At 43.9% G+C, this 57,671-nt stretch carries 64 protein-coding genes and 2 riboswitches (1 of these 66 running past the window's edge); of the genes, 15 read left to right on the forward strand and 49 right to left on the reverse strand.

The annotated features are described in order from the left end of the window. From bet to DNHGIG_RS00025, 5 genes are all read right to left on the reverse strand, one after another. Positions 1-533: phage recombination protein Bet (bet, locus tag DNHGIG_RS00005; RefSeq protein ID WP_282197730.1), on the reverse strand; the 533-nt coding region annotated here is incomplete at its 3' end. Then, positions 533-1,063, reverse strand: coding sequence for a host-nuclease inhibitor Gam family protein (locus DNHGIG_RS00010; protein WP_282197731.1), 531 nt, complete (start codon positions 1,061-1,063; stop codon positions 533-535). The genes bet and DNHGIG_RS00010, both read right to left, overlap by 1 nt. A gap of 256 nt (positions 1,064-1,319) precedes the next feature. Beyond that, positions 1,320-1,484: a hypothetical protein gene (locus tag DNHGIG_RS00015; RefSeq protein WP_282197732.1), complete on the reverse strand. Its 165-nt coding sequence runs from the start codon at positions 1,482-1,484 to the stop codon at positions 1,320-1,322. A gap of 71 nt (positions 1,485-1,555) precedes the next feature. After that, the gene (locus DNHGIG_RS00020; RefSeq protein WP_282197733.1) at positions 1,556-1,750 is read right to left on the reverse strand and encodes a helix-turn-helix domain-containing protein; all 195 of its coding nucleotides are present in this window, start codon (positions 1,748-1,750) and stop codon (positions 1,556-1,558) included. Between the two features lie 30 nt (positions 1,751-1,780). After that, a complete protein-coding gene (locus tag DNHGIG_RS00025; RefSeq protein WP_282197734.1) occupies positions 1,781-2,032 on the reverse strand; it encodes a helix-turn-helix domain-containing protein in 252 nt (83 codons plus the stop codon). 232 nt (positions 2,033-2,264) lie between these two features. Here DNHGIG_RS00025 and DNHGIG_RS00030 point away from each other — a divergent pair, with 232 nt between their 5' ends. The 3 genes from DNHGIG_RS00030 to DNHGIG_RS00040 are packed head-to-tail and all read left to right on the forward strand — an operon-like array spanning position 2,265 to position 4,448. After that, positions 2,265-2,699 (forward strand): helix-turn-helix domain-containing protein, encoded by a 435-nt coding sequence (locus DNHGIG_RS00030; protein WP_282197735.1) that lies wholly within the window; start codon positions 2,265-2,267, stop codon positions 2,697-2,699. A gap of 14 nt (positions 2,700-2,713) precedes the next feature. Next, entirely contained in the window at positions 2,714-3,205 is a 492-nt protein-coding gene (locus DNHGIG_RS00035; protein WP_282197736.1) for an ImmA/IrrE family metallo-endopeptidase, read from the forward strand. Positions 3,206-3,260: 55 nt separating this feature from the next. Beyond that, positions 3,261-4,448 carry a tyrosine-type recombinase/integrase gene (locus tag DNHGIG_RS00040; RefSeq protein WP_282197737.1) on the forward strand — a complete coding sequence of 396 codons (1,188 nt, stop codon included), beginning with the start codon at positions 3,261-3,263 and terminating at the stop codon, positions 4,446-4,448. Positions 4,449-4,573: 125 nt separating this feature from the next. Here the strand turns inward: DNHGIG_RS00040 and DNHGIG_RS00045 are convergent, their stop codons facing one another. From DNHGIG_RS00045 to DNHGIG_RS00075, 7 genes are all read right to left on the reverse strand, one after another. Further along, complete coding sequence (locus DNHGIG_RS00045) at positions 4,574-4,783, reverse strand: helix-turn-helix domain-containing protein (RefSeq protein WP_282201318.1); 210 nt, start codon at positions 4,781-4,783, stop codon at positions 4,574-4,576. A 470-nt stretch (positions 4,784-5,253) separates the two neighbouring features. Continuing rightward, positions 5,254-5,535 carry a hypothetical protein gene (locus DNHGIG_RS00050; protein ID WP_282197738.1) on the reverse strand — a complete coding sequence of 94 codons (282 nt, stop codon included), beginning with the start codon at positions 5,533-5,535 and terminating at the stop codon, positions 5,254-5,256. A 354-nt stretch (positions 5,536-5,889) separates the two neighbouring features. Then, entirely contained in the window at positions 5,890-6,642 is a 753-nt protein-coding gene (gene sdhB / locus DNHGIG_RS00055) for a succinate dehydrogenase iron-sulfur subunit (RefSeq protein ID WP_282197739.1), read from the reverse strand. Beyond that, positions 6,639-8,402: a succinate dehydrogenase flavoprotein subunit gene (gene sdhA / locus DNHGIG_RS00060; protein WP_282197740.1), complete on the reverse strand. Its 1,764-nt coding sequence runs from the start codon at positions 8,400-8,402 to the stop codon at positions 6,639-6,641. The genes sdhB and sdhA overlap by 4 nt, the downstream gene beginning before the upstream one ends. 18 nt (positions 8,403-8,420) lie before the next feature. Then, the gene (locus DNHGIG_RS00065) at positions 8,421-9,035 is read right to left on the reverse strand and encodes a succinate dehydrogenase cytochrome b558 subunit (RefSeq protein ID WP_282197741.1); all 615 of its coding nucleotides are present in this window, start codon (positions 9,033-9,035) and stop codon (positions 8,421-8,423) included. A 458-nt stretch (positions 9,036-9,493) separates the two neighbouring features. After that, positions 9,494-10,813 carry a homoserine dehydrogenase gene (locus DNHGIG_RS00070; protein WP_282197742.1) on the reverse strand — a complete coding sequence of 440 codons (1,320 nt, stop codon included), beginning with the start codon at positions 10,811-10,813 and terminating at the stop codon, positions 9,494-9,496. 113 nt (positions 10,814-10,926) lie between these two features. Then, positions 10,927-11,050: riboswitch (SAM riboswitch) on the reverse strand. Between the two features lie 92 nt (positions 11,051-11,142). Then, on the reverse strand, positions 11,143-12,381 hold the full coding sequence (locus tag DNHGIG_RS00075) for an aspartate kinase (RefSeq protein WP_282197743.1): 1,239 nt from the start codon (positions 12,379-12,381) through the stop codon (positions 11,143-11,145). A gap of 128 nt (positions 12,382-12,509) precedes the next feature. Further along, positions 12,510-12,700, reverse strand: a riboswitch (Lysine riboswitch). A 149-nt stretch (positions 12,701-12,849) separates the two neighbouring features. Between DNHGIG_RS00075 and DNHGIG_RS00080 the strand changes: the two genes are divergently transcribed. After that, positions 12,850-13,995: a glycosyl hydrolase family 18 protein gene (locus DNHGIG_RS00080; RefSeq protein ID WP_282197744.1), complete on the forward strand. Its 1,146-nt coding sequence runs from the start codon at positions 12,850-12,852 to the stop codon at positions 13,993-13,995. A 36-nt stretch (positions 13,996-14,031) separates the two neighbouring features. Here the strand turns inward: DNHGIG_RS00080 and uvrC are convergent, their stop codons facing one another. From uvrC to DNHGIG_RS00105, 5 genes are all read right to left on the reverse strand, one after another. Further along, complete coding sequence (uvrC, locus tag DNHGIG_RS00085; RefSeq protein ID WP_282197745.1) at positions 14,032-15,810, reverse strand: excinuclease ABC subunit UvrC; 1,779 nt, start codon at positions 15,808-15,810, stop codon at positions 14,032-14,034. A gap of 563 nt (positions 15,811-16,373) precedes the next feature. After that, complete coding sequence (locus DNHGIG_RS00090; RefSeq protein ID WP_282197746.1) at positions 16,374-18,086, reverse strand: ABC-ATPase domain-containing protein; 1,713 nt, start codon at positions 18,084-18,086, stop codon at positions 16,374-16,376. A 123-nt stretch (positions 18,087-18,209) separates the two neighbouring features. Continuing rightward, a complete protein-coding gene (locus DNHGIG_RS00095; protein WP_282197747.1) occupies positions 18,210-19,319 on the reverse strand; it encodes a shikimate dehydrogenase in 1,110 nt (369 codons plus the stop codon). A 23-nt stretch (positions 19,320-19,342) separates the two neighbouring features. Next, positions 19,343-19,783: a type II toxin-antitoxin system RatA family toxin gene (locus DNHGIG_RS00100; protein ID WP_282197748.1), complete on the reverse strand. Its 441-nt coding sequence runs from the start codon at positions 19,781-19,783 to the stop codon at positions 19,343-19,345. 13 nt (positions 19,784-19,796) lie between these two features. Then, entirely contained in the window at positions 19,797-21,041 is a 1,245-nt protein-coding gene (locus DNHGIG_RS00105) for an aminotransferase class III-fold pyridoxal phosphate-dependent enzyme (RefSeq protein ID WP_282197749.1), read from the reverse strand. A 339-nt stretch (positions 21,042-21,380) separates the two neighbouring features. On the opposite strand from DNHGIG_RS00105, the gene DNHGIG_RS00110 reads away from it, so the two are divergent. Together DNHGIG_RS00110 and map are read left to right on the forward strand one after the other, a co-directional pair. Further along, the gene (locus DNHGIG_RS00110) at positions 21,381-21,632 is read left to right on the forward strand and encodes a hypothetical protein (protein WP_282197750.1); all 252 of its coding nucleotides are present in this window, start codon (positions 21,381-21,383) and stop codon (positions 21,630-21,632) included. Between the two features lie 87 nt (positions 21,633-21,719). Next, on the forward strand, positions 21,720-22,466 hold the full coding sequence (gene map, locus DNHGIG_RS00115; protein WP_282197751.1) for a type I methionyl aminopeptidase: 747 nt from the start codon (positions 21,720-21,722) through the stop codon (positions 22,464-22,466). Between the two features lie 63 nt (positions 22,467-22,529). Here the strand turns inward: map and acsA are convergent, their stop codons facing one another. Next, positions 22,530-24,254 carry an acetate--CoA ligase gene (acsA, locus tag DNHGIG_RS00120; protein ID WP_282197752.1) on the reverse strand — a complete coding sequence of 575 codons (1,725 nt, stop codon included), beginning with the start codon at positions 24,252-24,254 and terminating at the stop codon, positions 22,530-22,532. Between the two features lie 290 nt (positions 24,255-24,544). Here acsA and DNHGIG_RS00125 point away from each other — a divergent pair, with 290 nt between their 5' ends. Both DNHGIG_RS00125 and DNHGIG_RS00130 read left to right on the forward strand, forming a co-directional pair. Next, positions 24,545-25,186 carry a GNAT family N-acetyltransferase gene (locus DNHGIG_RS00125; protein WP_282197753.1) on the forward strand — a complete coding sequence of 214 codons (642 nt, stop codon included), beginning with the start codon at positions 24,545-24,547 and terminating at the stop codon, positions 25,184-25,186. Positions 25,187-25,275: 89 nt separating this feature from the next. Beyond that, entirely contained in the window at positions 25,276-26,289 is a 1,014-nt protein-coding gene (locus tag DNHGIG_RS00130; RefSeq protein WP_282197754.1) for an acetoin utilization protein AcuC, read from the forward strand. Here DNHGIG_RS00130 and DNHGIG_RS00135 read toward each other — a convergent pair. The 6 genes from DNHGIG_RS00135 to ptsG form a co-directional block, all read right to left on the reverse strand. Beyond that, positions 26,242-26,679, reverse strand: coding sequence for an RDD family protein (locus tag DNHGIG_RS00135; RefSeq protein WP_282197755.1), 438 nt, complete (start codon positions 26,677-26,679; stop codon positions 26,242-26,244). The two genes, DNHGIG_RS00130 and DNHGIG_RS00135, sit on opposite strands and share 48 nt — an antisense overlap. Before the next feature lie 107 nt (positions 26,680-26,786). Then, positions 26,787-26,963 (reverse strand): hypothetical protein, encoded by a 177-nt coding sequence (locus DNHGIG_RS00140; RefSeq protein WP_282197756.1) that lies wholly within the window; start codon positions 26,961-26,963, stop codon positions 26,787-26,789. A 151-nt stretch (positions 26,964-27,114) separates the two neighbouring features. Continuing rightward, the gene (locus DNHGIG_RS00145) at positions 27,115-27,570 is read right to left on the reverse strand and encodes a GNAT family N-acetyltransferase (RefSeq protein WP_282197757.1); all 456 of its coding nucleotides are present in this window, start codon (positions 27,568-27,570) and stop codon (positions 27,115-27,117) included. A gap of 683 nt (positions 27,571-28,253) precedes the next feature. Continuing rightward, positions 28,254-28,799 carry a cysteine hydrolase family protein gene (locus DNHGIG_RS00150; protein ID WP_282197758.1) on the reverse strand — a complete coding sequence of 182 codons (546 nt, stop codon included), beginning with the start codon at positions 28,797-28,799 and terminating at the stop codon, positions 28,254-28,256. Positions 28,800-28,909: 110 nt separating this feature from the next. Then, a complete protein-coding gene (locus tag DNHGIG_RS00155) occupies positions 28,910-29,374 on the reverse strand; it encodes a low molecular weight protein-tyrosine-phosphatase (protein ID WP_282197759.1) in 465 nt (154 codons plus the stop codon). A 118-nt stretch (positions 29,375-29,492) separates the two neighbouring features. Beyond that, positions 29,493-31,523 (reverse strand): glucose-specific PTS transporter subunit IIBC, encoded by a 2,031-nt coding sequence (gene ptsG / locus DNHGIG_RS00160; RefSeq protein WP_282201319.1) that lies wholly within the window; start codon positions 31,521-31,523, stop codon positions 29,493-29,495. Between the two features lie 404 nt (positions 31,524-31,927). Here ptsG and DNHGIG_RS00165 point away from each other — a divergent pair, with 404 nt between their 5' ends. Further along, positions 31,928-32,755, forward strand: a complete 828-nt coding sequence (locus DNHGIG_RS00165) for a C40 family peptidase (protein ID WP_282197760.1) — start codon at positions 31,928-31,930, stop codon at positions 32,753-32,755. Between the two features lie 65 nt (positions 32,756-32,820). On the opposite strand, the gene DNHGIG_RS00170 is transcribed toward DNHGIG_RS00165, so the two are convergent. After that, entirely contained in the window at positions 32,821-33,537 is a 717-nt protein-coding gene (locus tag DNHGIG_RS00170; protein ID WP_282197761.1) for a CAP domain-containing protein, read from the reverse strand. Between the two features lie 185 nt (positions 33,538-33,722). Between DNHGIG_RS00170 and DNHGIG_RS00175 the strand changes: the two genes are divergently transcribed. Then, positions 33,723-33,923, forward strand: coding sequence for a hypothetical protein (locus DNHGIG_RS00175; protein WP_282197762.1), 201 nt, complete (start codon positions 33,723-33,725; stop codon positions 33,921-33,923). A gap of 378 nt (positions 33,924-34,301) precedes the next feature. Here the strand turns inward: DNHGIG_RS00175 and DNHGIG_RS00180 are convergent, their stop codons facing one another. The 3 genes from DNHGIG_RS00180 to DNHGIG_RS00190 all read right to left on the reverse strand — a co-directional run bounded on the left by DNHGIG_RS00180 (position 34,302) and on the right by DNHGIG_RS00190 (position 37,412). After that, positions 34,302-35,237 carry a DMT family transporter gene (locus DNHGIG_RS00180; RefSeq protein WP_282197763.1) on the reverse strand — a complete coding sequence of 312 codons (936 nt, stop codon included), beginning with the start codon at positions 35,235-35,237 and terminating at the stop codon, positions 34,302-34,304. Between the two features lie 29 nt (positions 35,238-35,266). Then, positions 35,267-35,932, reverse strand: coding sequence for a GntR family transcriptional regulator (locus DNHGIG_RS00185; protein WP_282197764.1), 666 nt, complete (start codon positions 35,930-35,932; stop codon positions 35,267-35,269). Between the two features lie 1,321 nt (positions 35,933-37,253). Beyond that, positions 37,254-37,412 (reverse strand): sporulation initiation factor Spo0A C-terminal domain-containing protein, encoded by a 159-nt coding sequence (locus DNHGIG_RS00190; RefSeq protein WP_369414742.1) that lies wholly within the window; start codon positions 37,410-37,412, stop codon positions 37,254-37,256. Positions 37,413-37,734: 322 nt separating this feature from the next. Here DNHGIG_RS00190 and DNHGIG_RS00195 point away from each other — a divergent pair, with 322 nt between their 5' ends. The 3 genes from DNHGIG_RS00195 to DNHGIG_RS00205 all read left to right on the forward strand — a co-directional run bounded on the left by DNHGIG_RS00195 (position 37,735) and on the right by DNHGIG_RS00205 (position 40,196). Next, on the forward strand, positions 37,735-37,932 hold the full coding sequence (locus DNHGIG_RS00195) for a hypothetical protein (protein WP_282197766.1): 198 nt from the start codon (positions 37,735-37,737) through the stop codon (positions 37,930-37,932). 8 nt (positions 37,933-37,940) lie between these two features. Next, positions 37,941-39,605: a recombinase family protein gene (locus DNHGIG_RS00200; protein WP_282197767.1), complete on the forward strand. Its 1,665-nt coding sequence runs from the start codon at positions 37,941-37,943 to the stop codon at positions 39,603-39,605. 252 nt (positions 39,606-39,857) lie between these two features. After that, entirely contained in the window at positions 39,858-40,196 is a 339-nt protein-coding gene (locus DNHGIG_RS00205) for a hypothetical protein (protein ID WP_282197768.1), read from the forward strand. 36 nt (positions 40,197-40,232) lie between these two features. On the opposite strand, the gene DNHGIG_RS00210 is transcribed toward DNHGIG_RS00205, so the two are convergent. Both DNHGIG_RS00210 and DNHGIG_RS00215 read right to left on the reverse strand, forming a co-directional pair. Beyond that, complete coding sequence (locus tag DNHGIG_RS00210; protein ID WP_282197769.1) at positions 40,233-40,535, reverse strand: YhjD family protein; 303 nt, start codon at positions 40,533-40,535, stop codon at positions 40,233-40,235. A 368-nt stretch (positions 40,536-40,903) separates the two neighbouring features. Continuing rightward, complete coding sequence (locus DNHGIG_RS00215; RefSeq protein ID WP_282197770.1) at positions 40,904-41,821, reverse strand: ATP-dependent DNA ligase; 918 nt, start codon at positions 41,819-41,821, stop codon at positions 40,904-40,906. A gap of 133 nt (positions 41,822-41,954) precedes the next feature. On the opposite strand from DNHGIG_RS00215, the gene ku reads away from it, so the two are divergent. After that, a complete protein-coding gene (gene ku, locus DNHGIG_RS00220; protein ID WP_282197771.1) occupies positions 41,955-42,842 on the forward strand; it encodes a non-homologous end joining protein Ku in 888 nt (295 codons plus the stop codon). A 291-nt stretch (positions 42,843-43,133) separates the two neighbouring features. Here the strand turns inward: ku and DNHGIG_RS00225 are convergent, their stop codons facing one another. Both DNHGIG_RS00225 and DNHGIG_RS00230 read right to left on the reverse strand, forming a co-directional pair. Then, positions 43,134-43,583 carry a hypothetical protein gene (locus DNHGIG_RS00225; protein ID WP_282197772.1) on the reverse strand — a complete coding sequence of 150 codons (450 nt, stop codon included), beginning with the start codon at positions 43,581-43,583 and terminating at the stop codon, positions 43,134-43,136. A gap of 461 nt (positions 43,584-44,044) precedes the next feature. Then, complete coding sequence (locus DNHGIG_RS00230) at positions 44,045-44,350, reverse strand: hypothetical protein (RefSeq protein WP_282197773.1); 306 nt, start codon at positions 44,348-44,350, stop codon at positions 44,045-44,047. 368 nt (positions 44,351-44,718) lie between these two features. On the opposite strand from DNHGIG_RS00230, the gene DNHGIG_RS20885 reads away from it, so the two are divergent. Beyond that, on the forward strand, positions 44,719-44,811 hold the full coding sequence (locus tag DNHGIG_RS20885) for a stalk domain-containing protein (RefSeq protein WP_439647757.1): 93 nt from the start codon (positions 44,719-44,721) through the stop codon (positions 44,809-44,811). Between the two features lie 150 nt (positions 44,812-44,961). Here DNHGIG_RS20885 and DNHGIG_RS00235 read toward each other — a convergent pair whose 3' ends face one another. From DNHGIG_RS00235 to DNHGIG_RS00315, 17 genes are all read right to left on the reverse strand, one after another. Further along, on the reverse strand, positions 44,962-45,288 hold the full coding sequence (locus tag DNHGIG_RS00235; protein ID WP_282197774.1) for a hypothetical protein: 327 nt from the start codon (positions 45,286-45,288) through the stop codon (positions 44,962-44,964). Positions 45,289-45,550: 262 nt separating this feature from the next. Next, complete coding sequence (locus DNHGIG_RS00240) at positions 45,551-45,766, reverse strand: hypothetical protein (protein ID WP_282197775.1); 216 nt, start codon at positions 45,764-45,766, stop codon at positions 45,551-45,553. Between the two features lie 535 nt (positions 45,767-46,301). Further along, entirely contained in the window at positions 46,302-47,252 is a 951-nt protein-coding gene (locus tag DNHGIG_RS00245) for a hypothetical protein (protein ID WP_282197776.1), read from the reverse strand. Positions 47,253-47,512: 260 nt separating this feature from the next. Further along, complete coding sequence (locus DNHGIG_RS00250) at positions 47,513-48,013, reverse strand: restriction endonuclease (RefSeq protein WP_282197777.1); 501 nt, start codon at positions 48,011-48,013, stop codon at positions 47,513-47,515. A 131-nt stretch (positions 48,014-48,144) separates the two neighbouring features. Then, on the reverse strand, positions 48,145-48,279 hold the full coding sequence (locus DNHGIG_RS00255; RefSeq protein WP_282197778.1) for a hypothetical protein: 135 nt from the start codon (positions 48,277-48,279) through the stop codon (positions 48,145-48,147). A 28-nt stretch (positions 48,280-48,307) separates the two neighbouring features. After that, positions 48,308-49,117: a hypothetical protein gene (locus DNHGIG_RS00260; protein WP_282197779.1), complete on the reverse strand. Its 810-nt coding sequence runs from the start codon at positions 49,115-49,117 to the stop codon at positions 48,308-48,310. Between the two features lie 792 nt (positions 49,118-49,909). Further along, on the reverse strand, positions 49,910-52,633 hold the full coding sequence (locus DNHGIG_RS00265) for a phage tail tape measure protein (RefSeq protein ID WP_282197780.1): 2,724 nt from the start codon (positions 52,631-52,633) through the stop codon (positions 49,910-49,912). After that, a complete protein-coding gene (locus DNHGIG_RS00270) occupies positions 52,634-53,014 on the reverse strand; it encodes a hypothetical protein (protein ID WP_282197781.1) in 381 nt (126 codons plus the stop codon). Continuing rightward, complete coding sequence (locus DNHGIG_RS00275) at positions 52,986-53,279, reverse strand: hypothetical protein (RefSeq protein WP_282197782.1); 294 nt, start codon at positions 53,277-53,279, stop codon at positions 52,986-52,988. Before DNHGIG_RS00275 ends, DNHGIG_RS00270 begins: the two co-directional genes overlap by 29 nt. A gap of 58 nt (positions 53,280-53,337) precedes the next feature. Further along, positions 53,338-53,607 carry a hypothetical protein gene (locus DNHGIG_RS00280; RefSeq protein WP_282197783.1) on the reverse strand — a complete coding sequence of 90 codons (270 nt, stop codon included), beginning with the start codon at positions 53,605-53,607 and terminating at the stop codon, positions 53,338-53,340. Between the two features lie 101 nt (positions 53,608-53,708). Next, positions 53,709-53,981, reverse strand: coding sequence for a hypothetical protein (locus tag DNHGIG_RS00285; protein ID WP_282197784.1), 273 nt, complete (start codon positions 53,979-53,981; stop codon positions 53,709-53,711). A 151-nt stretch (positions 53,982-54,132) separates the two neighbouring features. Further along, positions 54,133-56,016, reverse strand: a complete 1,884-nt coding sequence (locus tag DNHGIG_RS00290) for a hypothetical protein (protein WP_282197785.1) — start codon at positions 56,014-56,016, stop codon at positions 54,133-54,135. Positions 56,017-56,049: 33 nt separating this feature from the next. Next, positions 56,050-56,262 carry a DUF5659 domain-containing protein gene (locus DNHGIG_RS00295; RefSeq protein WP_282197786.1) on the reverse strand — a complete coding sequence of 71 codons (213 nt, stop codon included), beginning with the start codon at positions 56,260-56,262 and terminating at the stop codon, positions 56,050-56,052. 58 nt (positions 56,263-56,320) lie between these two features. Further along, positions 56,321-56,647 (reverse strand): hypothetical protein, encoded by a 327-nt coding sequence (locus DNHGIG_RS00300; RefSeq protein ID WP_282197787.1) that lies wholly within the window; start codon positions 56,645-56,647, stop codon positions 56,321-56,323. Positions 56,648-56,667: 20 nt separating this feature from the next. Beyond that, the gene (locus DNHGIG_RS00305) at positions 56,668-56,904 is read right to left on the reverse strand and encodes a hypothetical protein (RefSeq protein ID WP_282197788.1); all 237 of its coding nucleotides are present in this window, start codon (positions 56,902-56,904) and stop codon (positions 56,668-56,670) included. A 143-nt stretch (positions 56,905-57,047) separates the two neighbouring features. Continuing rightward, entirely contained in the window at positions 57,048-57,386 is a 339-nt protein-coding gene (locus DNHGIG_RS00310) for a hypothetical protein (protein WP_282197789.1), read from the reverse strand. Positions 57,387-57,404: 18 nt separating this feature from the next. Beyond that, a protein-coding gene (locus DNHGIG_RS00315; RefSeq protein WP_282197790.1) for a hypothetical protein crosses the window boundary here: on the reverse strand, positions 57,405-57,671 show its 3' portion. 60 nt of this gene lie beyond the right edge of the window; only the last 267 of its 327 coding nucleotides appear in the window; its start codon lies beyond the right edge, outside the window; the stop codon is at positions 57,405-57,407.

A 57,671-nucleotide genomic window follows, 5' to 3' on the forward strand; every position in this document is an offset into this window, starting at 1 on the left:
TTGAGAGCCAGAACCTCCGCAACTTTTTTGATCATCGCACTCGGATGAGACTTCCAAACGGGGTTTTTCGCACTTAGTGCTTCGTAATACTCTTTGAAATCCACCAATTCGATATGTGGTTTTCGGTTTTTCCGATAGACGATGGCGTACGCTTTCGTAATAGGTCCACTACCATCGTCTGTTTCGTGATAAATCTCACCAGTAATCGGGCTGTATTTGAATGTGTCGCCTTTCCGCACTTCCTGACTGATCAGACCCTCGAAATCTTCTTGGCGTTGTGCGTAATTGCGTAGACCATCCCGGCTGACCATGATGGTCGGTGTATTGCCGTACTTGATAAACCAGATCTCTTTAAGAAAGGGGTCCAACTGATACCGGTTGGCCAAATGCATGAGCATGACGAACTCAGCGTCGGTTGCTCCTTTCGCAACGGTGCCGCGGATAGCTTGCAGCTTTTGCTCGTTTGATACGTTTAAAGTCGGCATGGATGAACCGCCGGTAACGACTTGCAGATTGGCTTTTGCCTCCGCCATTACTCAGCCACCTCCACCGAGAATTTGATGCCACAATCCACCACCGTAATGCCCTCGATCACCTGACCATTTTCGTCAACGGCGACGCCATTTTCCGTGCTGACGATCGTTCTCTTCAATGACGACCAATCAACGCTCTCCTTCACCCTCACCGCATCCGGCCGATTTGCTTTCGTCCAGATTAAAAGCTTTTCTTCATCCCGAATGTAATCCGGCTCTTGTTTCCGGGCCTTCAATGTTCCGTATGGCAATTTAATGCTTTTGGCTCTCGGATTCTCTTCTAAGACCATGCGATGATATGCCTGGAGCAGGCTCTCAAAGTATTCAGCATCTCTTTGAAGACCACCGTTTACGTCTTCCAGCCATGCTTTGATCCGCTCGATCTCTTTTTCAGCGATGGCTTGATTTTCAGCCATCTCCTGGCGGATTTTAGCCAGTTTTCGAAGAGCCCAAACTGCTTTCTCTTTTGTATCAACCACGAAATTCTCACGAACCTCTTGGGTTTCCAGATGGTTTTCAAGTACGCTCATATTTAAAACCTCCATTGTTTGATAGATTTATCCGTGTTACAATGGGGTTACCATTATCACGCATACCCCATTGCCTGGCCCGATGTTCCCCCATCGGGCCACTATTTTTTAATCGAAATCCTCGCTTCTTCCGCGATAATCTCCTGTTTCCACCGCTCGATCGGGCACGTTATGCATTCGAAAAAGCGTTCTGCCTGTCGAAATGAACACCATTCGCATATTTGCCTCTCGTAATATCTGACCGCTTCAGCAGCGTTCATGAGGCCAAACCTCGAATCTTTCGATAGAGTAGGATCTTGTATTCCGACAACTCCTCACGTGCATCTTGCGCCACATCGTAAGGCAGGTTTGGAGTCCTTAAGAACGCTTCCAGCTGCATGATGTGACGTTGAATTTCCTCCACCGTTTCAAAACTCATCATGTCCCCAAACTCCTTTCACTGAATCTGAAACTTACTAAGAGCCTCAACAACATCACGCATTGCATGCATAATCAAAAGGTTATACGGATCATCGCTTGTTTTTCTTGCTGTTCCATCCATGCGTCGATGGAGTCTTTGCGGAAGAAGATCCGCCTGCGCGCTCTCATGTGCGGGATTTTCTTCTCCCGCACCATGTTATAAATGGTGTCTTCGCAGACGCCGATGTATTGAGCCACTTCTTGAACAGTCATGGTGACGCGAGTCAAAATAATTCCTCCTTTTTCGAATTCTCTATTTCAGCGGGCTGAGACCAACCCTTTGCTCTCATCTACAACTTGTATTTCCGTCATTTTGAGCACGTTTAAATCCAAATCTAAACAAGCCGCAATTCTAGACAACGCTTCTACGCTTGGCATGTATCTCCCGTTTTCAATGTCAGAAAGATAATTTCTTGATAAATCAGTAGCAATGGACAGATCAATTTGTTTTAGCCCTTTTTCTTTCCGTTTTTTCTGTATGATTGCGCCAAGAGTTTTTTTGTCCAACATAAAATCACCTCCGTACCCTAAATGTACAGTATTCACGACAAATTGTAAAAGACGATTCCTGTTTAATTTTAGGCATATACATGTATTAATCAGATAAATACTTGTAATCACGTCATATAGCTTATAATTACTTGTATTTACGACATTTAATAACTTGTATGTCCGACTTTACTTGCTTATAATTGTTCTCAAACGTCGGTAATACCGACTGGTACAAAAGGAGAGCAGAAAAATGTCTCTTGGTGAAAATATAAAATTTTACCGAAAACAAAGAGGTTTGACGCAAAGTGAGTTAGCTACACAAGCAAACATGTCTAGATCCTATATTGCTGATGTTGAGCGTGATCGATACAACCCGAGTGTAGATACTTTAAAAGCTATTTCAGAAGCTCTCAACATTCCGGTAAGTTATCTCTTGGATGGACCTGAAACAACAACGGCTAAACAAAATTACCTCCCACCCCTCTCTTCAAAGGAAGAACGTGACATCGCTCGCGATCTCGAGAAAATGCTGAGTGATCTTGAGTCGAATGAAGCGCTGTCCTTTCATGGGGAGCCATTGGATGAGCAGAGCCGAGAACTGCTTCGTATCTCACTCGAAAATTCCATGCGACTTGCAAAAAAGTTGGCCAAGCAAAAGTTCACCCCTCATAAGCACAAGAAATGAGTTATGAAGGGTGGATGCAGTTGATTAAAGGTACAGTAGAAAAATTGATTAAAAAATACAGAACCAACAATCCATTCGAAATTGCTTCACAAAGAAATATCTTGGTTCTTTTTGAGCGACTGGGTGACATTCTTGGCTACTTTCACACATACAAACGGATCCCCATGATCCATATTAACTCTGACCTCAACGAAAGAGAGCAACGTTTTGTTTGCGCGCATGAGCTTGGTCATTCGATCCTGCACAGACATGTCAACACACCTTTTCTTAGAAAGAATACCCTTTTCTCAATCGACCGTATCGAGCGAGAAGCAAACCAGTTTGCATTGGAGCTTCTCATACCGGATCAAGTCATATATGAATTTCAGAACACAAATATGACCATTTACGAACTTGTCGCGACATATGGTGTACCCCAAGATTTAGCACATTTGAAACGAAAGCAAACCGGGAAACCATATATTTTTAACACAAAAACAGAACATATATTCCCATTAAGGAGGTGATGTCTAAAAGAAAGAGTTGTGGATCCCATACAAAAGCTAGAAAGGAGGATGCCGTTTGGCAAGCATCGAAAAACGTGGCAAAAATTCTTACCGACTTGTAGTTGAACTTGGATATGATGCAAACGGGAAACGAATAAGGAGATCGAAGACGGTTCATGTGAAAACGAAACGGGAAGCGGAAAAGGAATTAGCTAAGTTTGTAACTGAGATCGAGTCCGGGGAATATATCGCACCAGAGAAGATGAGTTTCAAGAATTTCGTTGAAAACGAATGGCTGAAGAAATACGCTGAGAAAGAACTCGCTCTGACAACTCTAAATAAATACACCTCTCATTTCCGATCTCACATTCTACCTTTCTTCGGACATAAACAGTTGAACGACATCAAAACCTTGTATATCATCAACTTTTTCAATGAAATCCAGAAAGAAGGTGAGCGTAAAGACGGAAAAAGTGGTCAACTGTCCGAAATTACCGTTCGTGATATCTATACGATTCTTCGGAGTGTTTTTTCAAATGCTGTCGAGTGGCGTGTCATCCCAAACAACCCGATGGACGGCGTTAAACGACCAAAAGTAGGGAAAAGGAATCCTAATTTTTACGAAACAGACGAAACTCAGGAAATCATCCGGGCTCTTTACGACGAACCCGCCTCCTGGCGGCTTTATTTTCTCGGGGCTATGCTCGGTGGTTTTCGGCGCGGGGAACTAACGGCATTAGAATGGACAGATGTGGACTTTGACGAAAATACAATCACAATCAGGAAAAGCATCTCCTACACGCTACAAGGAAAAGCTGTTGTCAAAGGTACAAAAACGAACGAGTATGAGCGGATCGTAGTGATGCCAGAGTGGTACATGCGTGAATTGCGGAAATACTATACCGAATGGAAAAAAGAACGGCTCTTGGTTGGCGACCTATGGGAAGGTGGGGACAAGCAGTATGTATTCCATGGAGGCACCGGGAAGCCATACTATTATACGACTCCTACAAAACGGTGGCGAAAATTCTTAGCGAAGCATGATTTTCGATATATCCGTCTCCATGATCTGCGCCATACAGCTGCCACCCTGCTCATTGAGGCCGGAGTAGACCTGAAGGCCATCCAGGAACGGCTCGGTCATTCAACGTATCAGGTGACTGCCGACATCTACGCGCATGTCACCAAAAAAGTAAACAAAGCCGCGGCTGACAAATTGGAGAGACTTGCTCCGAAAAATTTGGTCCCCAACTCGTCCCCATAACGGCTTAGAGTGGATTTTTGTTTTTCTCGAAACCCCTTCTATTCAAGGATTTCCGCGCATATATTGAGACCAGGGTCAGACAAAAACCCTACTCCATAGAAGTAGGGTCTTCCCCGTTCGGTGGTTTATATCTGCAATTCACCAAGCCGTACCAGCTCAACAACGGCTTGGGATCTTCCTTTTACGTTCAGTTTCTTCATGACGTTACTGATGTGATTCCGAACGGTCTTTTCGCTGATGAAGAGTATGCCGGCAATTTCTTTCGTCGTCTTATCCTGCACCAGTAACTCGAAAACCTCTCGCTCCCGGTTGGTCAAAAGAGATTTGCTGCGCATATCCTTTCCCGTTGTCACACTCGATCCCTCCTTGCTCGGGTCATGATCAGACAAGGTCAAGGGATACAGTCAACTTATTGTATTCGATCCTACGTACGATGGTGCAGGCAAGAAAACATTTAGGCCAAAACCTATGATATGTACTCCTCTGTCACTCCCCCTACACTTTTACTTGTAAGCTATGAGCGAGTGTAGAAACCGAGTTGTCGATCGTTACAGCATACGACTCGGCAAACCGATGAGTGAATCCGCAAGGGATTTTTCCTCTCCGATTCTCGAATCCAAGCATTTCGCACAATCACAACTTCTGGGCGATATCCGTTCACCCGGTAAATACAGGATTCACTTATTAACGGCTCCCGAAGAATCAATGATCATGACTCCCTTTTTCATACTGTAAAAAAACAAAGTTTTAGCCCTGATAAAGGCTGCCGACTTTATCGACAGCCTGAGGAGCTCCGTTCGAATACCTATTTTTTACTTTTCCCCCTTATAATTGAGACTGCTTTATGTGCTAAATAGGCTACAAGAGCATATAACGTTCCCCATAACAGCCATGCTCCCAGATTTGCTATGAATGTATTCCAATCGGATGTGATATAGAGCAGGGGAAGCACAAAGGATACCACAAGTGCAATGAGCTTTTTTTTTCGCATCATGGCGAACCATGCGCCGAGCAGAACCGATATCAAGGGACAGAAAACTAATGTAAGGATAAACGGGTTCACATAGTCAAACACTAGGTAAATCATCGTGTACACCTCTTTCTACTCTGCGTTTCAACAGTTTGTTCTCTTGCCATCCTATTACGTATCGGATGGAGACAGTACAAAAAATCTGACCATCACTTTGTGTGATTGATAGGACAAGGGAATAACCGCTTCTTCTTTTCCTGTTTTCAGGTTATAAAGATGCACGCCCAACGATTTCTCTGACGTATACATAAATACTATCCGGATAGTATTTTATTATATAATATCCTAGAATTATCAACAAATTCTTGCGATGAATTTAGGAACGTTTTCTGCAAGTAAAATTCCTACAAATCGCAAGATAAGATAAAAAATCCTCCCTCAATCGAGGGAGGATCTATCGAGTTCAACTGGTTACCGATTCAACCAACTCTTAATCGCATATACGGTGGTCGCTCTGTTCATGGCTGCGATCGAAGTTGTCAGAGGAATACCTTTCGGACAAACCTGTACACAGTTTTGTGAGTTACCACACTCATGGATGCCGCCTTCACCCATCAACGCTTCCAAACGCTCATCCGCATGCATGGCACCCGTCGGATGAGTATTAAACAGACGAACCTGTGAAATCGCGAAAGGACCGATAAAGTTTGTACGTTCGTTCACATTCGGACATGCTTCCACACAACAACCGCAAGTAAAACACTTCGACAGTTCATATGCCCATTGACGATCTTTTTCAGGCATGCGAGGACCGGGCCCCAAATTGTGGGTTCCATCGATCGGTACCCATGCCTTCACTTTTTTCAGTGCTTGGAACATACGGCTCCGGTCTACTACGAGGTCACGAACAACAGGGAACGTACGTGCAGGTTTGAGACGGATCGGCTGTTCCAATTGATCAATCAATGCCGTACAAGCTTGTCGCGGTTTTCCATTGATCACCATCATACAAGCTCCGCAAACTTCCTCAAGGCAGTTACATTCCCAAGCAACAGGAGCCACGGGTTTGCCCGACGCGTCAACCGGGTTCCGTTGGATCTCCATAAGCGCCGCGATCACATTCATGCCCGGACGATAAGGAATCTTGAATTCTACCGTATACGGACTCGTATCGTTCCGATCTTGCCGTTCTATGATTAAGTGGACCATGCGCTTTTCACTCATTTTTTCATCGTCTCCTCCTTGTCCACGCTATAGTTACGTTCACGCGGCTTGATCAAAGAGACATCCACGTCTTTGTAATCAAACTTCGGACCGTTCGGCGTCCATGTTGCCATCGTGTGTTTCAACCAGTTCGCGTCGTCGCGTTTCGGGAATTCCGGTTTGTAATGCGCTCCCCGAGATTCGTTTCTGTTGAGTGCTCCCAGTGTAATCACGCGGGCCAATTCAAGCATATTCCACAGTTGTCGTGTAAATGGAGCCATTTGGTTTTCCCAACGCGATTTGTCGGCGATACCGATATTCTTATAACGTTCCATTAACTCAAGAATTTTCTCATCGGTTTTCTTGAGCTTATCGTTATAACGAACCACCGTAACGTTATTGGTCATCCATTCCCCAAGTTCACGATGAAGCTGATAGGGGTTCTCTTTACCTTCCATTTTGAGAATCGATTCATATTTTTGTTCTTGTTTTTTGCGTTCTGTCTCAAAGAAACTTTGAGCAACATCGCCAGATGCTTTCTTCAGACCACGGATATATTTCACAGCGTTTGGTCCTGCAACCATTCCCCCGTAAACGGAAGACAACAAGGAATTTGCTCCCAGGCGGTTCGCTCCGTGTTGAGAGAAATCACATTCCCCTGCTGCGAACAATCCAGGTATGCTGGTCCGTTGATCATAATCGACCCAAAGACCGCCCATAGAGTAGTGAACAGCCGGGAAGATTCTCATCGGTACTTTCCTTGGGTCGTCCCCGACAAACTTCTCATAAATTTCGAGGATCCCGCCAAGTTTAACATTAAGGACTTCCGCAGGGATATGTGAAACGTCAAGGTAAACCATGTTTTCGCCGTTAATACCGAGCCCAAGATCCACGCATACGTGGAAAATTTCACGTGTCGCGATATCACGCGGGACAAGGTTTCCGTATTTCGGGTATTTTTCTTCAAGGAAGTACCAAGGTTTACCATCTTTGTAAGTCCATACGCGGCCCCCTTCCCCGCGAGCTGACTCGGACATCAAGCGCAATTTGTCGTCCCCGGGGATCGCGGTTGGGTGAATCTGGATAAATTCACCGTTCGCGTAGATGGCACCTTGCTGATATACGGCGGATGCGGCCGTACCCGTATTGATGATCGAGTTGGTAGAACGTCCAAAGATAAGGCCGGGTCCTCCAGTTGCCAGGATCACCGCGTCGCCCACAAAGCTGTGAATCTCCATCGAGCGAAGATCCTGGGCAACGATTCCGCGACATACGCCCTCATCGTCCAACACGGCGGAAAGGAATTCCCAACCCTCATATTTTTGTACAAGGCCTTCCGCTTCGAAACGGCGTACTTGTTCGTCCAGCGCGTATAACAATTGCTGCCCGGTGGTTGCGCCAGCAAACGCGGTCCGGTGGTGTAACGTTCCCCCGAAACGTCTGAAATCCAAAAGACCTTCCGGTGTACGGTTGAACATAACGCCCATACGGTCAAACATATGAATAATACCAGGAGCGGCCTCACACATCGCTAATACCGGAGGTTGGTCGGCAAGGAAATCACCGCCATAGACAGTATCATCGAAATGGATCCACGGGGAATCCCCTTCGCCCTTCGTATTGACTGCGCCGTTAATTCCACCTTGCGCACAAGCGGAGTGGGATCGCTTCACAGGTACGAGCGAAAATAAATCGACCGGCACACCAGCTTCGCAGACTTTGATCGTAGCCATCAGGCCTGCGAGCCCGCCGCCTACAACAATAACCTTTTGCTTGCTCATCTGTTACTCTCCCTTCCCTTACACCTGATGAGTAAACGCGAAGAGTGCGTTCACGCCTACAACTGACAAAACAACAAACACAAGGCCCATCACATAAGCGAATGTTCTCTGTGCGCGCGGACCGACCGTGATACCCCAGTGTACACAGAATGACCATAATCCGTTTGCAAAGTGAAACACCGCTGCGATGATTCCGATGAGCATAAACCAAAATGCGATCGGATTCGCAACTGTGTTTGCTACCATGTTGAAGCTTGGTTCATTTCCGCTGAAACGCGTATTCCACAAATGCCAAACAATGTATACGAACGTGATTACTCCAGTAACGCGTTGAAGAACAAACATCCAATTTCGGAACCAACCGTACTGGGAAGCATTATAACCTGATGTAAATGCGACATACATTCCATAAACCCCATGATACAGTAAAGGCAAGAAGATAAAAACATACTCAATAAACACGCGAAACGGAATGTTGTAGAGGAATGCGACTGCGTTATCGTAAGATTGCGCACCTCTCATCGCGGTAGAGTTCGTAAATAAATGCTCGATCAGAAATAGTCCAACAGGTATGACACCTAAGAGTGTGTGCAAGCGACGAAACCAAAACTCTCTTGTAGCTTGCTGTGACATATTAACGATCCTCCTTCCAGAATAAACCTTATACGTTTTGCATTCCCAAGTACGTGACGATTGTCACAAACTTGATCCTAGTACAAATACGATTCCGATCCATGCGCCTCCTTCTTAGTATCCTTCCGGGATTATGTAAGCATGCAAACGGATTCGAAAATCTTTCATGATTGCATACATACATTTTTTGTAACCGCTTTAACACAGTTACTGAAATATTTGCCCGGTACCTTATGACAATCTATAGCAATTGTAATCATTGAATTGAATATGTGTCAAGAAAATGAACGTTAGAGCTGTATTGAAACAGAGAGGATTTTGCAAAGAGAGATTCTCTTAAAAATCCTTGAAGATTTTATGTCGTAACGATATTTAACCAGGCTGCAGCCATTCCCTTGCAAAATCCTCAATCATGAAATGCGCTTGTCTTATGTGACAATCATGATACTTTTTTATCGTTACCCCGCCACATAAGCGATCTCTTTTTCCTGTACCTCACTCTCTTCCACAAAAATGAGAAGCGGTTTGCAATCCAGCCCTACATATTCCAAATCGGCTACGAACGAACGAATCACGTTTCTCTCCATTCCTCCAATTAAATAAGTTACATATGTTTGGTCATTCAAGCGACGCACATGTTTTTCCACGGTGAATCCACCCAATCCATGGACAACTTGTTCGATCCGTTTCGACAACTCATTGCTTCGTTCATCACGTACTGCTATACGTAAATAACATGTCTGCACACGCTGTTCTTCCGAGTCGATTTGTACGTTATCTTTGTGAAAAGCGGGTATCCGCCAACCCGCGCCGCCGCTGCACAAACATATCAAATCTTCCATGACCGCACTGGCGGTTGGCAGTTCCCCGGCACCCTTCCCAATAAACGTGAGCTCACCGACAACATCACTCGATATGGTCACCGCATTGAGGACATCATTCACTTGGGCGAGCGGGTGTGAAACGGGCAAAAGACGCGGTCCCACGGATGCGGAAAAGAGCCCTTCCGTATAAGCGGCGCTTCCAATTAATTTAATCACATATCCCCATGCATGCGCCATTTCAATGTCAATCGGTTCGATCTGCTGAATGCCTTCCGTCTCGATCGCAGTGGGGGGAATATGAATGTCGAACGCGAGATTGCTTAAAATTGCAAGCTTATACATCGTGTCGAATCCGAGAACATCATTCATCGGATCTGCTTCCGCATAGCCTAGCGCTTGCGCTTCCTTCAACACATCGGCATAAGGACGGCCTGTGCGAGCCATTTCCGATAAAATAAAATTGCAAGTTCCATTTAAAATCCCGGCGATCGACTGCACACGATTCACATGAAGATAGGACTGAAGGATCCGAATGACCGGAATGCCACCGCCCACGCTCGCTTCAAACCATAATTGCACCCCGTTCTTTTCAGCCAGCTCCAGTAATTCTGCCCCGTGTTTCGCCAACAATTCTTTGTTCGCGGTGACCACATGGCGACCGGTTTGTAAAGCCTTGCGGATGATCGAATAAGCCGGCTCGATTCCTCCCATCACCTCAATAATCACGGAAATTTCTGAATCCGAAAGCAAGTCTTCAGGGGATGTTGTGAGAAGACTCGGGTCGACAGATACCCCTCGTTTCTTTTTCAGATCACGAACCAGGATCCGCCTGATTTCTATGTGTTTTCCTGTCCGCTTCTCGATTTGATCCTGGTGCGTTTGTAAGGTTTTAACCACACCTGTGCCGACAGTACCCAGTCCAAGCAGTCCAATTTTTACATTTTTTTGTTTCATATGCTCCCCTCACTTTTGTATGTAAGATATCCTTTCATACTCACGGTAAAGATGTGAAATAAAAAACCCCTCTTCAGATAAGAAGAGGGGAGAGTGTATACTCCGAGTGCCTCCTCTTATCTCTCAGAATCCAATGGATCCTGCAGGATTTAGCACCTCTCCGTCTGTGCCTCGATCGGACAGAACGGTGGTTGCCGGGCTTCATTGGGCCAGTCCCTCCACCACTCTCGATAAGAGTGCGAATCGTACATTCGCTAAAGATATTCAATTATTTATCATGATTTTACCATCCACCAAAGAATTGTCAAGTCATCTTTCTTTTTCCATAATTATTTTGCAACCGTTACGGTATCCAATGCATCCAAACCAAAGGATGTATGCAGGGCTTTCACAGCATCGTGTACCTGTGAAGCATCGATTACACATGAAACTTTGATTTCCGATGTGGAAACCATTTTTATTCCAATACCCGCTTCTGTTAAAGCGTCAAACATCTGTGCGGCAACACCCGGATTTGAGATCATTCCCGCCCCGACGATCGAGACTTTTGCCAATCCCTCTTCACAGACGATTTCCGATGCATTCAATTCCTCTTTTACACCGTTTAATACATCACAAGCTTTATCTAAATCGTCGACCGAGACGGTAAACGAAATGTCGCTCACCTCATTGTGTACGATGCTTTGAACGATAATATCAACATTGATGTTTTCAGCAGCCAACTTTTTGAACACGAGCTGCAGACTGTTTTTTCGATGCGGAACCCCAACGAGCGCAACCTTCGCAACATTCAAATCATGGGCGATCCCCCGTACGATCATACCTTGTTCCATTTCAGCTTCCTCCTTAACAAGCGTGCCTGGATTCTTTGTAAAACTGGAGCGTACCCGCAAAGGAATGTTATATTGTTTCGCACATTCAACGGCGCGCGGGTGTAGAACGACCGCACCCAAATTTGCCAATTCCAACATTTCATCATAAGAAATCTCGTTGATCTTCCTCGCATGGGGAACGACGCGCGGGTCTGTCGTATATACACCTTCCACATCCGTGTAAATCTCGCAAACATCCGCTTGAATGGCTGCGGCGAGAGCCACAGCCGTCGTATCGGAACCGCCTCGCCCTAATGTTGCGATTTCACCGTCATCCGTGACGCCTTGAAATCCGGCGACAACGACCACTTTTCCATCTTTCAACTCCCGATGGATGCGATCCGGTTGGATATCCAAGATCCGTGCCTTTCCGTGAACCGCTTCTGTCCGTATCCCCGCTTGCCCTCCGGTCAACGAAATGCTGTCGATGCCGATTTCTTGCAAAGCCATCGAGAGCAGTGCCACAGAAACTTGTTCACCCGTGGTCACAAGCATATCCATTTCTCTCGCGGACGGTTTATTCGTGATTTGGCCTGCCATTTCAATCAATTCATCGGTCGTATCTCCCATTGCAGAAACGACGACGACGACAGAATTCCCTTCTGTTACCGTGTCCTTGATGCGTCCCGCCACTCTCTTGATATGGTCAGTTGTGCGAACGGAACTTCCTCCGTATTTCTGCACGATCAATGCCATGATTTTCCACCTCAATTTGTGTCAACTTATCCTTAATATTTCCGTTAAATGAAAAACAGCAATAGAAGGAATACCCTTTTATTGCTGTCTAATGTCCGTTTTCAGCAGCAAAGCGTACCTCCTCCCTTGTGTGAGATAGTGCTCCACAGAAAAGTAAGGGAATCTTTTCTGTGACAGTCCTGCACCTATTCGATGCAGACCCAGCCGTACGTCCCCCGGGTGAACGCAGACTTCGGCGAAGACCCCTTTCACCATGTCTCATCAAGCCCCGAACCTCTCCTCATGGCTACTCTTGGTCGTTCGCGCCTCTACCTCACCTCAAACGAGATGAGGCTTCTATTGAATTTTTGGTCATTATAGCATGGAATAGAGGGAAAAATCCATCTTTTTGTTGTTGTTCTTCCAACAATTATGCATTGTTCCTATCCCTCTGCAAATGTACAATGCGTACTGGAGAGGGGTATGATCATGAAATGGAAATTTTTTCTATTTAGTGTTGCCGGTATGTTATTATTCGGTTCGCTTCTTTTGAAGTCATTTGTTGTCGACGCGAGTCCGTACCCGTTTTTTCCATTTTCGATATTTGATACATCGACGTCGATTGATAAGACATCAATTCCTCCAGCCAAACAACTCGTGCAGGTGGATTCTGTCAAGTATCCGACACCCCGATTGTCAGTTATGGGATATTACACGGAAGATTGGCCAGGGGACATGCGTGCATTTCAGGATCTCGCTTCACACTCCGGCAGCATCGATGCGGTTGCCCCTTTTTCCTATACGGTCACGGAAGACGGGCATCTAAGCGGTGTGCCGACATCCGCTCTTACCTTCGCCAAGCAAAACGGGCTGCAAGCGTATGCTCTCATACATAATTTGCAGGATAATCATCTCAACGCAGACCTGATCCATAAGATTGTAAGCGATTCGTCTTTGCGCACTACACTCGCGCAAAACATAGAACAAATGGTTGCAACCAACGGCTTTCAAGGAGTACAGTTCGATTTTGAAGGAGTGATGCCGTCAGATCGGGCAAATTTGACAGCGCTTATACAAGAAACGGCTTCTCTGCTTCATGCGAACGGCTACAAGTTCAGTGTAGCTCTACCCGCAAAAACGGTCGATTCACTGAATGATCATTGGACGGGTGCTTATGATTACACAGCGATTGGAAATCTTGCCGATTTTGTTACGATCATGACATATGACGAACATTGGGCTGGCGATACAGCGGGACCCGTGGCTTCGTATCCATGGGTACAACAGGTGATCGCTTTTGCCATCACACATATTCCGCCGGAAAAAATCTATCTCGGTGTGGCTGCGTATGGCTATAATTGGGCTGCTGGATCTCCAGCCAAAGTCGTCATGGAAAAGTCGATGAACCAACTCGCAATCAATCATGGCGTTACATTCACGTGGGATGAACAAGAAAAGGAAAGCCATTTTACTTATGTTGATAACGGCGTTGAACATACGGTTTGGGGAGAAAATCCTGCCGGCCTCGACTTCAAAATGCAACTGGCCGTGCAAAATCACCTTAAGGGGATTGCGATCTGGAGGCTTGGTTTTACAGATGACGCCTATTGGAATGTGATCAGCGCGTACCGTTAATCATATTTAGGCCCTCAGCGATGGCGAGGGCCTTTACTATTTCTGATTAAGAAACGATAAAATCTCATGTGCCAATTGATCGCCAATTCCGATCTTGCGAAACTCTTCGATCGGTGCGCTTCGGATCGCGTCAAGCGAACCGAAATGTTTCAGCAGCGCTTTGCGCCGCTTCTCTCCAACACCGGGGATTTCATCAAGAATGGAGCGCATCGCTTGTTTGTTATGAGTCGTGCGATGAAACGTGATCGCGAAACGGTGCACCTCTTCCTGAATGCGGGTGAGCAGATAAAATGCTTGTGATGTGCGGTCAATTCGTATCGGTTCCGGGTCGTCCATAAAGAAAAGTTGGGATGTACGATGCCGTTCATCTTTTGCCAAACCACAGACCGGGATATCGAGATCCAATTCATTTTGCAGTACATCGAGCGCCGCGTGAATCTGCCCTTTTCCACCGTCAATCACGATCAGATCGGGCAACGGACCTTTTTCCTTCAAGACGCGTACATATCTTCTGCGGATGACCTCTCGCATGGAAGCATAATCGTCCGGCCCTGTTACCGTTTTGATTTTATACTTGCGATACTCTTTCTTCGCAGGTTGACCGTCGAGAAATACAACCATAGCGGCCACCGGATTGACGCCTTGGATATTGGAGTTGTCGAAAGCTTCGATGCGGCGGGGGGTTTGGATCGCGAGAATATCCCCCAATTGTTGAACGGCGCGAATGGTGCGATCCATATCTCGATCCATCAACTTGAATCGTTCCTCGAGCGCATTCCGAGCATTCTCGATCGCCATTTCTACCAATTTTTTCTTATTTCCGCGCATCGGAACTTTGATCTTCCCTTGCAACCATTGATCGATCGCTTCGATATCGATTCCTGTAGGCAATAAAATCTCCTTGGGAAGATCGGGATTTTCATAATAAAATTGGGTAACATAGGAAAGAAAATCTTCGGTTTCATCATTATGATGCTGGAAAACGGAGACGTTTCTTTCGATTAATTTCCCATTGCGCATGTAAAAGACTTGTACACACATCATACCCTTATCCGCGTAGTAACCGAAGATATCACGATCGATACCATCGGCCAAATCCACTTTCTGCCCTTCCATCAACCGGTCAATCTGTATGATCAAATCTCTCAGTTCCTTGGCTCGTTCGAACCGTAGCGCTTCCGCTTCCTGATTCATTTTTTCAATTAACTGCTCTTTGATTTCTCCATGTCCTCCATTAAGAAACTTGACGATGTTTTTAATCATTTCATCATATGTCTCTTTAAGAACTGGGAATTCACACGGCGCCAGGCATTGATTGATATGATAATACAGACATACTTTCGATTTCAGCGTCCTACATTTTCTGAGTGGGAACAAGCGGTCGAGCAGTTTTTTCGTTTCATTCGCGGCTGTCGCGTTGGGATACGGACCAAAGTAGCGCGCTTTGTCTTTTTGCACCCGTCTCACGATTTCAAGGCGAGGATGCTCTTCACTCGTGATCTTTATATAGGGATACGCCTTGTCATCCTTTAACATGATATTGTAATGCGGCGTATATTTTTTGATGAGATTACATTCGAGGAGTAGCGCTTCCACAACCGTATCGGTGATTATATATTCGAAATCCGCTATATGGCTGACAAGCGACTGGGTCTTACCGTCGTGGGATCCTGTGAAATAGGATCGTACCCGGTTTTTAAGAACTTTGGCCTTTCCTACATAGATCACACGACCTGTGGCATCTTTCATTAAATAGACACCGGGCTTCTCAGGAAGCAACTTCAATTTTTCGCGAATCTTTTCTCTTTGATCCATCGATGATCACCAGAATCATCATAACACAGGACGCGAATCTTTCGGAACCGCGTTCCCTAAGGGAATATCAGAGAATAAACGTCAAGTGGATGCGAGAGAAAATATTTAGTTTCCTCTGAAAGGAATGGTTCATCGAAATTTCCGCACATCATCGAGATCAAATAATATGGAACAATCCATCTCATCGAAGTTGACAAGAACCTTTGATTCATTGATTTCAACCACTCGACCGATCATATTTGAAAAAAAATTGTCTGAGACAACAACAACACAATCACTGATTTTGATCATGTAACCACCTCAACTCCCATCCGCCATTACAATCACATAATTACTTATCGGACTTTATGATTTTGATTAAGGGCATCTTACCGTACTCGACTATCATAAGTAAAATGATGTTTTTTAATGTTTATAATAAAAATATCTTATAGATAAAAGATTCAGAGATCTGTAAAGAACGTACCGTTTATAAACATTGAATGTCCGTACTTGCATAAAATAACCGGTTCCATAAGAGGAAACCGGTTTGAAAAGGTTTGGCGTATTCCAACCCTAATGATTTATTTGATCCTCAGACTTGGAAGCCGATTCAATGCTGCCGCAAGCTCAAAAGGGCGCGGCATCGCATACTGGCCCGGGACGCTATTGGCAAATGGGCTAATCACTTGGAATCCTTCTTTCTCCAGATCCCTCATCACACGGGCGATCACTTCCTGGAGCGTTAACGTACCGTCTATATAGTGGTTGACCGCATAGCGGATTGCATGTGCAATCGCGCGTGTTTGCGATTCTTCAACCAACTGCGAGACGCCGCTCAGGTCTATGATTTCTTTCCCGTAGAGAATGGTTGCGAGTCCTTTCGCCTCCGCTTTCTCCCTCTCCCCTTTGAAGGCAGAAAGACCTTCCGGCAAGGGATAGCGGGGTTGCGAGGGCATGTACGGTTCGATCTTTTCCCGTTTTCGTCGGGTGGGGAGACGGGTGGCAATTTCTTTGGCTTGTGCAGTCACATCACTGGGACGATACTCATGCATCGCGATCACTCGATCGGCGACATCCAAATAGTCCCCTGCCCCGCCTAGAACTAGGATCGTCGATACCCCCGCCACTTCATAGAATTCGCGTACTCGATCAAGAAAAGGGGTGATCGGCTCCTGTTCCTTTGTGATCAGTTCCTGCATGCGCGCATCGCGGATCATAAAATTGGTCGCGCACGTGTCCTCATCCATCAGCAAACAGCGGGCTCCCATTTCGACCGCTTCGATAATACCGGCGGCCTGCGACGTGGAGCCACTGGCATCTTGCGTGGAAAATCGTTTCGTAGACCTGCCCTGTGGCAAATGATTAATAAATGTGGTTATATCTACTCGTGACACAGGTCGTCCGTCTTCCGCACGCACTTTGACCGCCGTCCGGTCGGTAATGCAATATTCACGTCCGTCCCCACCGATATGATCGTACACACCGCGTTCGATCGCTTGTAATAACGTGGATTTGCCGTGATATCCACCCCCAACGATCAGCGTGACTCCTTCCGGGATCCCCATCCCTTTCACTGTACACCCGTTTGGCAATTCCATCTCCACCTCTAAAGAAGGGGGCGAATGAAAGGGTACGGCATTTTCTTTCATCGGGAGGTCGCTTCTTCCCGATTCCCGCGCTAAAAGCGATCCGTTCGCAATGAAAGCCACGAGTTTTTTCTCTTTGAGTTGGCGGCGAATCGCATCCTGTTCCTCCAACAAGTTGATGTGCTTCTTCAATTGTTCCTGAGAAATATTCCGCCAATTCAACGCCTGGTCTACCAAGTAAATGAGATCTTCACAAAATATGCGTTCCGCTGCTTTGGCAAAAATACGCCTTCCCTTTGCCGGAAGTTCCACGGTGAGACGCGCTTCCACCCCTCCGTCTCGGTTCAGAGTCATCGCGCTGCGCGTAAGCACAGTCTGCCCTGGGCGTTCAATGCGAATCTCCGCGAACGCTTTCCCTTTCGATTTCGCTCTCTTCTCACGGATCAATTGATCGACACGACGAATGAGAAAATCTTCCGTTCCACGAATCGTAATAGCATTCGCGAGCAAATCATCGGGAAATGAAGTAAACGAACGGGGAACCTCAATGCGTATGCGTGAAGGAGGAGCAAACGGATCCGCCTGTACATGCTCGATATGTAGGGCAAAAGGCCCAAAATCATATGTATCTCGAATCTCTTTGTAAGCACCATACCCTTTTCCGTCAATGGAGCGAAGGATACGTAAAAATGCTGCTTTGCTTTCCATCAGTTTCTCCCTTTCTTGCACAACATCGATAGGCACATTATACCATTAAACATGAATCCGTTTCTGGATTGTCTCGATGGTTCAACGAAAGAGGAGAGATGATACTTCCATCCAATAGACTTCCTAAAAATGAATCACCTCGGAATCCATCGGTTGGTGTCGTTCCATCACTTGTTTTGCACGCAAGCGTACTCCATCGATTTCTTCTTCTGAGAGCGCTTTTTCATAAGAACGAAGTCCGGCCAGTCGGAACCCGTGTTTTTCCCCTAATCGATTGATCTCTTGTACTTGTTCAATCGTGATTTCCCTTCCCAAAGTAAAGCATTCGTACCGCCTTTCCAACGCGAGAATCATCGTTTCTGCCATACATGCGTAAACGATCCCGTGTGGCAGGCCAAAACGCAAATCGCTCTCGTACGATCCCGGTACTTCAACGAGACCTCCTTCAATCACCAGCACGTCATTGCGTACTTCCGCAACCTGACGCGCCACATCACGTGGTCGTGCAACATCACACACCACCGCTCCTGGTTTCAGATCCGAAGGATGAATGAGAACATCCGGACTGCCCGATACGGTGATCACGAAGTCGGCCCGCCGTACCGCATTACGGACATCTGTCGATATCTCGGCCACTTTGCCGGATTCACGCAAAATCAGTGAGGCCAACTCGGATAATCTTTGCTCATTCCGTGCGGCCAAAGTCATTCCTCCTACGTCGGGTGCCATGATCCGAGCACAAATCGAACCGATGGCCCCTGTTGCCCCTACCACGACCAGTTGGGACTCCTTCAACTCTTTTCCCATAAGTCTTGCAGCTTTTCGCAGCGCATGTATGGCCGTAGCCACCGTGTAACTGTTGCCTGTTGTTACGGGCGCTTTTAAGTGTTTGGCGATCGTGATACCTGCATCTCCGACAACCGATGTCATCGCACCGAGTCCGATCACTTTCGCTCCTTGTTTTTCCAATTTTTTACCGGCTGCAATAATTTTTTGTAACACGAAAGGAAGAGGCAGATATGCCATTTGTCGAGCGGTGAGTGGAGTGGCTACAAACCATCCTTCGATTTGGTTGTAAGGAGATCGTATCCCCCGCAAATGATCGGCCAAGATCGGTGGACTTTTTCGGGCCATCGCTTCAAGGATTTCGGAAGGCCATCTCTTAAGAAACGGAAATTTTTTGGCGATATCACTCGAGTCGAAAGGGTGAATGATAAACCCGAACGTATCCATCGGACTCTCTCCTAATTTGTATTTTAAACTTCCCCTTCAAAACGCCTTTTGATCGCTTTCAACATCGATTCCCCATTTTGTTTTAATTTGATCTTCGCTACAGGATTCAACAGACTGGATAACATGGGAACGCCAAACTCGAAATCGACAAGCAAGGTAACCTTGCTGATATCACCATCCTGTTCAACAATCCATGAACCCTCGAATTTTTTCAAATCACCCGACACTTGACGATACTGAATGCGATGATTGGCATGATCGAATTCATCATGTTCTTGCCAGCGAAAACGCATCCCGTTCAAAGATGTATCCCAAGCGGTTAAGGTCCAGTTGTCCCCCCGTTCCAACACATGTACGGAGTTCAAATTTTCCATGAAACAGGGATACGATTCCATATCCCGTATCAGAGTGTAAACGTCTTTTGCGTTCCCGCGGACCGTTTCTGTCACTTGTACGACAGGCATGTACACACCTCCTTCACCCGATATCCATGAGCGGCATGGAGACCGAGAGCGCCGAATCGAATGTTTGGATGACAACATCCAATTCTTCATATGTAATCGTTAATGCCGGTTCGAGGCGTGTCACTCGCAAATTGTTTAACGCAAACGCCGTAAGTACACCTTTTTGAATCCATTCACTCATCACCAGCCCACCGACCGCGTCGGAAGTAAACTCGATTCCGATCATCAATCCCCTTCCCCTGATTTCACGAACCATTCCGGGGTACTTCTGCGCCGTCGCCCTCAATCGTTCGAGTACGTATGTTCCTTTGATTTTTGCGTCTTCCGCGAGGTTTTCCTCGACGAGAACAGAAATGGCAGCACGAGCGGCTGTGCATGCGAGCGGATTTCCCCCGAAAGTGGATGTATGAAGTAAAGGAGCTTCTTGATATGCGGTATAGACATGCGGTCTGGCGATATAAGCACCGATGGGCATCACGCCTCCCCCGAGTGCTTTGGCCAGACAGAGGATATCAGGTACAACGTCTTCCTGTTCGCACGCGAATAACGTTCCTGTTCTTCCCATTCCCGTTTGTACTTCATCAAGAATCAGCAAGACACCGCGTGCATCACACAATTCGCGAACCTTTTTCAAATAACCGGGAGACGGTATAATCACGCCCGCTTCTCCTTGAATCGGTTCGAGCAGGACGGCAGCCGTGTCGTCATCGATCATGCCTTCCAGTATTCTTACGTCATTAAAAGGAACATGAACAAACCCCGGAAGCAACGGCAGAAACGGTTCTCTGTATGTATGATTGCCCGTAGCCGATAGAGAACCGAGTGTCTTCCCATGGAAAGAATTGAAAGCGGAAATAATCTTGCTGCGTCCCGTGGCGATACGGGCCAATTTGATGGCGCCTTCCACCGCTTCAGTACCCGAGTTGCAGAAAAACGAATAAGTGAGATCACCGGGCGTATATGTGGCGAGCATCTCTGCCAAGTCTGCCACCTGCGGACAAAGCATGACTTTACTTGCCAACGGCATTTTACGAAGTTGATCTTCCACTGCTTTGATGATTTTCGGATGTTTATGTCCAAGAGCAAATGTTCCGTATCCTCCTACACAGTCGATGTATCGTTTGCCCTCCGTGTCAACGATTTGGCTTCCATCTGCCGTTTCTTCGACGGCAGATAACCCCATAAAACGAAGCAATTTAGCAAGTCCTGGATTAACGTACTTCTCGTATTTGCGCAAGACTTCTTCACTGAAGCTCATATGTCCCACACCTCCTTAAGGACTGGCAGATACCGCGATGTGTCTCTCCGATGGGGTCGTCCCAAAGGCATCACAGACGATCTTGATTTTCATTATGTGGAAATCTGTAAAATTTATGTATGATGAAACACGTTGCTTACGATTGTGATCACCCGGTTGAAAATCATTGGCCGTTTTTGATTTTGTTCAAAAGAAGGTCAACAAGATGCGTGAGATTCGGTTGGCAAAACGTAACATCAAATAAGCAGTATGCTCAAGTGTCCTTGAATTAAACCTCTCCAAACTTTTGCATGAACGGAGAGAATGGGAGAAAGACTGGTAATGGGGAGGTGTTTCACCATGGATAACATGAATCCAGAGCGCAACCGTAAAGGGGATAATGAGGAAATCTCCTTTGTACAAGCATGGAAAAAAGACATTCTTCCTGAAGAATTTCCTGAAGGTCCTTATCAGGCGTCTATTTACAATGAACAACATCCCGGAAAATCTACCCCTTGGAAAGAAGGGCAGAAAGTCGTCTCCCGTTTCCAGGATGAAAACCCGGCTTTTTCCGATTTCACAGTTCCCGAGAGTGACTTGCCCGATCTATGATTTTGAGAGTATAAGAAACGACCTCAATTCCGAGGTCGTTTCTTTGTATTATAATAAGAAGCTGAAAGGATGAACTGAGGTGAAATCATGATTATTTTAAAAACAAAAGAAGAGATTGCCATGATGCGACAGGCGGGGAAAATTTTGGCCGCTTGTCATCAAGAGATTGCGAAACGGATAGGTCCCGGGGTAACAACCTGGGAGATCGATCAATTTGTTGAAAAATACTTGCAAGACCATGGAGCGATTCCTGAACAAAAAGGTTATCGGGGCTATCCTTACGCAACATGCGCTTCTGTCAATGACGTGATTTGTCACGGATTCCCAAGCAAAACACCTCTCAAAGAAGGAGACATCGTCACGATCGATATGGTGGTGAACCTCAACGGCTGGCTGGCTGACTCGGCTTGGTCTTATGCGATCGGAAAAGTCTCCGAAACGGCGGAGCGACTGTTAAAAGTAACGAAAGAGGCGTTATACAGAGGAATCGAAAAAGCAGTCGTCGGCAATCGTATTGGAGATATTTCACACGCCATTCAATCTTACGCTGAAGCGGAAGGTTTTTCAGTCGTCCGCCAATTTATCGGACATGGGATCGGCAGGAATATGCATGAAGGGCCGGAGGTTCCACACTTCGGTTCGCCAGGCAGGGGGCCCCGTCTCAAAGAGGGAATGGTGATCACCATCGAGCCGATGCTCAATGTAGGAACTTACCATGCGATGATCGACGAAGACGGTTGGACGGCGAGGACGGTGGATGGAAGTCTATCTGCACAATATGAACATACAATCGCCATAACAAACGAAGGTCCGCAGATTTTAACGACGTTGTAAACCGTACGAAAAAAGTGGCATGCACATATCACGCATGCCACTTTTTCGTTTGAATACGCTCTCTTAATCTTCCATTGTCGATAGATCGCCCGTGGGCAGTCCGAGTTCCCAGGCTTTGAGGACACGGCGCATGATTTTGCCGGAACGGGTTTTCGGCAATTTATCACGGAACTCGATTTCCCGCGGTGCTGCGTGTGCAGCCAACCCGTTTTTCACAAACTGGCGAATCTCTTCCTTCAATTCTTCGGAAGGCTTGTACCCTTCACGAAGAGCGATAAACGCCTTGATGATCTCTCCGCGCATCGGGTCGGGTTTACCGATCACCCCTGCCTCTGCAACGGCCGGGTGTTCCACCAGTTTCGATTCTACTTCAAACGGACCTACACGCTCACCGGATGTGTTGATGACATCATCAACCCGTCCTTGAAACCAAAAATATCCATCTTCATCTTTGTAGGCCGAATCCCCGGAAATATACCATGGTTCGAGACGGAAATACTCTTCATATTTAGACGGATTCTTCCAAATTTTGCGCATCATCGAAGGCCATCCTTTGCGAATCGCGAGGTTACCCATGCGATTCGGAGGCAATTCGTTTCCTTGATCATCGACGATGGTCGCATAGATACCCGGGAATGGTTTACCCATGGATCCCGGCTTAATGGGCATGCACGGATAATTGGAAATCATCTGTCCACCCGTTTCCGTCATCCACCAGTTATCATGGATGCGAAGCCCGTATACCTTCAATCCCCAACGTACGACTTCCGGGTTCAATGGTTCTCCGACAGACAGGATATGGCGAAGTGATGAAAGATCATATTTCTTGATCAGTTCATCGCCGGCACCCATCAGCATTCGGAAAGCGGTCGGGGCAGAATACCAGACGGTTACTCTATTTTTCTCGATGGTTTGATACCAGTCTTCCGGAGAGAACCGCCCGCCTCGAACGACAGAAGTCACCCCGTGAAGCCAAGGACCGAAAATTCCGTAGGAAGTACCGGTTACCCATCCCGGGTCTGCCGTACACCAATAGATATCATCTTCACGAAGATCCAAGACCCACTTCGCTGTCTGATAATGTTGGATCATTGCGTTATGAACATGGAGAACCCCTTTAGGTTTTCCAGTAGAACCAGAGGTATAATGAAGCAACATTCCGTCTTCCCGATCCACCCATTCGATCTCCAGATCGTCGGAAGCATGTTGCATTTCGGAATGATAAGAGATTTCTCCTGATTCCAACTCAATATTTTCATTGTCGCCGACGAGGATTACATGTTTGAGGGCAGGAAGTTCTTTTACAGGCACACGCCCTTTTAACTTGGGAGTCGTAACAATCGCAACCGCTTCCGAATCTTCCAAACGGTCCCTAACAGCAGCTTCCATGAATGCTTCGAACAACGGACCAACGATCGCCCCAATCTTCAATGCCCCCAGAACCGCTACATACAGTTCCGGACTGCGAGGCATGAAGATAAAAACGCGATCTCCCTTTTTGATCCCATATTTACGCAGAACGTTCCCGAAACGGTTCGTGAGATTTTGCAACTGGGCGAACGTATATGACTCGCTTCTCGTATCATCGCTATACAACAGTGCAATCTTATCTCCTCGGCCTTCAGCAACATGCCGGTCGATAGCCTCATAAGCGACATTGACCTTGCCTGTTTCATGCCACGTAAACGCTTTCTCGACGTCTTTCCAATCAAATGTGCGATATGCTTCTTCATAATCCTTCAGATTGTAAGAAGTGGCCAACACCGGGATCAACTCTTGCTGTGACATGAATTCCCCTCCTGCTTTTCTAAATACTTTAAAAATATAGGCATTAGAACATTTTTAAAATTATTATAACACACAATTCTATATATCGCCATAAAAAAGGTTCCAGTGAGAACATTTCGCTTATGTACATCCTTGTTACTGAGCAAGACCTTTTCGGCATCCGTTACGACGCATCGGGATCGAAACATGTATCACCAATCATGCTTCCCCAGATTATTAATAACTCCTCGAAACACCTCGCAAAAAACGTAAAAGATCAGCTATAATGACATCACTAGGAGGGAGAGCCCATGAGTCCAGTTGAACATATCAAACGGTTTCACCGGAAATTCATATACACGAAAAAAAGCCCTCTTTATGTGGAAGGCCCTGTTTTACCCGAACAACTGGCAAATTATGATTTTCATGAAGGTTTATCTGCATTCAGGCCAGCCCCCCAGCAGAAACAAGCACTTATCAGTATCGCCGAATTACCGGAAGGACGGATCATCATCGCTCGCGAAGACAACCTGGTAGTCGGTTACGTGACATTCCTTTACCCGGATCCCCTCGAACGCTGGTCACAGGGGCATATGGAAGACTTGCTGGAACTCGGAGCGATCGAAGTCTGTTCCGCATATCGGGGTCTCGGTCTGGCCAAATCATTACTCGAAGTTTCTTTTCTCGATGAATCCATGGAAGACTATATCGTCATCTCCACCGAGTATTATTGGCATTGGGATCTGGAAGGCACTGGGCTCTCGGTATGGGACTACAAAGAGGTTATGAAAAAAGTGATGGGTTCTGTCGGCATGGAATACTACGCGACCGATGATCCGGAAATTACGTGCCATCCGGCGAATATGCTCATGGCACGAATCGGCAAGAATGTCCCGCAGTCATCCATCGAGAAATTTCACGATCTTCGTTTTATGAATCGTCATCTGTTCTAAAGGGGGCTATTATCGAGCTCCCCGGACCGATTGTTATTTCCACAGGATCATGATACCCGAGTCCTCCCGAACAATAAGGAGGAATACTAGTGAGCAAAAATTCAGCATTTATATACAGTCCTCAATTTCTTCGCTACAAGTTTGCCGATGAGCACCCGTTTAATCCAAAACGTCTCGAAATGACTTTCGACCTCCTTTCCACGCTCGGTCTCGTGCAGGAGCATCAGCTTGTGAGCCCTCGTCCTGCATCGGTAGAGGAATTGATGCTCGTTCATGATCCCGTTTACATCGACGCCGTCAAACGTGCTTCACAGGAAACAAGAGAAGAAGAACGGGAGCATTTTCGAATATTCGGCTTGAACACAGAGGATAATCCTCTCTTCCCCGATATGCACGAGGCGACTCGCCTGATCGTTGGCGGTACGATCGTTGCAGCAGATCTCGTGATGGAAGGTACTTTTGCGCACGCGTTCAATATGGCGGGCGGTCTGCATCATGCCCATCGCAGACTCGCTTCCGGTTTCTGTATCTATAACGATATCGCTGTAGCGATCGCATATGTAAAAAAGAAGTATGGTATACGTATCGCTTACGTGGATACGGATGCACATCATGGGGATGGGGTACAGTGGATCTTTTACGATGATCCGGACGTGTTGACGATCTCCCTCCATGAAACGGGCAAATACCTTTTTCCAGGGACGGGAGCCGTATCGGAACGCGGGATAGGACGCGGTTACGGTTATTCTTTCAACCTGCCGCTGGAAGCGTTTACAGAAGATGATTCCTATTTGGAATGCTTAATAGCCGCCCTCACGCCTTTGTTGCATAGATTTAAACCAGACTTGATCATTTCGCAGCATGGCTGTGATGTACACCGCTTTGATCCGTTGGCCCATCTGTCGACGACCACTCGCGTTTTTCGGGATATCCCGAAATTCATCCATGAACTCGCTCATGAGGTGTGCGACGGGCCTTCTTTCCCAGCGTACCAGTTTCTGATACGTGACAGGGGAGAAGGCTTCCTGTGTGCATGTGACCTTATTGGGCTGAACTCACGATTCTTTACGTACCACGAGGGTTCCCGCGATCATGTCGTGTAACCCTTGTTTCTTCTTCGTCCATCCCGCCAACAAGTAACCGATCAAAAAGAGAATACTCGAAATGATCTTCGCGAAATATCTCCCTGTCGCTCTGCCAAATGTTATACGTTGGCCGTTAAGCTCGGTTACGCGAAGTCCTAGAGCCATTTTCCCAAGTGTTCCCTGTTTCGTTGAACTTTCCATTAAAGCGAAATACAACCAAGTTCCCACAAAAAGGATCCATTCATACAACATGAGAGGGCCAAGCGTCGTGTTCGGATCATGAGTGAGCGCTGCCATACCGATTGCAGATACTCCAAATATGAATGACAAAATAAAACTGCATACCCACAATAAGATCGCGTCAATCAAATAGGCGACAAATCGTAACCAAAAACCTGCGTATCTCATATGAAGCCTCTCCTCTCAAACGCCAGAAGCGTTTTAAGAGAATATATGTGTCGGAATACCCGTCTTAAAACAAAAAATCCCGCTGATTCAGCAGGATTTCGTTATTTTCAGCATACTTCCCTTTCTTGAATCACTCGGATCTCCCGAATGCATTTAATTCCTATGACACCGTTTCTCTTCTCCTGTTCTTGCACAGCTTTGATTTCAGCTTCTCTGTACGATTGCGCTTTCAAGTCGATCTGTGTCGAACCTGTTAAAGTGAAGTATTCTACGATAAATTGCATCATTTGACACCCCTTTACTCATGATCGTACAAGAATCTCTGGAGTGGATAATTTCGAACACTTTTTTAATTCTATCGATTTTGGCAAAATTCCTGCGTATCATCAGGAAAAATTTTTCATACATGGCCCCTATCCTAAGTACTTAACTGTTTTAAAGCGATCTTTGAATTTCAACTGAACCATGAATCGGTCTGCCGATGACGCGGAATTTGTTTTTCTTCCAAAATGTCAACGCGTTTTCGTTCGAAATTTGTACATGACCGATGATCTTTTGAACATTGATTTTTCTCGCTTCGGAAATGATGTGATGAACGACTTCTGTACCTATTCCTTGATTTTGCACATGAGGGACCAGTATCAAAGAACTTAAGTACATTTCTCCTGAAGGAAATACTGTATACATATAAAAACCGATCGGTTTATTATTTCTTTCGATGATCATAACGGTTTCATTTGCTCGAATCTGTTGACGAATGATATCTTCCGTCAAACCTATGCCTACCGACTGTTTAAACATCTCTTTCATCAAAGAAAGTGAAGTCTTAATGATAAACGGATCATCATTCTCTTGGCGTTTTCTATACGATAACGAAGTTACTTTTGCCATCGTTTATTCCCCCTGGTTACTTGAAGCGGAATATCCAACAAGGTGATCGGAATCACCTACTCCGAATGCAGTACTTTATGTAACCCGTTCTTTGATCGAAACGGCGATCATCTGAATTCAATCATAAATCAGCGTCTATCACACTACGTTCAACGATAGACTATTGTTTGAAAGATCGAACAGGTTGTAAATATCATGGGGGATCTGGAAAAAGATCATGAATGAAAAAGGGAAAGGTACACCCTCCGACCCGAGGGTGAAAACAACAGAGGAGGATATGAACAACTGTGCATGTAGGAGGATATCTTTTTCTCTAAAAGTTTAGGAGTTTTCATTCACCAAGCTTTATCCTTTCATTGACTCAAGCCATTCCACGTAACATTCACTGCATAAAAATTCGTCATGTTCGTGTTCCTTTTCGTAGAATGTGACATACGATCCTTTCGTCGCTTCGTGGCCACAGTGATAACAGGTTTCGTTCAAAGTGCTAACCTCCCTACCCAGCCATTCTTAATTGCAGCCATTCATTGAATCATAATTCTTGCTGCAATATGTAGTATCTCCTCGAAAACAGCTCACTCGCTCTGAAATTATAACCATTTGTACCTTTAAAAAGTAACGAAGAACCGCCGGTAAACCCCACTCAATGGGATTCCGGCGGTTCTTGAAAAATAAATGAAACATCATGTACGCAAGAATTCTTCGGCCCCCAACACTCTCGCGTACGTTCCATTCAACGCAGCTAAAAACGACAGATGAACATGTTCAGCGGGGATGGTCTCGCCATTAAATGTAAGATTTCTGCTTGCACAAGCATCATGAATCACGACGCATTCGAAACCATAGTCAAAAGCCGCTCTCGTCGTTGCATCGATACACATATGAGTCATCATTCCGCAGATCACCAATCGGTTGATTTCTCTTTTCTGAAGTTGTGATAACAGATCTGTCTCTCGAAAACTGTTGGGATAATGTTTTTGAATGACCACTTCATCCGGAAGCGGCTCTACATTTTCATGAATCTTGATACCGTCCGTTCCGGGAAGAAAAAACGTTGCTCCTTGGCGGATGGAGATATGTTGAATATGGAAAACGGGCCACCCTTTCTCTCGAAAATCAGTTAGTATTTGCTTTGCTCTGAGGCTTGCTTCGATCGGTTCAACGAGCTCCATCTTACCATGAGGAAAATAGTCATTTTGGATATCGATGAGTAACAAAGCGGTCTTCATAACGGATATTCATCCCCTATATTCAAGAAAATTCGATCAAATACAGCTTATCACAATTTTACTGAATATACAATTTAAACAGAAATCTCCTTCACAGATTCCCAAATACCTCAAAGACAATGTTCCTCCTTTATTTTACGAAGCAAAGCTTCACACCCGCGTTCAATGAGATCATACACCTGATCAAAATTTCCAGTGTAATAGGGATCGGGTACGTTTTTCGTTAGACTGTTGTCAACCAGATCGAGCAAACGAAATACTTTTCCTTTGGAAACGCCAAGTTTCCGTAAACCCTCGATGTTCTCCTCATCCATCGCGACGATATAATCAAATGTTTGCAAATCGTTTTTTTGAATTTGTCTGCTGTAAATTCCATCATGTGAGATTCCGTGTTTTGATAACACCTGAATCGTACCGTAATGCGGCCGTTCTCCCGCATGCCATCCTGAGATTCCGGCCGAATCGATCTCGATTTCCTCAGCCAATCCTTCTGTTTTTACTAAGTTTCGAAATACAGCTTCTGCCATGGGGGAACGACAGATGTTGCCCAAACAAACAAAAAGTACGCGAACCACAAGAATACCTCCAATCCTATACGGGTTCCATTATGGAGAATCGAATACTTGCTCATTAACAATTTATAATTCGAACAGCAAAAAAGCTAGCTCCCAATTGAGAACTAGCTTTTCGTGACTACTTATGAATCGATACAATGTTTTCTTCCCCAAGCTTGACTTTTGAACCCACTTTCACCGAAACCTTTTCTCCATCGGCTAGGTTCGTGAAGATTACAGGTGTTGCCATCGAAGGGACTTTCTCTTTGATCACGTTGAGGTCTACGCGGAGAAGCGGTTGTCCCGCTTTTACTTTTTCCCCTTGTTCCACGAGCGCCTCAAAACCTTCGCCTTGCAGTTTAACGGTGTCAATCCCGAAATGGATCAAAATCTCCCGTCCGTTATCGGCAAGAAGTCCGATCGCATGTTTCGTCGGGAAAAAGGTTGTAACGGTACCATCCACAGGTGACACGACCAATCCATCAGATGGTTCTATAGCAAAACCATCCCCCATCAGTTTCTGGGAAAACACTTCGTCCGGAACGTCTTTCAAATCGACGATCGTACCTGCCAGCGGCGACACAAACTTATCTTCCCCCTCAACCGTTTGGCTGGTCTCTTTTCTTACAGGTACTGAAGCCGCGGCAACCTCGCGAGCTGCTGTTCCCGTTGTTTTGCCGGCGATCACTTGCTTGATTTGTTCTTTCAACTGATCCGACTTCGGACCAAAGATCGCCTGGATATTGTCACCGACTTCAAGCACGCCCGCTGCTCCTAAACGCTTCAAAGCTTCCTTGTCCACTTTTTTAATGTCGTGTACCGATACTCGCAAACGCGTAATACATGCGTCTAAGTGTTTAATGTTTTCCTTGCCGCCAAGCCCTGCCAAGACGCCAACCGCCAGCTCATTCGCGTTTTCCTTGGTCTCGACTTGCACATCATCGTCTTCACGGCCGGGAGTCTTTAGATCCCACTTACGAATCGCAAAGCGGAACCCGAAATAATAGATCACCGCGAACGCGAGACCGACCGGAATCACGAGCCACCAATGCGTTCTGTTAGGCAGAACACCGAACAAAATGAAATCAATGACGCCTCCCGAGAATGTCATACCGATTTTGATATTCAAAAGTTGCATGATCATGAATGAAAGCCCGGCAAAAACCGCGTGAATCGCAAACAACACGGGGGCTACGAATAAGAATGAAAACTCAATCGGTTCCGTGATCCCCGTCAAGAAGGAGGTCAACGCAGCGGAGCCCAAGATGCCCGCAACCAACTTTTTCTTTTCCGGTTTTGCTTCATGATACATCGCAAGTGCGGCAGCAGGAAGACCAAACATCATGAATGGGAATTTCCCCGTCATAAAGGAACCAGCAGTAAACGGTACATTATCTTTTAATTGGGCAAAGAAGATGTTTTGGTCTCCATGCACGACTTGTCCCGCTTTATTCACGTAATCTCCAAACTCAAACCAGAACGGTGCGTAAAAGATATGGTGCAACCCAAACGGAATCAAGGAACGTTCTACCAATCCAAAGATAAAAGTAGCTAAAACCGGGTTTTTCACGAGCATAAAATGAGAGAATGCATTCAAACCCGTTTGAATCGGCGGCCAAATAAAAATCATAATGATTCCCAATACCAGGGAGGAAGCAGCCGTTACGATAGGAACGAACCGTTTACCGGCAAAGAATCCCAAGAACTGAGGCAATTGAATGTTATAAAACTTTTTATACATATAAGAAGCCAGAATCCCTACAATGATACCTCCGAAAACCCCGGTTTGAAGGGTTGGGATCCCCAATACCGATGCATACGCCTTATTATGGGCAACCATATCGGGAGTCACATGAAGGATATCGCCCATCACCTGGTTCATGATTAAGTAACCGATAATTGCGGCAAGACCAGCGACCCCTTCTCCTCCTGATAAACCCACCGCGACACCGACCGCGAAGAGCAAAGAAAGGTTGCTGAATATAATGCCTCCGGCATCTTGCATCACTTGGGCCACTCTTTGAAATACATGCCCGTTAAGCGCAGGAATCCGTGAGGTTAGCGCCGGATTTTGAAATGCGTTACCGAATGCAAGCAAAATACCTGCAGCCGGCAAAAGTGCAACGGGTAACATTAAAGCCTTACCCACTTGTTGCAAAACACCAAACATTCGTTTGAACACTTTAAGATCTCCTTTCGTTCGAGTAAGGATTTTATAATTATGAAGAAAAATGAAACAGGCATGAGTGAAAGAAAACAGAATCGAATACAATTAGTATTCAATCCGTTTCCTTAACTCATGCCTGATCGAATCAGTAACACGTAAGGATCGCACAAACTGTTATATATTGTGATCTACTCTGCTCGATCTTCTCGATCGAATAAAGCGGTTTCAAATGAACACTTCTAGGATCAACCATATATTTTATAGCACAAACATTCAACTTTATGCAATACCTTTCTTGTTTCAAAAAGAATGGATCGCGTCACTCCACATCCAGTATCTTTCTGTTTACCCTCCATGCGATAAGAGAATCCTATAATCGATGTTTCTCAATCATCAGGAGGGATACCATGCGGAAAGTTTTGCCCATCTTCATGTGCCTGTTGATGCTGGTCGGCTGCCAGTCTACAGGGATGCAAAAGCAAGCAAAAAATCAATCGCCTCACATCCTTCAAGTGAAAAAAGCGGATTATCATCGTCTCGGAAACGAGGTGATTATTCATACACGTTCGATCGCGGAATCGGATCTTCGCAATGTGAAAGATGAATCTCTTCTCGACATCAACAACATCGAGGCGATTCGGGATTATGTGACGTATGTTCACCCAGAGAAAAAAGTCGACAGAATACGTGTATTAAAAGGTGACCAAGAAGCGTTAACCGTTCAAATCACGGATAGTGAGACAAAAAGACCACAGCTGCCCGTGAAAGAAGCGAGAGTTACGAATACTCCCGTTCCGCCCCCCGGCGTTAAAATGGATAAGCATTTCACCACGATAGCCCCTCCCAACGCGAGTAGGCAGCAAAAACTGGAAGCCTTACGGAAAGTCGGTGAAGCGAAGTTGGGAGTCAAGTATATATGGGGCCATAATCAGGAACGTGGACAGGCGGGGTTCGATGCTTCGAACTACGTAGCGTATGTATACCATCATGCTTTGGGGTATATTTTACCTACCTCAGGTCGAGAGCAGTATTCTTCCGTCGGAGTGACTGTACCTGTAAAAGATATGCAACCCGGCGATTTAGTCATTTTTAAAAATGGAGGGCATTCGGGTATCTATATGGGAGACGGGCGGATGTTACAAGTCGGCGGCGGAACCGGAACATGTACATATTTGCCGCTTAAACCCGGCTCCGAATGGTACAAGCGCATTTCAGCAGTGAAACGGCTGTTTTAGTAGAGAAGACGAAGACTCGTGCAAGTGTAATACCTGCACGAGTCGATCATGATCATTCGTTCGTTTTACGGGCGAACAAATTCCTGTACCCAATAGGTACCGTAGGATCCGCCATGTGCTACTCCAATACCAATTTCAGTGTAGTTCGGATTGAGAATGTTCGCACGATGACCGGGACTGTTCATCCAATCCTTCATAACGGTAGCCGCATCAGGCTGCCCTGCGGCAATGTTTTCACCTGCATACGAGTAATGGATGCCGAATTTGGTCATCATGTCGAATGGACTGCCGTATGTCGGCGAATTATGATCGAAATAATGATGGTCTCTCATGTCTTCCGCTTTCACTTGAGCCATGTTATCGAGAGACAGATTGATTTTCAATGGCTGGAGTCCCGCTTTTTGCCGTTCCTGGTTAACCAAATTTACCACTTGCTGCACTTCTGCCGGAACGGAAGAGTTCGCAGTCGATTTTTGTGGAACTGGTTTGGACGGCGCTGTTTGCGCCGGAGCCGGCTTCGTTACAGGTTTCTGTACAGGAATCTGTGAAGGTTGTGTGACAGGTTTCTGTACAGAAATCTGTTTCCATGATTGTTCCTTTTGGAAGAATTGTTGCAGCCAATTGTTGAAATCATTCCAATTGGTAAAGGTAAATGTTTCCGTCTTGCAGTACGTATTGAATGTCGTTGACGTAGCTGCGTAACTCGGCGCTGCAACCCCCACTCCTAATAAAGATGCAGCGAGCAAAAAAGCTGCCGTTTTCTTCGCGGTTCTTTTAAACATGAGCTTTCCCCCTTTGTATTCAGTATAAAAGAGGGACAGGGAAGTTTCATTACAAAAATATTGGAATAGCAGGGATGAAGGATTTTCTTTCATATCTTCACTTTTGTAAATTTCCATTGATCTGGTTTACCTTTCCCGTACCAATGAAACAATAAGAGTAAACTTGAGTATGGGAGTGATGGCTTGTGGAAGCAAATATGAATCAAGATGCGGTGATCTCACAGATTCGAAAACTGCATGAAAATGGGGAATCCCTGAGCAAGAAAAAAGTAAAGCAGTCACACCCTGACCTCATGAGGAACGCATTGTACTATTTTCCCAGTTGGGAACATGCACTTCAAGCATCAGGATTGGATACCGTTTCAACTACCCACAGAATCGTTTAGCAAAGAGACTGAGAGCTTCTTTTTTCCCATTGAAAAAAGAAGCTCTCTTTTTGAGTGACGGTTTAACTCAGTGACTGTCCAGAGACATTCCTCTTAGCAATCAGTCAGGCGACTCTAGTTTCGTTCTACCCCAAGGATGGAATGTTCATAGGAACCCATGAACTACTGATTACGCGGTGTTGCTAAAAGTAAGATAAAAAGCGGAAAAACAGTAAAAGCCGTTAAAAGGATCCAAAGTACAACTTCCGGACTCATAAAACAATCTCCTTTGCGTTAATTTTTATTTAAGATAGCAAATCTATTATATAAAAAAGGAGCCTATTTGGCTCCCGACAAAATCGTGAACAGAGTATCCTGAAACTGTGTAACTTTTTATTCCTAAATTCCTTTTTGAGTGACGGTTATCACTTTTCTTTCGTTCTTTTTGGATGATAGGATCGCCACCGTAGCCATGATGCTGATGCCCCCGATCATTTCGAACAAACCAGGTACATGATGCAGCCAGATGACCGACATCACTGCCGCAGACAACGGCTCGGCGCTTCCTAACACTCCCACTTCTGCCGGGGATAAATAACGTAAACTGTCGATATACAAATAAAAGGAAATTAACGTTCCAAACAGCACGACAAAAGCAACCAACAGCAAAGAATGTACGGATAGATGAGCATCTCGAATCGTCCACGGAGGACTGAACAGTCCCATTCCCAAACCGCCGATCAACATTCCCCATCCTATAGTGGTCATTGATCCCCAACGGCGAATCATTTCCGACGGGTAAACGGTGTAAAAGGCGGCCGTCAACGCAGACAACAATCCCCAAACCACCGCGGGAACAGGCACGGTCAATCCTTTCAATGAACCGTTGGTCACGAGCAAAAAAGTGCCCAACAAGGCTAAAGCCAGCGCGGCAACATCTTTTCTTTGTGGCCATCTCTTAAGCCTTAAAGCCACATACAAAGTGATAAAAGCCGGTCCCAAATACTGAAGCAGTGTCGCAGTTGTGGCGTTTCCCGCCTCGATCGAAATAAAATACGTGTATTGCACTCCTAACAGGCCGATCAGTCCAAAGCAAAGAATTTGCCCCGCATCCCGCAAACTCCGCCAAACCGCCCAGATTTTCTGCTTATTCAAACTTGCCCAGATGAGCAAAACCAGTCCCGAACAAAGCAAGCGGACAGTGACCAACCAATCGGCATGAATCCCTTCCCGATGAAACAGCGCTTGAGCAACGGTTCCCGAAATCCCCCATAGGGAAGCTCCTACCAACACCATGGCGATTCCTTTCATCCGGTCACGAAAAAACAGATGCAAATCATTCCCTCCCCAACATTCTTGTTTCTCTATATCGCTTGAAGCTGAATGCGTGCCAAACTGTTTTTCCAGTTCGACTCAATCGCGTCCAATGCACCTTTCAAGTCACGCTGTTTTAATGAATTTATGATTTGGTCGTGTTCAGCACACGACACTCCTGCATCTTTCATTCGATCAAAGTAATAAAGCTCAATTCGACGAAGCTTTACCTTAAGACCCGAAAGCAATTTATTTAATTCATCATTGTTAGCAAGATTTATGTATACACTATGGAAGTCGTTGTCAGATTTAAGTGCTGCCATATGATCACCTGCGGCCATGGCCTGTTTCAAACAATGATTAGCAAGTTCCATTTTTTCTATATCCTGATTCGACGTCCGGTCAAATGCAGTTGTCAAGGCTAAACGCTCAAGTGACCACACAATAGGATAAATGTTTCGAGCCTCTTCAAGGTTGATCGGGGCAACCTGGGTCCATCTATTAGGCTTGGTTTGAACGAGACCCTCATCTTCCAACCGCAGTAAAGCTTCTCGTATGGGTGTACGGCTTACGCCTAGGATCTCAGCCAGTTCCTTGTCGCGCAAATGTTCACCAGGTTCAAGTTTGCCTGTTACAATCCAATCTTGAAGTGTATGATAAACTTCCTCACGGATAAAAGTGCGTTGCAATTTATTAGTAGACTCAGGTAGAGTCAAAAAACGCACCTCCTCGATAACTAAGCAAGTTGCTATTTTTAATATGTAATATATCACACATTACACTTCAGTCAACATAGATATTCTGGGGAGCAACAGGCAAAAATTATGCATAGAATTATTTTCGAACAATTTTACGGCGGCATTCCGCGCGATAGAGGAAATCGAATTCCACATTTATTCCACAGTTGTAAGGTATAATACTACCACTGACTCCTCATTAAGGCGTAGTCATCACGACTGCGTCTTTTTCATCGGATTGTCCATCACCCGTTATTCTCGTGCAAACGATGGAGCGGGTCAGGTGCGATAAATCTACACACTTACTTTTACAAGCTTTCTAATAAATAGCAGTAACATTTGGGTTAGCATTTCACAATTGTTCCGTATTTATCATTTACAATGATTGTGATGAAATCTCTCCTTTCTTCTCAACTATGTCCCCCTTTCATGAGGCGTGGTCGTTTGACGACTGCGTCTTTTCATTGAGGAAGACAGTAATTTAATGAAAGGAGCATAATTGGTGCAAAGTCTACTTGCATGTATTGATACTACTGCAACACAACATACGTGGATCATTCCCATGTCTATTTTCTGCATAGCACTTATCAGTTGGATCGTTACATGGTGGAACGAGCGATTTTTATGATTCATTGAAAGACTGATCGAATCGTTTCTTGCGTATGCGCTCGCCAATATATAACCTAAAAAATTAACCGCTCGTGATGAGCGGTTGTTAAGGGTGTGGGCTGTGTTGTGCTTACCCGCACTACCGGCATGCGATTTAATTGTATCAACTAAAAATAGAATTTACGTTAACGTCATGTAAAGAAATGGACTCATTTACTTGGCACCATGGGTCGCAATCGGTAATAGTTTGTGCACAAAAGCCTCGTCTTTTCCATCACAGTCTCATGTGTGCGAAACAGATTTTTCCAACACACATTGACCACACGCTTGAGTGTTTTGTATATTTTGGTAAATCGAATTACACATTTATTCCGTATTTGTTTTGTACAATGTATCTACACATATCACCCTTACCCCATTGCATTCAGAGCAACGTGTTTCATTAAACCCCCTGCCGCGCGGTCATCACGACTGCGCTTTTTTTATTGTACATAGGTGTGAAATAATAACAAACTCCCTCGTTGCTACAGCAGCAAAGGGAGTTTGTCTGCAGTCTGAGAGACACGCATGTAAAGCGTGTCTCTGATGTGATATGAAGAGGATGGAAGGTTGAGGTCTAACATATCATCGCCAAATCCATCCGCCAGATCCTGTGCTGTATTCCGCTCTGAAAGCCTTGCACTGGCGTGCCTCACGAAATCTTCGCCTCGATCCTCAACTTATCCGCCACCATGGCAATAAATTCCGAATTAGTAGGTTTGCTCTTGCCGATGTTTACCGTGTAACCAAATACGGAATCCAAGCGTAACAAGGGATTTCGGGTTTTACCAATTTCTGATATATCCCTAATTCTTCCTTATTTCATTGGGTTCAAATTAAAGAATTGGTTGGTATACTTGTCTTTGAGTAAAATATAACCAACTGGACAAGGGATGTCAATATTTTAAATCTTTATCACTCCAATATCGATGCGTCGTGTATCAATCGAAACAATATTAGAGGCTCTCGTTATGAACGCCTTTTAATAATGGAAACTTAAGCCAACGCCAAATTATAATCAACACATCGCAATAGGCACTTTACGTAAGCGGGGGTAAAAGTTAGAATATTATTAAAACTAAATTCATTATGATAAATTCAAGCTTGCACAATTCGCATAGGAAGGTTGAAGGATGGTGCGTAAACGGAAGAATCCGGTGTATAAAATCATTGAAATACCCGATACAGGTTGCGGAAGAACGCTTGACGATCTCCTTAACTCAAAAGAAGTACACGATTGGTTCAGACGAGTGATTGCGTACGGAAAGATGTTGAAAAGTCGTAGCAAGGATGGAAAAATCAACACAGAAACTTATCAATCGTCGGAGTGAATGAATATATGTTGAGTACGCCTATTAGCAACAAAATAAGAATTTTCGTGATAAAAGACAAAGAACCTCCGGTATTAACAAACAATGAAATTGAACATCTTACGGAATCTATAAGAGTTGTTATTTATGCTCGTGTATCAACAACAGATCAAGCGGAACGTGGGTATTCTTTGGAGTCGCAAGTTGAGAAATGTTACGAACTGGCTAAAAAGAACGGATATAAAGATGATGAAATATTGGCGATTGTTGAAGCAGGCAAATCGGGCGATGACCCGAATCGACCTGCTTTGAATTTTGCTTTGCAGTTACTTGAATATGGTGTTGCCAATGGCGGCAAGTTTATTTGCTTACACCCTGATCGTTTCAGTCGTTCGTCTTATCAAGGTACAAGTGTGATGTACAAGATTTGGTCATATGGAACGGACATTGAATATGTCGAAATGAACTTTGATCCCGACAATCCAGAATCCATGTTGATGTATAACATCCAATTGGCTATAGCTCAGTACAATAAATCCAAAATACTTGCCAACTCCAGGAGAGGTCGCAGACAAAAAGTTAAACGAGGAGAGATCCCTGGATTAGCTTATATTTTCGGGTATGACTTCGATAAAGAAAATGATACGTTGATCGAAAACGTCGATGAAAAAGAATGTTATTTGACCATAGTGGATTGGTTCTTAAACGGGAAAGATAGAACGCCGATGACTTTATCCGGTATCGCACGTGAGCTAGCCAAAGAAGGATACAAACCGCCAAAAGGGAAGGCATGGTATGCTACCACGATTTATCGAATACTTAGAAATCCCGTGTATATGGGCAAGTTCTATTATGGAAAAACCGAGGTGCAACAAAAAAACGGCGAGAGAAAGCAAGTTAAAAAGGCTGAAGATGAGTGGATGATTGTTCCTGTTCCCAAATATATCGATGAGGTCACATGGATAAAAATACAAGAGAAATTAGACGAACACGATGTTATATACGGTAACGGAGGTCGTCCGACACAAAATTACCTACTAAAGGGATTGCTGAAATGCGGTCGATGCGGGGGAAATGTTGCATATGGTGGCCATTCAAAAACAAAGACACACCATTACAGATATTATGCGTGTACAAACAAAAAGGTTTATGGGTGGGAAGTTTATACGGGATTGCCAGTTAAACAACCGTGCAGAGGCAGGAATTGGCGGAGCGACATTATTGATCATGTTATATGGTATTGGTTATTGGGAAAATTGCAGAACCCGAATCAATTGATCGAATCGATCATGAAACAACAAGATGATCCGGAAGAAATTAAAAAACTTAAAGATAGAATGTACAAACTCGATTCCGTTCTCAGAGAAAAAGAGGACGAAAGGCAACGTAACATTTTAGCTTTTCGTAAGGGATGGATTACGGAAGAAGAAATGGATGTCACGATGAAAAAATTAGACGCTGATATAAAATCGCTGAAAGATGAAATGGGGTTTGTATCCAACATATTGAAAAACATGTCCCTAAAATCGGACGGACTGAATGAATTGAAAGAAAGTATAGAAATTTATAACGAAATTATAAATAAAAATGTATTGACAGTCGAACTTAAACAACAAATCGTTCGCACTTTTATTAAGCAGGTAACGCTAAAAGACGATTCCATTGAAATATTTTCAAATTGGGGCGTTAATTAAACAATGAAACAATCAGCACAAAAACTAATTAATCACAGGAGTGGACTTGTGCAGGTTTTATACTCTCGCACGATAACGCGTCAAAAATAGCAGGTCATTTTACGTCGTGTTAATTAAACACCAACCTGTTCGTCCCTACGATAAGCCTCGATCATCGCGGATCGGGGTTTTATTTATGAAAATCGGAATTATGCGTTCCACGTCACACATAAGATTAAGTGAAAATTCCCTATAGGAAAGGGTGATATCGAAATGAGTGACATAATCAACGTTATTGGCAAAGATATCGATCCCGAAAGAGATATTTTCTTGGGTGAAACAAGTGTTCAAATCACTGGTTTCTGGGATTATCCTAGTGTTCATATTGTCCGATCTTATCAAGTCCGTGACACCGAAGACGCTGGAGAAAGTGCAGGAGGATTTTATCATATTTTTCATCACAAATGCGGCACTACAGTTGTTAATTACAATCGTGCGCAATACGAACAGGTGGCAAAATTTATAGATGTATCGGATCACTGGCAAATTTTCTATTATAATGAAGAACATGGTTTCTGGCCTGTATCCAAAGATTGGAGATATACAGGATAAGATAAACATTCCTCCCTCACTTCTCAGGGAGGTTTTTTAATCCAACATATGTTCCAATCGTCCTAATGCCTCCGCTTCTAACATTGGCAACGTGTACGGCACTTCAAATACTTTATTGTTCCATTTGAATTGTATAAACACATCCTGCTTCTTCCATTGTTTTTCCATAATAAATGTGCCGCTACGGTGCATTTGCCGTCTCACTTGTATCAACTCATCCGATACTCTCTTTTGCAGCGATTCAAATACACCCTTTGTCCATGATTGCGATGATTGTAATTCACGTTCGATGTGTTTGAGCATCAATTCGCGAATCAACAATTGTCGAATCAAAGACATCGGTCGCATCCTTCATCACCTAATACGAACATTTGTTCTCATTTTATCATAAAAGAAAACCACGCGCAAATTAGTTCGACTGTACGTGATACTATATCACCTCAATTTTGCTATACAGTTTTCCATATAATTGTTCTTTCGTTGGTTTAGGCACTGTGTTTTCTTGAGATACTCTGAATACTGCTTCTGAAAACTTCATCAAGAGGGACTCTTTGAATACGTTAGAAAAGAGGAAGAAGGAAGAAAGGATTGCTATATTCGGTTGGCTGAAAAAAGGTAGATCCCTCCTACAACAAATAAACTAATAGATCCAGCCCATATCTTAGAAATAGATATGGGCTTTTAAACATCAAAGGGGGAAATACCGTTTAAGATACCCATTTACACTCTTCCGGGTTCTTGTGAGGGAGAAACCTTTTAAAAGATGTGATCCGTAAATTGTGTTTCTCTGTTCGATCCAAATACTGAATTTCGCAACACAACAGAGGCTCTACCCATTGTACCCCTCTTCTGTCTCGGTACGTGTGTATCTGTTTGGCCACTTCGAGAAACGCTTGTTTCTCTACCTGATTGAAGCCCAACTCTACAGTAGCTACGGGTTTATAAGATACAGTTGGAAAATGAAGGCCAACAAGCAGACCAAATCGGGGCTTCAGACGATATCCTAAAATTACAACGTCTATACTCCGGAAGTTTTTTATTTTGATCCAATCGGAACTTCGTGTATCCAATGCGTACTTGGATCGTTTATGCTTGGCTACAATACCCTCCCAGTGATTTTGCTTCGACCATTCCAGGAGCCAATCGCCAAGTTCGTCGACGAATAACGTTGGCGTTATGACATCATTCGGCTCAATGATTTCTTGAAGGATTTGCTTTCGAGTAACAAGATCCTGATTTATATGTTCCTTTCCATCCGTATAAAGGACATCAAAGGCGATTAATGTTGCCGGCATTCGCCTGCTTGCTTCAGTGATCTTCGCTGGATCGCTCAAACGGCCACGAGTATTAAAATCATCAAATATCGTTCGTCTGTCCCGGTAACACACGCCTTCACAGTCGATGATTGCTTCTGTTACTTGAATGGCATCTGCAGCTGCTTGAAATTCCGGAAATTTTTCTGTAATCCGGTTCCCATGTCGGGTGAAGACTTCGATCTTCCGTCCTTGTTTATGTAGAAGACATCTCCATCCATCTGCTTTGAGTTCGTAGATATATTCAGGGTTTCTTAGATCAAATGTCTTCTGCATGGAGGCTAACATCGGTTTTATCGGTTGAAAAAGCACAAGCACACACCTCGCTTGTGTATTTTCGCATGTAGAGAATGTGGATTCTATAGGGGATGAATGGAATCAACCATTCCTATGATTTTCTACAACGTATTTGGGGAATTTTATGGATAAGAAATGGGGGATGGTTATGAGGTCGATGTGGAAAGGAAGTATCAGCTTTGGTTTAGTCAATATTCCGGTTAATTTGTATAAGGCTACAGAAGATCACTCCACCAGTTTCCGTAGCCTTCACGAAGAATGCCGTAGTCCGATCCAGTATAAAAAGTGGTGTCCAGTGTGTAACCGTGAAATCGCCAACAATGAAATCATACGCGGATATGAATATGCACCAGGGAACTACGTCGTTCTTACGGACGATGATTTAGAAAAATTGCCTTTACCAACCTTGCGCACGATTGAGATCCTACATTTCACCAATAAAGATGACATTGATCCGATATACTTCGAAAAAGCGTACTATATCGGGCCTGGCGAGTTTGGAGCCAAACCATACAAGCTACTTCATGATGCGATGGCGGCTACTGGCAAGGTAGCAGTCGCCAAGGTAGCATTCCGTACAAGTGAGCATTTGGCAGTGGTTCGATTACACAACCGGGGACTTGTGTTGAATATGATTCATTACCCGGATGAGGTTAGGAAAGTAGAAGGAGTACCGGGGATCACGGAGATCGATCATATTGCGGTCAATGAAGAGGAACTTGAGATGGCTAAAACATTGATTGAGCAGATCAGCGGAGCCTTTCGAAACGACTATAAGAGTAACTATCAGGAAGCTTTAAAGGAACTCATTAACGCTAAAATAGAGAATGTCGAAATCGAGTCGCCAGTCTCTCCACGAGCTAACAATGTAATTGATCTCATGGATTCGTTAAAAAGAAGTATTGAACGAATGAAATCACAAGCAGATACGTCAGAAAAAGCGATTGAAGCAACGGGGACTGATGTAGGAACGGCTGTTGATCCGTCTCATGCTGCCCTAGAGAAACCTAAGCGGCGTAGACGGAAGAAGGATTGATGAGTAATAAGAAGCATTCCAGAGTTTGCGTTCGAAGCATTTTCACGCGCACGCTTCTCGACAATTGTTTCAGTCGGCAACGATAGTAGCAGCGACGTACGACACGTTTCACATCATCGAGTGATTAGTGATTGCGCATTGTCCAGTTCACGCAGTAACTTATCGCGTTCATATTCGGTCATTGGTGGTGGCCTCCAATCATGTGTCCCGTGAAATTGGTCAAATTGTTATTATGCGGCTGATCTTCATTCAACCTCTCCTGCCCCGACGATTTCGGTTGTTGGGGCACAATCATTTATGAGAGTGTTCAATATTCTTCGTAACAATGTCGTAGTACAAATCAAGTTCATACATCGTTCTAGTATCTTTATATACCTCCCAATATGGTTTTTCGTATCTATAAGTCTCTCTGTCGAACCGATTGTGTGATGACCTATCTTCAGTTACAAAAATTTTCTCAACACCTCCAAACTGATAATACGTTAAATCAATAATGATACTTTTTTTCCACTCCAACCAAGCATGACTTTGATGTATGAGAGAGCTGCAATCAGTTCCACCAACAACCTCCAAATTTTTATACCCCAACTCTATAAGATACCTTTGTAATATCCAAGATGTGTCCTGACAACAACCAAAAGGGAAATCGTTATACGGGAATCGAAGATCAGGTTTAGCTTTTATAATTGCATCATGAAACGTTTGTACTATTTTCTTCATCACTTCAATATCCGCTGACATTTCCTAACCTCCAACTTGTACTTACTCCAACCTGAACATTTCGCCCTGCTCCACGATGAGCACATAAATCGAATCCAACGCATACTATTCACCACGTTCGATGATATACGACATGGCATATACCCGATCCAAATCTCAGCCAACACGTCAACTTGTTCGACTACATCGATTAATATGTAGTCGTGTGATTCGTCGTAAAATAGCGGCTGAGTCATAACTCCTCTAGTTGGGTACGATGGTTAATCACCTCCTTTTCTTAGCAGCTAACGCCCATAACACTGCAAAAAATATAATACTCAATATGACACCTGACACGAAAAGAAACACATTTTTATATCCGAATATTAGTAAAGATACGATTACATGAACTGGGCCTAAAAATATCGACAGTAATAGTTTCACTTCCCAATCCTTCTTCAATTTTGTACCTCCTTTTTATAATTCGTTCGACTTTTCTCCTTTCACACGCCGGATTGATCCCCATTCACCACAATTGAAATTAACAACGTTACCACTTGTAAACGTGATAGTTTGCCTACAGGATCAAGATTGATATGATCTTCATTTAACTTCAACTCATCGACAATATAAAGAGATGCCGCTGTTTTTAAAAATTTTATGGTTTCTTCTACACTTTCTTCGTCGTCAAGCTTGAAATGTCTGGTAGCTACATGTTGAACCGCTTTGGCAATTACATTTTCACCAATTATGTGTTTCGCTTTCTCAGTAATGTCACATTCAATACTCACTACCAATGAACGATCCAACTCAATTTCCTTTGCAAACTAAAAGTTTTCGGTGTAGATAGTGATGAAACAACGTGCCTTCGGATGAATAAGGACGGTTCTCTTGAGCGGATGTAATACCAACTCCCCTTAATGGTGGGGAGTTTTAGTTGATTTTTATAGTGAAAAATTACATACATTTCAATATAATGGTTACATGGGGTAATTTCTCTGAATAGGAGTGATATTATGAGAGTTACGCCACTTGGTTTGACTATGGCCAGCATGATATGTATAGGGGTTTTAAATGCTGGTGTTGGTTATGCAGATGCGCAAATCAATGTAATATTGAACGGAAAGAGTCTTGAGTTTGTTCGACCCCCTGTCATCATAGACGGGAGGACACTGGACTGGTTCCTTTACGATCTATAGCCGAAGCACTTGGAGCTAATGTCATTTGGGATCCTAAAACAAAGACGGGAACAGCCCAAAACATAAAATAAAAAACCGATAAAATCGAGTTAAGCTCCCACATAATATTTAGGGAGATATGATTGATATAGTCGATATATTTCAAAAGAAATCCTTAAACCAATAACCCACCGAGCAGGCGGCCAACCTTACGCGGTGGGTTTTCTGATTATTAAACCACATCATTGTTTCGCTTTTAACATCGCTAGAAAATCAGAATGATATTCGGGATCGATCGCCATTGCAACATGGATACATCTATTTGAATCTTTTCCGTAGATAAATTGACCTTTGCTAGCATTGTATTGAAAACCGTGTCTATAAGCAAGTGAACATGTCTTAGCGAAGTATTCTGCTTTCTCTATTGCCAATTTATAGGAATCGAAAGACACAACAGGGCCTCCTCCTCCCGCTCCGCTATGAGGGCGTAATTCTATGGTGTATTTACCATCAGTAGTATCATTTACTACAGCAACATGATAGAAAGTGTCTTCTACAGGGATTAACATTGTAACAATCATCTCCCTTGTATATACTTTATTAAATTATATTACATTTTAGTAGATTAATAAAACACACTCTATTTCACCTAATTCCATATCGGCTAATTATCTTTTTGGTAAATGACAGGCGGCTACGGCTGGCGATGCATAATTACGTCGCTTGTCAGGTCACAGGCAAATTCACGCACTGGATATGGTGCGGTTGAAGTCAAAGTCTTTGCAAGTGTGCCGATCCACCCAAACACTCGCGCAAATAAATAACCGCCCGTTAATAGGCGGCTTCGGGATAAAAGTAAACGCGGTGGATTCGCCTATCGCGACTATACGTTTTACCATTGACGACGAACGTTAAATCGCCATTTTGCTCCATTTCACCGACATCGATAATTTGTCTTGTGCTGGAATCTACGACAGCGACAGGTAATCGACATGAGGTGACGAAACGAAAATCGTCGTTCGCGGTTAATTCTGTTCCCAGTTTCATGTTATCCCCTCCCTTTTGAAATGATTGTTATATTCTCATTATTCCTTATACGCACAACAATATACCAATTTACATATAACCATTTGGTGCCGTGGATTGGAATTATCCAGTCCACCCACGAGATGGTTATCGTCTCGATGCTGAATAGGTAAGCGCAACCGAACGGGCAAGGTGTCATCCCTACCTTGCCTTTTCAGCATTATTTTTTACGTGAAACGGGATGAAATAATTGAAAATGTGTGTATTATGAAAATGGATATTTGTATGGTGTGGATTCGCGTGGAGAGTTTCGTCAACAAATAGATATAGAAACTGGCGAACTGATCGGTGAACGTGAATATCGACCACATATCTACTTGAAACCTGGTGAATTTGCGGTAAAAATTGACGCAACGAAAAAACGGCGAAAACAACATTTTCTTAAATATATTGACGAGATTACATTGCCGTTGATTGAAGAAGATAAGATTTCAACATATGAGTGTGGCGTATTGTTAAAATTATTGCACTTGGTGGATCTTTCATATGTACACCTCTATACTCGAAACCTGTCGCTCAATTCTTGTTCATCCAACTTCAATATATCCTTTTCATCTTTATATGCTATCAAATCACGGAAATATTGCGAGAACAAGTCTAAATTGAATATTTGCTTAATGTCCTCAATTTTAGCGTATACAATCTTGTTGAATCGAGCATAAAACAAGGCGATCTGTTTAATTTCTACCGGAAAATCATCGTCGTACTCAGATAATAAGTAATACCCGATAAGCTGCCATATCTCGTTCTCTTTGTAATCATAATATTTTGATGTTTTAATGTCGAATATCGTATTACCTATGATGAAATCGGCATCTGCTCCCCCAATTTCGCGGCTATATTTTTTGAATATAGGATTCAGTATTATTGACTTTTTAGTTGTAAAATAATGAGGAATTTTTTCAGTATACGTGATTATATTTAGTAAATCCTCGACATCTTCTTCTTTTACATGTAAATAATTTTCGTCCCTTATTTTTCCCGATCGATAATAATGCTCACAATAAGCTAATATAATAGAACCTCTAACCAACTCTCTCTCAGGAATGTTTTCACCATTTATATAATCACTTCTCGTTTTCCAAATTTCATTGACCTCTTGTTTCAATAATTCAATTTCTTCGATACGCTTCTCTTCGTACTTTCCAGTCATCACCAAAGGTACAATTTGCCCTTCCAAGCCTAAGAGTCCGGATTCAATTATTGAGCTAAGTTCATGTTCAATGAATAATCCATTCAATCGCTGTATATAAGCTCGGAACCAAAAGTCGTATGCCGTCCCCACGACAGTCCAATCGTAACCAGGAACAGGTTTAACTAATGGTCTGATATATTTAGGGAACGCTTCTTTGCCATCTAGCGATTTAAACAGATGTTTTATATTTGGGATGACGCTAAACAATTTTATTACAGTTTGATTATTATTTAACATCGAAGTTAGTGACATTTGCGCCCCTACCTTACTAGTTTGATGTAACATTCAGTATATCAAACAATGGAATTATCGGGTAGATTCTACCCAGTTTCGAAATGGCAGTGAATGCTAAGAATGAATCGGTGGAGTGTATTAGAGAAGTTAAATAAACACGGATATTGAACAATTGGTTGAAGAAGAAGAAATACCGCCACAGTATGCCGTTGCAGAGGCGGTTTGAGCGTTGCTTGAATGCTCATTATTTAGCATGTACAGAATACGGATGGTAATCCTCAGCTATGCATAGGAGTTAATTCTCGGCTTCTCTGCTTATTTACTATAGCCAATTCATCGATTAATCGGTTCCTTTCCCAAAACTTTACGCACGCACTTTCTGCGATACGTTTGGCTTTGGGTGTTAAATAGTTGTTCGTAATCACAATCATTCGCTTTGCACCGTAATATTCTCGTGCTCGAATAACTTCTTCTACCGAACTTGCACCTACTTTATAATTCCATCGTTCTGCCTGAATCACAACACAAACGCCACTAGGTTCTCGACCAACGATATCGGCACCGTGGTCGCCTGATCTAGGGGTTATCTTCACATCCCACCCGACTTTCTGAAAGTGAAAAAACATCCGTTTTTCAAAGTCAAACCCATCCTTCTTATCTATTTCACTTAACCTAGCAGTTAAAATTCGTACTCTTCTACACGACGTTGGTAATGAAGTAATTGCAACGTCGGCAAGTTTAATTAAAAGATAAATAGAATCGGAGCAACAAAAAATCATTTTTTTCGTAATCCATTCATAAACGAAATATCCGATACTTGAAAGTAGTTATACTTTATTTACAATGTCGAATAAACTCTATCAAAGCCCTTTTTATCTCAAAAAAAAAGACACCCAGATTAGGATGCCGATTATGCATGCTTTTTCAGTTTTTCTTTCTTTCGGGGGCTACCTACGACCGGTTTGTCACTTCTCACAACAATTTTGGTATACTTTCTGCCTTTTTTTGTTCGAAGGGTCTGATTACTTAACATTTTTACTGCCATATTAATCTCCTCCTTCGGGTTTATCCTATTATACCAAAGCATTTGGCACTTTGTCCAAATTTGCTAACAAATGCAGTAAAGAAGTCGAAATTTCAAATTCCTTTTGTTTATCTGGTTTAACGAACCCCTCTTTCATAAAAAGGATTCCAACACCAAACTTAAACTCACCTATGTTTCGAATGAACGCAAATTCTTTAGCTTCTGTGTCGTAAGATTTTAGGTCAGTGAGATAATGAGTATTTTTTCCTCGCTTTGTAACCCCAGTATTAATGATTTCAAGTACGTTCTCAGGAACAGAGTAACCCAAAGAAATACCAACCCATGTATAACCATCCACGCCTTCTTCATCGGCTTTTTTAGGTCGAACCCAAACACAAAGAAAATCGCGCTTGTTTTCTATAGAGAAGATTTCTGAAAAACCTTTTTCAAACTTCTTCAAGATTTCGAAAACATCATCTTGAATATCTTCGTCTTGATTACGCTCTAATTTTTTGATGATTTTTTCAATCTCTTGCTCACAAAGGAGAGTTACTAGTTTCTTTTTCCCTGTCCGTTTAAGATATTTAAGATATACGTAATAAATTCCATAACAAATAATATGTAAAAAAAGAAAAGTTGCTAATATGTAGAGCCATTGAAACAATGGTTGATTTTTAACTAATCCCCCCAATTTAACCCACCATACAAAAGGTAAACTGATCCAGGATTGAATATTGTCACTAATTGTGGCTAAAGAGTTCTGAGCCCTTGCCCACATAATACCAAAAAGAGTACTGGAACCTATACCGGTAAACCATTTCCATCCTTTTTTCCAATATTCTTTAATTTGCTCTAGCAAGCTTGTACCTCCTTTCAAAGGTAACACTTCAAAATTAGCAAAAAATGAGATTGATTTCAAATAAAAAATAACCCACTAAAGGGCTATTTGAACAGTCTCAAGATTCTAGTAATGAAGGATTCTTCCTTCAGAAGAGTTGGAATGGGTTTGCTGCTCTGCACCACTACCAGATGAATTTTGTCTCCCGATTTTAAATTAATAACGCTCCGTTCTAGAATGTTGATAATTTTTGTTTTTTTCATACTATCTCCACCATTCCTCAGATTTAGCACATAATATTAGTCAAATTTTTATATCATCATTACTCTTCATTCTGTACGTGTTATAATCCATCAAAACGTGGTACAGAAATATTTTCCACTTGTTGTCGCTTTTTCGCAAATTCTTCCTCGCGAAGAAAAGCCCACAGAGCGTTTAATACAGATCGATTCATCATCACCTCTAAATGAAACATTTCTATGAGCTTACTTCTTGGTCGATTAAAATATGCGACCGATGCAACATTTAGATATATCGAATCGTATATTTTTTAAATTGTTAATATTGATGAAAACGATTAATTACGAAAGTTGCACATTACGCCAATTTTCTCATCGCAACATACAAATCGGCATTATTATAATTAACGGCGAGCACCCACACCGGAGTATTCGCCGTCAGTTCACAGGCAAAAAACACCACACGGACATTTCACTGGTAGTGGCGTGTTCAAATGGTATAGAATTGAGAAATGCGATTCCTCCGTTACGTGCGCGGTTGTATAGGTTTTACCCGTGCAACACAATACCTCCTTTAATTAAACACCAACCTGTTCGGCCCAATTGGACGTGACATGTTATTCATACGCGTATTCACGCCGAGACGACGCATCACAGCATCAGCAATTTGGTCAGGGCTTTGATTTGCACCGTTGATGTGGAATGTGATGTACGTATCTCCTCCACTACCAAATCCACCATACCGATCAAACGTATCAGGTACAGCAGCGTTCGCAAGTTGATTGGATGCGCTTTTCACCATATGCGCATGATCATTGATACCCAACGCCATCCCCTGCGCAACAAATTGACCGTAAGTACGCATCAACCGAGATGGACTTTGAATGCCTAATGCTTTACGAATCGGAGCAGGAACAACATCATCTATCCATGCACTGATTTTACTTTTCAACCATCCCCACATCGATTGAATACCATTCCAAATGCCCTCAACAATGTTATGACCGATAGTAGCCATCTTATCTGGCAACGATTTAAACCAATCGACCATCTCGTTGAATTTTTGTTTGATCCACTGCACCCATTGAGCAACGTGCTCTCGTATATGTCCGAAATTCGTTTTCCACGCTGCCCATAACAACGCGATGATAGCAATTACTCCCAAAATAATCCAGCCCACCGGCCCTAATGCGATTAACCAACTAGCCGCCATACGTACTGCTTGCACAGCTAATTGCGCCGCAAATTTAGCAACACCAGCACCTAATTGCGTAATCGCCAATAATACGCGCCCACCCGCTTGCATTGCGATAGTACCGAATCTTAGGAACGCGGAACCGGCTCTTGATAACAATCCAGGCAGTTTAGATATTCCTTGCAACGCTTTACTACTGATAAATTTACCCGCTGCCATTACACCCTTACCAGCAGCCGCAAATGGAGCAGCTAATCCCATCCTCATGCCTTTGGCGATTAGGCCGGCTGGTTTGGCTATTTTTTTGGCGCCCGATACAGTTCCTTTGATTCCCTTGCCGATGCCTTTGATCAGGCCTACGGAGCCTTTACCAATGCCACGACCGAGAAATTTGGTTGCGCCTTTAAGTCCCAATACTTCAAGCGATTTCGACAGCATACCGACGATACCAGCAAGTGAAATCAATGCACCGCCAAACGTCAACGCACTTGCAGCTGCGAGCGAGAAAAATTTCGTTGCTTTCGGGTGATCGTTAAGGTATCCCATGAACTTGGATAGCAACGTATTTACTTTGACCAGTACGGGAACCAACGACTCCATGAGCGGTTTGCCCAATTGCTGACCAATGGTTTGCAAGTTACTTCCCGCGATGTGTAATTGGCCGTTAAAACTGTCACGTATCACACCAATTTGATCATGCAACGACTTCTGGATATTCATCTGTTGCATCAATTGCTCGTACATATCCTTGTGACTGCTAATTATAGCGAAGTCTTGCCCTTGCTCCCCGAATATCTTGTTCATCAGCGCCGCCCATTCAAGTTCACCGCCGGATAAGGTTTTACCGGTTAGCAATTTAGACTGTTCCTGAATGTGTTCCAGCTGATCTTTAGATAATTGCGATGCGTAATTAGTGTGTACGCCTTTCGCGATGAACTCATCGTGCTTCTGTGATAGGATATTAACAATATCGCCATAAGATCGAAGACTGTTCTTGTCCTTCAATAGCGCAGCGTAATCAATACCGGTGATCTCCATTTTGCCCGATTTCAGCTTATGACCGTGTATCCCACTGATCAAACCGGCATCAGCCATCGCTTCGAGTTGTTTCGATCCGGTTGCGGTGCCAATATACTTGAATGGATTGATGCGCTCCGCAAAATCTTTGATATGCGTACCGGCCATGCTTCCTTCGACCCCTGCACGCGCCTCCATCAACGTTGCGATTAAGTTATCCTGCTCTGTCCAGCCGAGATTCTTTACAACTGGCATAGAATACTTGAACGCTTCCCCAATCGACTCTGAATTAGCATGTGTGATATTGATACCGCGATACATCATATCCGCAAATTGCTGCATACGCTGAATATTCTGACTGATACCGGCATCGTCAGCCATACGCGCGAAGTTGTATGCGGTCTGCTCGGCGCTTGACGACTTACCCATTCCCACCTCAACTTCGGCCAGGTACGTTGCTTCCGGTACGATCTTCTTCAGCGCATCAAGCTGAACACCAGCGTGTGCTAGTTCCAAATTGATTTTGTATAAGTCTGTTTTTCCGAAAAGCGTAGTCTGCGACAAGTCCTGCGCCATCTTATCGATTTCTTTCAATTTGGCGCTGGTCTGATCCAGTCCATATACTCCACCCAACTGAATCTGTGCCATCTGCACGTCACCGGCTGATTTTGCGAGCTTAAACATCCCGTAATCAACGGCGACTCCCGCAGCGGCAACGGCTACACCACCCAACGCCACTTTCTTAAACTTTTCGTATGACGCAGTAAGCGCATCTAGTTTCTTTTGTTGCTCTTCAGCCGCGTCCAATCCACGAATTGCGGTGCGTAGTTGTTGAAATGATAACCCAGCATCTTTGGATTGCTGAATCAGTTTGGACAGTTTATTACGTCGATCCAAATCTTCGAATGCCTGCGTGATCTTATCGATCTCGCTTGCGGATGTACCTAGCGCCTTTAGACCACGTTGCATATCCGCGATCTGTTTCTGTGCTAACGATGTTGTTGCCGAGACTTGTTTGAATATCGGTGTAAAATAGTCAATTGCCTTTATCGCAACCGACAATTCAAACGCCTTTTCCATCCCCATCTACATCACCATCCTTTCGATATGACGGAAAACCAATTCTGCAACTGCACTTTCCACCCGATTACGTAATCGAATAGTCGCCTGTTCCATCTTTTCGCTTAAACGTTCCAAGCGTTCGCTCAATTCATCAACCTCGTGCATTTTCTCAATGAACGATACCGGATCATCGAGCATACGTTGCCGCATCATTTGGCTTTCACGTAACGCTGCATCGGCTTCATCGCGGACTTTCGTCTCATCTGAAACGTCAAGCCGGATACTATCAATGACGCGCCATCTGAATCCTTTACGGCGTAACAACATAAAGTCAATTGTATGATTGCGATTCTCTTTGATTTCGATTTTTTCACGATCATTCAGCATAACAGTTTGTCTGATCATCAAATTCACCACTCTCCCAAAATTCAGGTACTAGGTAACAACTCTCAAACCCACATACGTCCACATCATGCCGGCAACTGCGATAACCCATTTGCCATGCTCGTAACTTTGCGTGCATCTGTGCTTCCTCTAGTGCCGGACTCAATTTGTTCGAAAGACCTTGCAGCGTGAACGTGTCAATGGTTTCGTTTGAATCAATCAACGCGACATCAGCGTTCCATTGCCCATCAACCCAAAACATCCGGTATTTAATAACCGTTTGCATCACCCCTTTCAAGCGCAAATGAAATACGACCCACCACGCACATAAGTAGGTCGTAAAATCACGCGAGATATTTAACACCGACGATATCTAGCTCGGGATAACCGTATATCAAAGATTCGATCATAACGTGGCCGTTCTCCACAAAATCTTTGGCCTCAAATAGTCCTTCGTTTAGTGCTTTGTGCATGGCATCTTTGAACAAGGTACGACGATACGTTTTAGCAATCGTCCGAAGCACCTCACCCGATCCTAGCTCGACCAAACGAATCAAACTAAACCAATTGCCTCTTTCGTCGGTGTGCATTGAAACACTCACGCAAATACGCATCTATACACCCCCCAGCGTGCGCATATATGCCCAAAATTGCCGAAAATCCAACGTAGCTACGTTGATTTTTGACCCTAACTTTTCACGGACGACTTATAACACTACGCCCGTTTTTTGCGCCGTTTCGCAGCTAATTCACGCGCCGCATTTCGTTGCTTCTCACTCGGCCCTTTCGATGCAAATAGTCGCACTTGGCTTGCGGTTAGGTACGCATCCACCGCACGAACCGTTCCTCTGCCATCTTTATCGACTTTCTTCACGTCGCCAATCTCCACGATCTTCGCGATATGCTCCTTCACCGATGACCAAACGTGCCAGCGGTTTTCTAATTCGTCGTATCGCAATATCGTTTCGCGTTCCTCAATCGGGTACATCAAACCACCTCCAAATAAATAAGCCGCCACCGTTTAGATGACGACTTGATTGCGTGAATATGAAACATTGTATATTTCCATGTATTTACAAAAAGTTTCCCCTGTTTTCTATATAATATATAGAAATGAGGGGAAAGTTTTTGGGAGTATTTTACAACAACTGAAACTTGTGATACTTTGTGCTATCGTTCACGATACGTATTCCATGCGAACAAAACACTTCATTGATGATATTTGAGTGTTCTTTCCAGTGCTTACTGATGAAGCGTGAAAATGGCTTGCCGCACAACTTATTTGCTGTGTGTGAACCGTAACCCCGTTTCACCAACTCAGCATGCACTTTAACAGCCCACTCCGCAGCGATATCTTTGATTCGTTCGTCTGCCTGTAAATCAACAAATCGCACATTGTCGTCACCTAATCCAAACACCAAACGCACTTTATCCATCCATTCCGTTCGATTAGTGTATATGAGAATGACCACTTTTCCAGTTTCGTTGAGTTTGCGCAACGATGTTCGATGTATGATTTGCACCAATTCAGCCAGTACCATTTGCTCGAAAACACGTTGAACTCGTTCATCCTCAAACCAACGATCATATACTTTTTTGCGCCCGATGCCTTGACAATTAATTATATTTATGTTAATATTAGGTGAGTAGATTGATATTGCTTTAAGTAGGTATGCACTTGGTTGGCGAATCGGCATACTCAACAACGCCATAATGTCGTATTCAGCCAAATCGTTTAACCCGACAACGTTTAATAAGTGTAGAGCCATATTCTCGTCATCATCGTAGTTGCTTACGGACTTAAAAAACTTTTCGTATTGTTCATCTGTAATGACACCGTTGTTTCTATATTTTTTGATGTCCGACTTATTCGGTAATGCAATAAGTCGGCTATTTTTTTGTTCAACGTTGCTTCGAATTTTTCCGATATCGGCAGCAATCGTATCATGTACATTTTTATCTTTCTTTTGGCGTGATCGTGCGCCTGTATTGATGTTTTTAAACTTAATGGATAACCGACTGTTGTAATCGTGATAGTTAGCCACTTCCTTCAATTCAAAACCACCACGATCATACAGCAACGATGTGATGTGTGCCGTACCGTCGAGAATCAAGATGTTCCCGAATTTGCGGTAATCGATCCACTCCGCACACAGCAACTTGTTTTGAAATATTGCTCCCACACCATCCTCGTTAAGCAACCGTTTGAACCACTTGAACCGTTTCAAACTTTCCGGTGACACGCCTTTCACACTTTCTAAGTTGTCCATTACCTTCTGTAATCTTTTCTCATCTTCTGTACCCTGAATCCGACGAATGAGTCTATAGTTTGTTCCTGACGTATTCTGCGACAATTCTTCGGATACAAGTGATGAAATCAAAGCACGTACCACACTCGAATCCATATTTTCGTTGTCGATGTTCTTCACCATTTCGTCAAACCAATCCACGCAGTTATTTTCCTTACCCACATCGAAAATTGCCTCATTCGTGAACTGCGGCATTTCATCGATGATGATTAACCTTTTGATACATTGCTTGTCTCCGTAGTCATCAACCAGACAGTAATGTTCGAATACCTTAAACGAATCCGGATCAAGCACCGCGATGTTAGCGAATCGTTGTTGGGTCATACATACGATGCGGTACATGCGTAAATCAGCAACGACATCACTCACATTGTCACTTTCTACGCATTGGATTGCGTTGGTGAAATTGTGTTGCGTAGCGTAATCATTGACTTGCTTATATAGCGCATCCATTGTTCTGGTGTTGTTGAAAACAAGCAATAATGCTACATCGTGTTTTTCAGATAGGATCATATTACAGAGCGCCGTCAATGCTGAGGTTTTACCGTGGCCAGGCGCAGAATTACATACCCAAGCTAAATCGTTATGCGTGGTGCTTTGATTGACAAAATTAGCGATGACATTGAACGTTTCGGTGAATGCTCGTTCGTGCAACGTTTTGACGTGATTGGGTGATAGGTACTGTTCGACTTGTTTGATATGGGTAATGTGCATGATCAGTCAACCTCCGTAACGTCCATCATTAGTTTAGCGCTTTTCACGACTTTTGCGCCGTTGTTTGATGACTTCATTCATCGCATCAACAAATTCCGGTGTGTTTTTGAAAATGAACACGTTCAGACGTTCATCTTTTTTGTTCGGCTCGGTGCGTAACAACGCGAATCCACGTGTCATCAATTCACCAGCAATATACATGTTCAACACCGGAAAGATATCGTGCTCCTCGTTGAATTGGATCATTCGAGATTCCTCCCTTTCAAAAACGATAAGATAAATAGAAAAGGCTGACCGCGAACGATCAGCCCCGTTTAAACAACAAAAGCCGCCCATCTTTGCAAATGAACGGCTGATAATATTCCTTCACTACTTTTTCAATTTCCTTGACTAGTGCATCATCATGATCACCACGAGCCATGATTTGCTTAAAATCGATCAAATACAGTTTCGGTTCCATACCATCATCCTCCAACTCGAATGGTGTGCAATAGTGTTCACGTATAAGCATTGCGATATCATCGAGATATTTCCCATCCACGACACAAACGCCGAGTTCATCAAATCTGTGCTGTGTTTGACGGGAAGTAACTAGGTTCGCTTTTTCCGGATTGATAAGTTTAACACGCATCTATATCACCTCTACTTGTTTCAGTTTTTGTACAAGACTGCACGTTGCTTCTTAACCAGCAGGAATTTATATGTCCCATCAAACAACGGCTTTAACAACATTTCTAGTTGATAGTCGGGTTTTTCGCCGCCGTTCATATCCAGAATTACAAATTGAGCCGGCGAATCGTCATGCACCACTTCAATCGGAACACAGTCGCATTGCTGCACGAACTTCAGGATATGATTAGGATCGGATGACTCAACATATCCATCCATATCAAATGTGTAGCTCGTACTTGTTCCATCTGAGTTGGTGAAACCTACGCTCGCACCCTTGAATTGCTGTTTGTTTGCAATATTCGTAACAGCAACATCGAGATATGCGGAGTCTTGAATCTGCAGCTTAACACGTATCTATATCAAACCTCCTTGTAATACAGCGCCACGTTTTGACGTACGCCGATGAGCTTCCATTGCGCCAATTCACGAAGCAATGCTTCGGCGTCTTCATCCTTTGAATATGCCAGTGATTTCAAATTGACTAGCCGGTATTGCGTACCGCTCGTATCGTATGGATCGATATGCGTTACGATAAATCCTTGATCCAGCAGCGCTTGAATGTGTTCAAGTTCTTCGACCTGAACTGTATTATCGTTGATGCAATAGAACTTAATTTGTTTGCCGTTGTAATAAAGGGTATAGTACCTGTTTTCATCCATTGGAAGCTTGGTGTATGGTCGATGCATATATACTTTCATTGTTCATTCCCTCCGTCTCTAAATCTTCCATGGTTTATCAAGCGCCGCCGCTTTGTTGGAGTGAAATTCGGATTTTACGAACGTCATTTTTGTGATGTATTCGTTGACCGGCTCTTCTTTTGCCAAGGTATATCCCTGGAACGAGCGCGTCATCAACTGCTGGTCACGTTGCCAGTTCGACACGTTCTCAACGATCTTGTCAGCCATGTGTTCGTTTGTGGTGCTAGACTTTGAGTGAGTTGTCTTTTTCAGCTCCTCGATTTCGCGTGTTAGCTTCCGATACTC

The organism is Collibacillus ludicampi, assembly GCF_023705585.1.
Taxonomy (GTDB): Bacteria; Bacillota; Bacilli; order Tumebacillales; family BOQE01; genus Collibacillus; species Collibacillus ludicampi.

Bases quoted from the DNA above. Each gene is read 5' to 3' on its own strand.
- DNHGIG_RS00310 (WP_282197789.1), bottom strand. From the start codon at position 57,386: ATGAAAGTATATATGCATCGACCATACACCAAGCTTCCAATGGATGAA.
- sdhA (WP_282197740.1), bottom strand. From the start codon at position 8,402: ATGAGCAAGCAAAAGGTTATTGTTGTAGGCGGCGGGCTCGCAGGCCTG.
- DNHGIG_RS00140 (WP_282197756.1), bottom strand. From the start codon at position 26,963: ATGCAATTTATCGTAGAATACTTCACTTTAACAGGTTCGACACAGATC.
- DNHGIG_RS00280 (WP_282197783.1), bottom strand. From the start codon at position 53,607: ATGCGTATTTGCGTGAGTGTTTCAATGCACACCGACGAAAGAGGCAAT.
- map (WP_282197751.1), top strand. From the start codon at position 21,720: ATGATTATTTTAAAAACAAAAGAAGAGATTGCCATGATGCGACAGGCG.
- DNHGIG_RS00065 (WP_282197741.1), bottom strand. From the start codon at position 9,035: ATGTCACAGCAAGCTACAAGAGAGTTTTGGTTTCGTCGCTTGCACACA.
- DNHGIG_RS00035 (WP_282197736.1), top strand. From the start codon at position 2,714: ATGCAGTTGATTAAAGGTACAGTAGAAAAATTGATTAAAAAATACAGA.
- DNHGIG_RS00135 (WP_282197755.1), bottom strand. From the start codon at position 26,679: ATGAGATACGCAGGTTTTTGGTTACGATTTGTCGCCTATTTGATTGAC.
- DNHGIG_RS00075 (WP_282197743.1), bottom strand. From the start codon at position 12,381: ATGGCATTGATCGTGCAGAAATACGGAGGAAGTTCCGTTCGCACAACT.
- DNHGIG_RS00225 (WP_282197772.1), bottom strand. From the start codon at position 43,583: ATGTCAGCGGATATTGAAGTGATGAAGAAAATAGTACAAACGTTTCAT.
- DNHGIG_RS00080 (WP_282197744.1), top strand. From the start codon at position 12,850: ATGAAATGGAAATTTTTTCTATTTAGTGTTGCCGGTATGTTATTATTC.
- DNHGIG_RS00110 (WP_282197750.1), top strand. From the start codon at position 21,381: ATGGATAACATGAATCCAGAGCGCAACCGTAAAGGGGATAATGAGGAA.
- DNHGIG_RS00105 (WP_282197749.1), bottom strand. From the start codon at position 21,041: ATGAGCTTCAGTGAAGAAGTCTTGCGCAAATACGAGAAGTACGTTAAT.
- DNHGIG_RS00030 (WP_282197735.1), top strand. From the start codon at position 2,265: ATGTCTCTTGGTGAAAATATAAAATTTTACCGAAAACAAAGAGGTTTG.
- DNHGIG_RS00305 (WP_282197788.1), bottom strand. From the start codon at position 56,904: ATGGATGGATATGTTGAGTCATCCGATCCTAATCATATCCTGAAGTTC.
- DNHGIG_RS00300 (WP_282197787.1), bottom strand. From the start codon at position 56,647: ATGCGTGTTAAACTTATCAATCCGGAAAAAGCGAACCTAGTTACTTCC.
- DNHGIG_RS00170 (WP_282197761.1), bottom strand. From the start codon at position 33,537: ATGTTTAAAAGAACCGCGAAGAAAACGGCAGCTTTTTTGCTCGCTGCA.
- uvrC (WP_282197745.1), bottom strand. From the start codon at position 15,810: ATGGATCAAAGAGAAAAGATTCGCGAAAAATTGAAGTTGCTTCCTGAG.
- DNHGIG_RS00150 (WP_282197758.1), bottom strand. From the start codon at position 28,799: ATGAAGACCGCTTTGTTACTCATCGATATCCAAAATGACTATTTTCCT.
- DNHGIG_RS00245 (WP_282197776.1), bottom strand. From the start codon at position 47,252: ATGTCACTAACTTCGATGTTAAATAATAATCAAACTGTAATAAAATTG.
- DNHGIG_RS00195 (WP_282197766.1), top strand. From the start codon at position 37,735: ATGGTGCGTAAACGGAAGAATCCGGTGTATAAAATCATTGAAATACCC.
- DNHGIG_RS00250 (WP_282197777.1), bottom strand. From the start codon at position 48,013: ATGATTTTTTGTTGCTCCGATTCTATTTATCTTTTAATTAAACTTGCC.
- DNHGIG_RS00200 (WP_282197767.1), top strand. From the start codon at position 37,941: ATGTTGAGTACGCCTATTAGCAACAAAATAAGAATTTTCGTGATAAAA.
- DNHGIG_RS00125 (WP_282197753.1), top strand. From the start codon at position 24,545: ATGAGTCCAGTTGAACATATCAAACGGTTTCACCGGAAATTCATATAC.
- DNHGIG_RS00235 (WP_282197774.1), bottom strand. From the start codon at position 45,288: ATGTTAATCCCTGTAGAAGACACTTTCTATCATGTTGCTGTAGTAAAT.
- DNHGIG_RS00010 (WP_282197731.1), bottom strand. From the start codon at position 1,063: ATGAGCGTACTTGAAAACCATCTGGAAACCCAAGAGGTTCGTGAGAAT.
- DNHGIG_RS00240 (WP_282197775.1), bottom strand. From the start codon at position 45,766: ATGAAACTGGGAACAGAATTAACCGCGAACGACGATTTTCGTTTCGTC.
- sdhB (WP_282197739.1), bottom strand. From the start codon at position 6,642: ATGAGTGAAAAGCGCATGGTCCACTTAATCATAGAACGGCAAGATCGG.
- DNHGIG_RS00100 (WP_282197748.1), bottom strand. From the start codon at position 19,783: ATGCCTGTCGTACAAGTGACAGAAACGGTCCGCGGGAACGCAAAAGAC.
- DNHGIG_RS00290 (WP_282197785.1), bottom strand. From the start codon at position 56,016: ATGCACATTACCCATATCAAACAAGTCGAACAGTACCTATCACCCAAT.
- DNHGIG_RS00095 (WP_282197747.1), bottom strand. From the start codon at position 19,319: ATGGATACGTTCGGGTTTATCATTCACCCTTTCGACTCGAGTGATATC.
- DNHGIG_RS00145 (WP_282197757.1), bottom strand. From the start codon at position 27,570: ATGGCAAAAGTAACTTCGTTATCGTATAGAAAACGCCAAGAGAATGAT.
- ptsG (WP_282201319.1), bottom strand. From the start codon at position 31,523: ATGTTTGGTGTTTTGCAACAAGTGGGTAAGGCTTTAATGTTACCCGTT.
- DNHGIG_RS00165 (WP_282197760.1), top strand. From the start codon at position 31,928: ATGCGGAAAGTTTTGCCCATCTTCATGTGCCTGTTGATGCTGGTCGGC.
- DNHGIG_RS00015 (WP_282197732.1), bottom strand. From the start codon at position 1,484: ATGATGAGTTTTGAAACGGTGGAGGAAATTCAACGTCACATCATGCAG.
- acsA (WP_282197752.1), bottom strand. From the start codon at position 24,254: ATGTCACAGCAAGAGTTGATCCCGGTGTTGGCCACTTCTTACAATCTG.
- DNHGIG_RS00265 (WP_282197780.1), bottom strand. From the start codon at position 52,633: ATGGGGATGGAAAAGGCGTTTGAATTGTCGGTTGCGATAAAGGCAATT.
- DNHGIG_RS00275 (WP_282197782.1), bottom strand. From the start codon at position 53,279: ATGCAAACGGTTATTAAATACCGGATGTTTTGGGTTGATGGGCAATGG.
- DNHGIG_RS00070 (WP_282197742.1), bottom strand. From the start codon at position 10,813: ATGAAACAAAAAAATGTAAAAATTGGACTGCTTGGACTGGGTACTGTC.
- DNHGIG_RS00045 (WP_282201318.1), bottom strand. From the start codon at position 4,783: ATGCGCAGCAAATCTCTTTTGACCAACCGGGAGCGAGAGGTTTTCGAG.
- DNHGIG_RS00295 (WP_282197786.1), bottom strand. From the start codon at position 56,262: ATGATCCAATTCAACGAGGAGCACGATATCTTTCCGGTGTTGAACATG.
- DNHGIG_RS00270 (WP_282197781.1), bottom strand. From the start codon at position 53,014: ATGATCAGACAAACTGTTATGCTGAATGATCGTGAAAAAATCGAAATC.
- DNHGIG_RS00255 (WP_282197778.1), bottom strand. From the start codon at position 48,279: ATGGCAGTAAAAATGTTAAGTAATCAGACCCTTCGAACAAAAAAAGGC.
- DNHGIG_RS00025 (WP_282197734.1), bottom strand. From the start codon at position 2,032: ATGTTGGACAAAAAAACTCTTGGCGCAATCATACAGAAAAAACGGAAA.
- DNHGIG_RS00285 (WP_282197784.1), bottom strand. From the start codon at position 53,981: ATGTACCCGATTGAGGAACGCGAAACGATATTGCGATACGACGAATTA.
- DNHGIG_RS00205 (WP_282197768.1), top strand. From the start codon at position 39,858: ATGAGTGACATAATCAACGTTATTGGCAAAGATATCGATCCCGAAAGA.
- DNHGIG_RS00210 (WP_282197769.1), bottom strand. From the start codon at position 40,535: ATGTCTTTGATTCGACAATTGTTGATTCGCGAATTGATGCTCAAACAC.
- ku (WP_282197771.1), top strand. From the start codon at position 41,955: ATGAGGTCGATGTGGAAAGGAAGTATCAGCTTTGGTTTAGTCAATATT.
- DNHGIG_RS00090 (WP_282197746.1), bottom strand. From the start codon at position 18,086: ATGGAAAGCAAAGCAGCATTTTTACGTATCCTTCGCTCCATTGACGGA.
- DNHGIG_RS00050 (WP_282197738.1), bottom strand. From the start codon at position 5,535: ATGATTTACCTAGTGTTTGACTATGTGAACCCGTTTATCCTTACATTA.